The organism is Pseudarthrobacter raffinosi (genome assembly GCF_023913835.1).
Lineage (GTDB): Bacteria > Actinomycetota > Actinomycetes > Actinomycetales > Micrococcaceae > Arthrobacter > Arthrobacter raffinosi.
In genome coordinates, this window is the sequence record NZ_JAMXBG010000009.1 from 1 (window position 1) to 55,260 (window position 55,260).

The 55,260-nt window shown below is 62.3% G+C and carries 62 protein-coding genes (1 of these 62 only partly in view); 30 read left to right on the forward strand and 32 right to left on the reverse strand.

What is annotated here, in order from left to right:
• The 13 genes from NG697_RS10445 to map form a co-directional block, all read left to right on the forward strand.
• Positions 1–470: transposase (locus tag NG697_RS10445; RefSeq protein ID WP_252614129.1), on the forward strand; the 470-nt coding region annotated here is incomplete at its 5' end.
• A 429-nt stretch (positions 471–899) separates the two neighbouring features.
• Complete coding sequence (gene rplN, locus NG697_RS10450; RefSeq protein WP_024366126.1) at positions 900–1,268, forward strand: 50S ribosomal protein L14; 369 nt, start codon at positions 900–902, stop codon at positions 1,266–1,268.
• 3 nt (positions 1,269–1,271) lie between these two features.
• A complete protein-coding gene (gene rplX, locus NG697_RS10455) occupies positions 1,272–1,631 on the forward strand; it encodes a 50S ribosomal protein L24 (RefSeq protein ID WP_056344369.1) in 360 nt (119 codons plus the stop codon).
• Positions 1,631–2,212 (forward strand): 50S ribosomal protein L5, encoded by a 582-nt coding sequence (gene rplE, locus NG697_RS10460; protein ID WP_056344366.1) that lies wholly within the window; start codon positions 1,631–1,633, stop codon positions 2,210–2,212. The genes rplX and rplE overlap by 1 nt, the downstream gene beginning before the upstream one ends.
• Positions 2,213–2,290: 78 nt before the next feature.
• Positions 2,291–2,689, forward strand: coding sequence for a 30S ribosomal protein S8 (gene rpsH, locus NG697_RS10465; RefSeq protein ID WP_056344363.1), 399 nt, complete (start codon positions 2,291–2,293; stop codon positions 2,687–2,689).
• A gap of 18 nt (positions 2,690–2,707) precedes the next feature.
• The gene (gene rplF / locus NG697_RS10470) at positions 2,708–3,244 is read left to right on the forward strand and encodes a 50S ribosomal protein L6 (RefSeq protein ID WP_056344361.1); all 537 of its coding nucleotides are present in this window, start codon (positions 2,708–2,710) and stop codon (positions 3,242–3,244) included.
• Between the two features lie 2 nt (positions 3,245–3,246).
• The gene (gene rplR / locus NG697_RS10475; RefSeq protein ID WP_056344358.1) at positions 3,247–3,630 is read left to right on the forward strand and encodes a 50S ribosomal protein L18; all 384 of its coding nucleotides are present in this window, start codon (positions 3,247–3,249) and stop codon (positions 3,628–3,630) included.
• Positions 3,627–4,355 (forward strand): 30S ribosomal protein S5, encoded by a 729-nt coding sequence (gene rpsE, locus NG697_RS10480; RefSeq protein WP_252598403.1) that lies wholly within the window; start codon positions 3,627–3,629, stop codon positions 4,353–4,355. Before rplR ends, rpsE begins: the two co-directional genes overlap by 4 nt.
• A gap of 3 nt (positions 4,356–4,358) precedes the next feature.
• On the forward strand, positions 4,359–4,565 hold the full coding sequence (gene rpmD, locus NG697_RS10485) for a 50S ribosomal protein L30 (protein ID WP_056344352.1): 207 nt from the start codon (positions 4,359–4,361) through the stop codon (positions 4,563–4,565).
• Entirely contained in the window at positions 4,566–5,048 is a 483-nt protein-coding gene (gene rplO, locus NG697_RS10490) for a 50S ribosomal protein L15 (protein WP_104062629.1), read from the forward strand.
• Positions 5,049–5,269: 221 nt separating this feature from the next.
• Positions 5,270–6,580 (forward strand): preprotein translocase subunit SecY, encoded by a 1,311-nt coding sequence (secY, locus tag NG697_RS10495; RefSeq protein ID WP_252598402.1) that lies wholly within the window; start codon positions 5,270–5,272, stop codon positions 6,578–6,580.
• A 5-nt stretch (positions 6,581–6,585) separates the two neighbouring features.
• Positions 6,586–7,155, forward strand: a complete 570-nt coding sequence (locus NG697_RS10500) for an adenylate kinase (RefSeq protein WP_181037244.1) — start codon at positions 6,586–6,588, stop codon at positions 7,153–7,155.
• Between the two features lie 70 nt (positions 7,156–7,225).
• On the forward strand, positions 7,226–8,053 hold the full coding sequence (gene map / locus NG697_RS10505) for a type I methionyl aminopeptidase (RefSeq protein ID WP_252614217.1): 828 nt from the start codon (positions 7,226–7,228) through the stop codon (positions 8,051–8,053).
• A gap of 118 nt (positions 8,054–8,171) precedes the next feature.
• On the opposite strand, the gene NG697_RS10510 is transcribed toward map, so the two are convergent.
• The 3 genes from NG697_RS10510 to NG697_RS10520 all read right to left on the reverse strand — a co-directional run bounded on the left by NG697_RS10510 (position 8,172) and on the right by NG697_RS10520 (position 11,465).
• On the reverse strand, positions 8,172–9,518 hold the full coding sequence (locus NG697_RS10510) for an ABC transporter substrate-binding protein (protein WP_252598400.1): 1,347 nt from the start codon (positions 9,516–9,518) through the stop codon (positions 8,172–8,174).
• A gap of 70 nt (positions 9,519–9,588) precedes the next feature.
• Positions 9,589–10,509 (reverse strand): carbohydrate ABC transporter permease, encoded by a 921-nt coding sequence (locus NG697_RS10515; RefSeq protein WP_252614130.1) that lies wholly within the window; start codon positions 10,507–10,509, stop codon positions 9,589–9,591.
• Positions 10,506–11,465 carry a carbohydrate ABC transporter permease gene (locus tag NG697_RS10520; protein WP_252567634.1) on the reverse strand — a complete coding sequence of 320 codons (960 nt, stop codon included), beginning with the start codon at positions 11,463–11,465 and terminating at the stop codon, positions 10,506–10,508. The genes NG697_RS10515 and NG697_RS10520 overlap by 4 nt, the downstream gene beginning before the upstream one ends.
• Before the next feature lie 221 nt (positions 11,466–11,686).
• On the opposite strand from NG697_RS10520, the gene NG697_RS10525 reads away from it, so the two are divergent.
• The 8 genes from NG697_RS10525 to NG697_RS10560 all read left to right on the forward strand — a co-directional run bounded on the left by NG697_RS10525 (position 11,687) and on the right by NG697_RS10560 (position 16,949).
• Complete coding sequence (locus tag NG697_RS10525; RefSeq protein ID WP_252598397.1) at positions 11,687–12,646, forward strand: P1 family peptidase; 960 nt, start codon at positions 11,687–11,689, stop codon at positions 12,644–12,646.
• A gap of 179 nt (positions 12,647–12,825) precedes the next feature.
• Positions 12,826–13,047, forward strand: coding sequence for a translation initiation factor IF-1 (infA, locus tag NG697_RS10530; RefSeq protein WP_009358723.1), 222 nt, complete (start codon positions 12,826–12,828; stop codon positions 13,045–13,047).
• Positions 13,048–13,116: 69 nt separating this feature from the next.
• Positions 13,117–13,230 carry a 50S ribosomal protein L36 gene (gene rpmJ / locus NG697_RS10535; RefSeq protein WP_009358722.1) on the forward strand — a complete coding sequence of 38 codons (114 nt, stop codon included), beginning with the start codon at positions 13,117–13,119 and terminating at the stop codon, positions 13,228–13,230.
• Between the two features lie 176 nt (positions 13,231–13,406).
• On the forward strand, positions 13,407–13,781 hold the full coding sequence (gene rpsM, locus NG697_RS10540) for a 30S ribosomal protein S13 (RefSeq protein ID WP_028275004.1): 375 nt from the start codon (positions 13,407–13,409) through the stop codon (positions 13,779–13,781).
• A 51-nt stretch (positions 13,782–13,832) separates the two neighbouring features.
• Complete coding sequence (gene rpsK, locus NG697_RS10545; protein WP_018769149.1) at positions 13,833–14,234, forward strand: 30S ribosomal protein S11; 402 nt, start codon at positions 13,833–13,835, stop codon at positions 14,232–14,234.
• A gap of 132 nt (positions 14,235–14,366) precedes the next feature.
• Positions 14,367–15,377, forward strand: coding sequence for a DNA-directed RNA polymerase subunit alpha (locus tag NG697_RS10550; protein ID WP_056344331.1), 1,011 nt, complete (start codon positions 14,367–14,369; stop codon positions 15,375–15,377).
• 77 nt (positions 15,378–15,454) lie between these two features.
• On the forward strand, positions 15,455–16,024 hold the full coding sequence (rplQ, locus tag NG697_RS10555; RefSeq protein WP_252614132.1) for a 50S ribosomal protein L17: 570 nt from the start codon (positions 15,455–15,457) through the stop codon (positions 16,022–16,024).
• A gap of 31 nt (positions 16,025–16,055) precedes the next feature.
• Entirely contained in the window at positions 16,056–16,949 is an 894-nt protein-coding gene (locus tag NG697_RS10560; RefSeq protein WP_252614134.1) for a tRNA pseudouridine synthase A, read from the forward strand.
• Between the two features lie 27 nt (positions 16,950–16,976).
• Here the strand turns inward: NG697_RS10560 and NG697_RS10565 are convergent, their stop codons facing one another.
• Positions 16,977–18,638 carry a sensor histidine kinase gene (locus tag NG697_RS10565; protein WP_252614135.1) on the reverse strand — a complete coding sequence of 554 codons (1,662 nt, stop codon included), beginning with the start codon at positions 18,636–18,638 and terminating at the stop codon, positions 16,977–16,979.
• A gap of 254 nt (positions 18,639–18,892) precedes the next feature.
• Between NG697_RS10565 and NG697_RS10570 the strand changes: the two genes are divergently transcribed.
• Positions 18,893–19,696, forward strand: coding sequence for a response regulator transcription factor (locus NG697_RS10570; RefSeq protein WP_252614136.1), 804 nt, complete (start codon positions 18,893–18,895; stop codon positions 19,694–19,696).
• 4 nt (positions 19,697–19,700) lie between these two features.
• On the opposite strand, the gene NG697_RS10575 is transcribed toward NG697_RS10570, so the two are convergent.
• The 20 genes from NG697_RS10575 to NG697_RS10670 form a co-directional block, all read right to left on the reverse strand.
• Positions 19,701–20,165, reverse strand: a complete 465-nt coding sequence (locus NG697_RS10575; protein WP_252614137.1) for an Hpt domain-containing protein — start codon at positions 20,163–20,165, stop codon at positions 19,701–19,703.
• Positions 20,166–20,257: 92 nt separating this feature from the next.
• The gene (locus tag NG697_RS10580; protein WP_252614139.1) at positions 20,258–21,142 is read right to left on the reverse strand and encodes a type II secretion system F family protein; all 885 of its coding nucleotides are present in this window, start codon (positions 21,140–21,142) and stop codon (positions 20,258–20,260) included.
• 6 nt (positions 21,143–21,148) lie between these two features.
• Positions 21,149–22,081 carry a type II secretion system F family protein gene (locus NG697_RS10585; protein WP_252614140.1) on the reverse strand — a complete coding sequence of 311 codons (933 nt, stop codon included), beginning with the start codon at positions 22,079–22,081 and terminating at the stop codon, positions 21,149–21,151.
• 6 nt (positions 22,082–22,087) lie between these two features.
• The gene (locus NG697_RS10590; RefSeq protein ID WP_252614142.1) at positions 22,088–23,623 is read right to left on the reverse strand and encodes a TadA family conjugal transfer-associated ATPase; all 1,536 of its coding nucleotides are present in this window, start codon (positions 23,621–23,623) and stop codon (positions 22,088–22,090) included.
• Complete coding sequence (locus tag NG697_RS10595) at positions 23,624–24,820, reverse strand: CpaE/TadZ family protein (protein ID WP_252614144.1); 1,197 nt, start codon at positions 24,818–24,820, stop codon at positions 23,624–23,626.
• On the reverse strand, positions 24,817–25,587 hold the full coding sequence (cpaB, locus tag NG697_RS10600) for a Flp pilus assembly protein CpaB (protein ID WP_252614145.1): 771 nt from the start codon (positions 25,585–25,587) through the stop codon (positions 24,817–24,819). Before cpaB (NG697_RS10600) ends, NG697_RS10595 begins: the two co-directional genes overlap by 4 nt.
• A 42-nt stretch (positions 25,588–25,629) precedes the next feature.
• Complete coding sequence (locus NG697_RS10605) at positions 25,630–26,661, reverse strand: pilus assembly protein TadG-related protein (RefSeq protein WP_252614146.1); 1,032 nt, start codon at positions 26,659–26,661, stop codon at positions 25,630–25,632.
• Complete coding sequence (locus tag NG697_RS10610) at positions 26,649–27,038, reverse strand: TadE/TadG family type IV pilus assembly protein (RefSeq protein ID WP_252614147.1); 390 nt, start codon at positions 27,036–27,038, stop codon at positions 26,649–26,651. The genes NG697_RS10605 and NG697_RS10610 overlap by 13 nt, the downstream gene beginning before the upstream one ends.
• A 115-nt stretch (positions 27,039–27,153) precedes the next feature.
• Complete coding sequence (locus NG697_RS10615; RefSeq protein ID WP_252614149.1) at positions 27,154–27,381, reverse strand: Flp family type IVb pilin; 228 nt, start codon at positions 27,379–27,381, stop codon at positions 27,154–27,156.
• A gap of 274 nt (positions 27,382–27,655) precedes the next feature.
• On the reverse strand, positions 27,656–27,871 hold the full coding sequence (locus tag NG697_RS10620; protein WP_252614150.1) for a Flp family type IVb pilin: 216 nt from the start codon (positions 27,869–27,871) through the stop codon (positions 27,656–27,658).
• 7 nt (positions 27,872–27,878) lie between these two features.
• Positions 27,879–28,754 (reverse strand): type II secretion system F family protein, encoded by an 876-nt coding sequence (locus tag NG697_RS10625; protein WP_252614151.1) that lies wholly within the window; start codon positions 28,752–28,754, stop codon positions 27,879–27,881.
• Between the two features lie 12 nt (positions 28,755–28,766).
• Entirely contained in the window at positions 28,767–29,717 is a 951-nt protein-coding gene (locus tag NG697_RS10630; RefSeq protein ID WP_252614152.1) for a type II secretion system F family protein, read from the reverse strand.
• A 2-nt stretch (positions 29,718–29,719) separates the two neighbouring features.
• Complete coding sequence (locus tag NG697_RS10635) at positions 29,720–31,204, reverse strand: TadA family conjugal transfer-associated ATPase (RefSeq protein ID WP_374209917.1); 1,485 nt, start codon at positions 31,202–31,204, stop codon at positions 29,720–29,722.
• A complete protein-coding gene (locus NG697_RS10640) occupies positions 31,201–32,406 on the reverse strand; it encodes a CpaE/TadZ family protein (protein ID WP_252614153.1) in 1,206 nt (401 codons plus the stop codon). The genes NG697_RS10635 and NG697_RS10640 overlap by 4 nt, the downstream gene beginning before the upstream one ends.
• Positions 32,403–33,188, reverse strand: a complete 786-nt coding sequence (cpaB, locus tag NG697_RS10645) for a Flp pilus assembly protein CpaB (protein WP_252614154.1) — start codon at positions 33,186–33,188, stop codon at positions 32,403–32,405. The genes NG697_RS10640 and cpaB (NG697_RS10645) overlap by 4 nt, the downstream gene beginning before the upstream one ends.
• Positions 33,189–33,209: 21 nt before the next feature.
• Positions 33,210–34,217 carry a pilus assembly protein TadG-related protein gene (locus NG697_RS10650; protein WP_252614156.1) on the reverse strand — a complete coding sequence of 336 codons (1,008 nt, stop codon included), beginning with the start codon at positions 34,215–34,217 and terminating at the stop codon, positions 33,210–33,212.
• Complete coding sequence (locus tag NG697_RS10655) at positions 34,217–34,606, reverse strand: TadE family protein (RefSeq protein WP_252614158.1); 390 nt, start codon at positions 34,604–34,606, stop codon at positions 34,217–34,219. Before NG697_RS10655 ends, NG697_RS10650 begins: the two co-directional genes overlap by 1 nt.
• A 77-nt stretch (positions 34,607–34,683) precedes the next feature.
• Entirely contained in the window at positions 34,684–34,884 is a 201-nt protein-coding gene (locus NG697_RS10660; RefSeq protein ID WP_252614159.1) for a Flp family type IVb pilin, read from the reverse strand.
• A 167-nt stretch (positions 34,885–35,051) separates the two neighbouring features.
• Entirely contained in the window at positions 35,052–35,252 is a 201-nt protein-coding gene (locus NG697_RS10665) for a Flp family type IVb pilin (protein WP_252614161.1), read from the reverse strand.
• Between the two features lie 267 nt (positions 35,253–35,519).
• Positions 35,520–36,143 (reverse strand): prepilin peptidase, encoded by a 624-nt coding sequence (locus NG697_RS10670; RefSeq protein ID WP_252614162.1) that lies wholly within the window; start codon positions 36,141–36,143, stop codon positions 35,520–35,522.
• A gap of 339 nt (positions 36,144–36,482) precedes the next feature.
• On the opposite strand from NG697_RS10670, the gene rplM reads away from it, so the two are divergent.
• Positions 36,483–36,926 carry a 50S ribosomal protein L13 gene (gene rplM, locus NG697_RS10675; RefSeq protein WP_058931751.1) on the forward strand — a complete coding sequence of 148 codons (444 nt, stop codon included), beginning with the start codon at positions 36,483–36,485 and terminating at the stop codon, positions 36,924–36,926.
• 38 nt (positions 36,927–36,964) lie between these two features.
• Positions 36,965–37,471 carry a 30S ribosomal protein S9 gene (rpsI, locus tag NG697_RS10680; protein ID WP_056344277.1) on the forward strand — a complete coding sequence of 169 codons (507 nt, stop codon included), beginning with the start codon at positions 36,965–36,967 and terminating at the stop codon, positions 37,469–37,471.
• 61 nt (positions 37,472–37,532) lie between these two features.
• Here rpsI and NG697_RS10685 read toward each other — a convergent pair whose 3' ends face one another.
• The 3 genes from NG697_RS10685 to NG697_RS10695 form a co-directional block, all read right to left on the reverse strand.
• A complete protein-coding gene (locus NG697_RS10685; protein ID WP_252614163.1) occupies positions 37,533–39,332 on the reverse strand; it encodes a glycosyltransferase family 39 protein in 1,800 nt (599 codons plus the stop codon).
• A gap of 100 nt (positions 39,333–39,432) precedes the next feature.
• Complete coding sequence (locus tag NG697_RS10690) at positions 39,433–41,316, reverse strand: glycosyltransferase family 39 protein (RefSeq protein ID WP_252614165.1); 1,884 nt, start codon at positions 41,314–41,316, stop codon at positions 39,433–39,435.
• Positions 41,313–42,551: a bifunctional glycosyltransferase family 2/GtrA family protein gene (locus NG697_RS10695; RefSeq protein WP_252614166.1), complete on the reverse strand. Its 1,239-nt coding sequence runs from the start codon at positions 42,549–42,551 to the stop codon at positions 41,313–41,315. The genes NG697_RS10690 and NG697_RS10695 overlap by 4 nt, the downstream gene beginning before the upstream one ends.
• 195 nt (positions 42,552–42,746) lie before the next feature.
• On the opposite strand from NG697_RS10695, the gene glmM reads away from it, so the two are divergent.
• Complete coding sequence (glmM, locus tag NG697_RS10700; protein WP_252614167.1) at positions 42,747–44,108, forward strand: phosphoglucosamine mutase; 1,362 nt, start codon at positions 42,747–42,749, stop codon at positions 44,106–44,108.
• 60 nt (positions 44,109–44,168) lie between these two features.
• Here glmM and mscL read toward each other — a convergent pair whose 3' ends face one another.
• The 3 genes from mscL to coaA all read right to left on the reverse strand — a co-directional run bounded on the left by mscL (position 44,169) and on the right by coaA (position 46,473).
• A complete protein-coding gene (gene mscL / locus NG697_RS10705; protein WP_104062597.1) occupies positions 44,169–44,558 on the reverse strand; it encodes a large conductance mechanosensitive channel protein MscL in 390 nt (129 codons plus the stop codon).
• 65 nt (positions 44,559–44,623) lie between these two features.
• A complete protein-coding gene (locus NG697_RS10710; RefSeq protein ID WP_252614168.1) occupies positions 44,624–45,502 on the reverse strand; it encodes a M15 family metallopeptidase in 879 nt (292 codons plus the stop codon).
• A 5-nt stretch (positions 45,503–45,507) separates the two neighbouring features.
• The gene (gene coaA, locus NG697_RS10715) at positions 45,508–46,473 is read right to left on the reverse strand and encodes a type I pantothenate kinase (protein WP_252614169.1); all 966 of its coding nucleotides are present in this window, start codon (positions 46,471–46,473) and stop codon (positions 45,508–45,510) included.
• A gap of 88 nt (positions 46,474–46,561) precedes the next feature.
• Here coaA and glmS point away from each other — a divergent pair, with 88 nt between their 5' ends.
• Positions 46,562–48,454, forward strand: coding sequence for a glutamine--fructose-6-phosphate transaminase (isomerizing) (glmS, locus tag NG697_RS10720; protein WP_252614170.1), 1,893 nt, complete (start codon positions 46,562–46,564; stop codon positions 48,452–48,454).
• A 10-nt stretch (positions 48,455–48,464) separates the two neighbouring features.
• Positions 48,465–49,619: a hypothetical protein gene (locus NG697_RS10725; protein ID WP_252614171.1), complete on the forward strand. Its 1,155-nt coding sequence runs from the start codon at positions 48,465–48,467 to the stop codon at positions 49,617–49,619.
• Here the strand turns inward: NG697_RS10725 and NG697_RS10730 are convergent.
• Both NG697_RS10730 and NG697_RS10735 read right to left on the reverse strand, forming a co-directional pair.
• A complete protein-coding gene (locus NG697_RS10730; protein WP_252614172.1) occupies positions 49,612–50,919 on the reverse strand; it encodes a type II toxin-antitoxin system HipA family toxin in 1,308 nt (435 codons plus the stop codon). The two genes, NG697_RS10725 and NG697_RS10730, sit on opposite strands and share 8 nt — an antisense overlap.
• A complete protein-coding gene (locus tag NG697_RS10735; RefSeq protein WP_200950725.1) occupies positions 50,912–51,139 on the reverse strand; it encodes a helix-turn-helix domain-containing protein in 228 nt (75 codons plus the stop codon). Before NG697_RS10735 ends, NG697_RS10730 begins: the two co-directional genes overlap by 8 nt.
• 136 nt (positions 51,140–51,275) lie before the next feature.
• Here NG697_RS10735 and NG697_RS10740 point away from each other — a divergent pair, with 136 nt between their 5' ends.
• The 3 genes from NG697_RS10740 to glgX form a co-directional block, all read left to right on the forward strand.
• Positions 51,276–51,623, forward strand: a complete 348-nt coding sequence (locus NG697_RS10740) for a holo-ACP synthase (RefSeq protein WP_252567578.1) — start codon at positions 51,276–51,278, stop codon at positions 51,621–51,623.
• 37 nt (positions 51,624–51,660) lie between these two features.
• On the forward strand, positions 51,661–53,280 hold the full coding sequence (locus tag NG697_RS10745; RefSeq protein ID WP_252614174.1) for an NAD(P)H-hydrate epimerase: 1,620 nt from the start codon (positions 51,661–51,663) through the stop codon (positions 53,278–53,280).
• Positions 53,281–53,346: 66 nt separating this feature from the next.
• Positions 53,347–55,260 carry the 5' portion of a glycogen debranching protein GlgX gene (gene glgX / locus NG697_RS10750; RefSeq protein ID WP_252576151.1) on the forward strand. 342 nt of this gene lie beyond the right edge of the window, so only the first 1,914 of its 2,256 coding nucleotides appear in the window; it begins with the start codon at positions 53,347–53,349; the stop codon falls past the right edge of the window.

The window sequence follows — 55,260 nt, forward strand, 5'->3', positions numbered from 1 at the left end:
ATGAGATCCCGGGCATCGGCCCCGTCGCTGCTGCCGCTATTATCGCCGAAATCGGGGTAGACATGTCACGGTTCCCGACCGCGGGGCACCTGTGTTCCTGGGCGAAGTTCTCCCCGGGCATCAACTCCTCCGCAGGCAAGACCAAGGGAAACGGTTCGACCGGTCACGGTAACCGCTATCTCGCCCGGGTCCTAGGCGAGGCCGCCGTCGGGGCCAGCAAAACTCACACCTTTCTGGGCGAACGCCACCAGAGGCTCGCGCGGCGTCGGGGCAAGAAACGCGCCATCGTCGCCACCGGACGTTCCATCCTCGTGATCATCTGGCACCTGCTGGAGAACCCGGACGCACGGTTCAACGACCTCGGGCCCGACTACTTCAGCCGCCATACCAACCCAGAGACCAGCAAACGCAACCACATCCGCCAGCTCGAAGCCCTCGGCTACACCGTCACTCTCGCACCCGCAGCCTGACCCCTACCCGTCNACGGCGGGACGCCAGGTTTCCGGGGGAGCGGCACCGCCGGCGGGCCGAAAGCGTGCCGTGCGTGACGCCGTCGTGCGTTGCCGGCTCTGCGGCGCTTACTGGTGTCCAGCAGTTGTGCTCTGGCTGCCGCCGTGTGATATGGGAGATTGCCCTAACTGTGCTAGGATATTGAGTTTGTATGGCGCCCTCTGTGCGCCGTCATCAACCTCGTAAACAATCGTGCCACGGCATAGTGCCCCCTCGTGCTTTGGACCTGTCCGGATCCGCTTGGGAAGCAAATGTTTTTGGCACGGGCGTTTAGGCCTGGTCTGGCAAAATCCAGGCAGGTCAAGAGACACCCCGATCAACCGTTCCGCAAGGCTCATTCCGTAGGAAGATTTTCGGTCTGAGAACCGGCGCGACGCAAGGAGTAAATAGTGATTCAGCAGGAGTCGCGACTCAAGGTCGCCGACAACACGGGTGCTAAGGAAATCCTTACCATTCGCGTTCTCGGTGGATCTGGCCGTCGCTACGCAGGCATTGGCGACGTCATCGTCGCTACCGTCAAGGATGCAATTCCGGGCGGCAACGTAAAGAAGGGCGATGTTGTTAAGGCAGTCATCGTCCGTACCAAGAAGGAACGCCGCCGTGCGGATGGTTCCTATATCAAGTTTGACGAGAACGCAGCTGTGATCCTGAAGGCTGACGGTGACCCCCGCGGTACCCGTATCTTCGGACCGGTTGGTCGTGAACTTCGTGACAAGAAGTTCATGAAGATCGTTTCTCTGGCTCCGGAGGTGCTCTAGTCCATGGCTAAGATCAAAAAGGGTGACCTCGTTCAGGTCATCACTGGCGCCAAGGCTGAGCGCGGCGGCGACAAAGGCAAGCAGGGCAAGGTTCTGCGCGTATTCCCGGAGACCAACCGCGTGTTGGTCGAAGGCATTAACCGCGTAACCAAGCACACGAAGGCCGGTCAGTCGCAGCGCGGCACCAAGACTGGTGGCATCGAGGTCGTAGAAGCTTCGGTCCACATCTCCAACGTGGCTCTGGTTGACCCGTCCACCAAGAAGCCCACCCGCGTTGGTTTCCGCACCGAGACCGTGGAGCGCAATGGCGTGAAGCGCGACGTGCGTGTCCGCGTGGCCAAGAGCTCCGGGAAGGACATCTAATGACTGAGACTCTCGAGACTCCGGCAGCGAAGATCGTTCCTCGTCTGAAGACCAAGTACGCCGATTCCATCAAGAGCACGCTCGTTGAGGAATTCAAGTACAGCAACGTTAACCAGGTTCCCCGCCTGGTGAAGGTCGTTGTGAACATGGGTGTTGGAGATGCCGCTAAGGACTCCAAGCTGATCGACGGCGCTGTCCGCGATCTGACCCTGATCACCGGCCAGAAGCCGCAGGTAACCAAGGCCCGCAAGTCGATCGCACAGTTCAAGCTGCGCGAAGGCATGCCCATCGGCGCACACGCAACTCTGCGTGGAGACCGCATGTGGGAATTCCTGGATCGTCTGGTCACGCTGGCTCTGCCCCGTATCCGCGACTTCCGCGGCCTCAGTGGCAAGCAGTTCGACGGCAACGGCAACTACACCTTCGGTCTGACCGAGCAGGTTATGTTCCACGAAATCGACCAGGATTCCATTGACCGCGTTCGCGGCATGGACATCACGGTTGTAACCACCGCCAAGACCGATGACGAAGGCCGCGCGCTGCTCAAGGCGCTTGGTTTCCCGTTCAAGGCCGAAGACTAATCTAACTACGTAACAGGTCCTTCGCTGATGCTTCATGCAGCAGCGAGGAAACCGTTATGAGGAAGGGCAAGAGCCCAAATGACAATGACTGATCCGGTCGCAGACATGCTTACGCGTCTGCGCAATGCAAACTCGGCTTACCACGATTCCGTGTCCATGCCGTACAGCAAGCTCAAGGCACGCGTTGCCGACATCCTGAAGGCTGAAGGTTACATCGCCTCCTGGAAAGAAGAAGACGCAGAGGTTGGCAAGAAGCTGACCCTGGACCTTAAGTTCGGACCGAACCGCGAGCGTTCAATCGCTGGCGTTCGCCGTATTTCCAAGCCGGGCCTGCGTGTTTACGCAAAGTCCACCAACCTCCCGCACGTGCTCGGTGGCCTGGGTGTCGCAATCCTGTCCACCTCTTCCGGCCTCTTGACTGATAAGCAAGCCGGCAAGAAGGGCGTGGGCGGCGAAGTCCTCGCCTACGTCTGGTAACGGGAAAGGAAGAGAATAATGTCACGTATTGGACGTCTCCCCATCACCGTTCCTGCCGGCGTTGAGGTCAAGGTTGACGGCTCTGTCGTCAGCGTCAAGGGTGCCAAAGGCGAGCTGAACCACACTGTGGCCAGCCCGATCGAGGTTTCCCTGGAAGCAGAGACCCTGACTGTCGCCCGCCCGAACGACGAGCGCGCCTCCCGTTCACTCCACGGCCTGACCCGCACCCTGATCTCCAACATGATCGAGGGCGTTACCAAGGGCTACGAGAAGAAGCTTGAAATCGTTGGTACTGGTTACCGCGTTCAGGCCAAGGGATCTGACCTTGAGTTCGCTCTCGGCTACAGCCACCCGGTAAATGTCACCGCACCGGACGGCATCACCTTTGCAGTTGAGACCCCGACCAAGCTCTCTGTTTCAGGTATCAACAAGCAGCAGGTCGGCGAGGTTGCTGCCAACATTCGCAAGCTGCGGAAGCCGGACCCCTACAAGGGCAAGGGCATCCGCTACGCAGGCGAAGTCATCCGCCGCAAGGTCGGAAAGGCTGGTAAGTAACCATGGCCATCTCAATTAACAAGAAGCGTACGAACAAGAGCAAGTCTGCTTCGCGCAGCCGCCGCCAGCTTCGTATCCGCAAGCGCATCTCCGGCACGGCTGTACGTCCTCGTCTGGTCGTCAACCGCTCCGCACGCCACGTATTCGTCCAGGTTGTCGATGACACCAAGGGCCTGACCGTAGCAAGCGCCTCCACACTGGAAGCCGACCTTCGTGCATTCGAAGGCGACAAGACCGCCAAGGCCAAGCGCGTTGGCGAGCTCGTTGCCGCTCGTGCCAAGGCTGCCGGTATCGAAGCTGTTGTCTTCGACCGCGGTGGTAACAAGTACCACGGCCGGATTGCTGCTGTCGCTGACGGCGCACGTGAAGGTGGGCTGTCACTGTGACGGAAGCAAACAAGGAAAAGGACACTGTGTCTGCAGATCAGAAGGCTACTGAAGCCGTAGCTGCTCCGGCCACTGCGCCCGCAGCTGCTGCCGATGACCGCCGTGGTGGCGCTCGTCGTGGCGAGCGTGGCGACAAGGGCCAGGGCGGTCGCGACGGCGGCCGTGGTGGCCGTGGTGGCCGCGACGGCGGCCGCGAAGCCGAGAAGAGCCAGTTCATTGAACGCGTTGTCACCATCAACCGCGTTTCCAAGGTGGTCAAGGGCGGTCGTCGCTTCAGCTTCACCGCTCTGGTCGTCGTTGGTGACGGTAACGGCATGGTCGGCGTCGGCTACGGCAAGGCTAAGGAAGTTCCCGCCGCAATCGCGAAGGGCGTTGAAGAGGCCAAGAAGTCCTTCTTCCGCGTTCCCCGGATTGGGAACACCATCCCGCACCGCGTTCAGGGTGAGGCCGCTGCCGGCGTCGTAATGCTGCGTCCGGCTTCCGCCGGTACCGGTGTTATTGCCGGTGGTCCGGTCCGCGCCATCTTGGAGTGCGTGGGCATCCACGACATCCTCTCCAAGTCGCTGGGTTCCTCCAACGCCATCAACATCGTTCACGCGACTGTTGCTGCGCTGAAGCAGCTCGAAGAGCCGGCAGCAGTGGCAGCACGCCGCGGCCTGCCGCTGGACGAGGTTGCTCCGCCGGCAATGGTGAAGGCAATCCTGAACCAGAAGGCGGGTGTCTAAGCCATGGCTAAGAACCTGATTCCCTCCGACCTTCAGTTGGAGATCACTCAGATCAAGTCCGCCATTGGCGGCAAGCAGAACCAGCGCGACACCCTTCGGTCCCTCGGCCTGAAGCGGATCGGACACACCGTTGTCCGCACCGCGGACGCCGTGACTGTTGGAATGCTCAACACGGTTCCGCACCTGGTAAAGGTAGAGGAGGCGAAGTAAATGGCAGAGAAAAAGATCGCCGCAGAGACTGCTGAGAAGCAGAACACACTGAAGGTTCACCACCTGCGTCCCGCCCCGGGTGCCAAGACCGCCAAGACCCGAGTTGGTCGTGGTGAAGGTTCCAAGGGTAAGACCGCTGGTCGCGGTACCAAGGGTACGAAGGCCCGCTACCAGATCAAGGCTGGCTTTGCCGGCGGCCAGTTGCCGCTGCACATGCGCCTGCCGAAGCTGCGCGGCTTCAAGAACCCGTTCCGGGTTGAGTTCCAGGTTGTAAACCTGGACAAGCTCAACGAGCTGTTCCCCGAAGGTGGCACAGTCACCGTGGAGAACCTGGTCGAGAAGGGTGCCGTTCGCAAGAACCAGCCCGTCAAGGTGCTTGGCACCGGCGACATCACCGTCAAGGTTGACGTCACCGTCCACGCATTCTCGGCCAGCGCCGCAGAAAAGATTGCAGCAGCAGGCGGAAGCACCACCGCTCTCTAGTAGACGGTGGGCGAACGCCCGTTGTGAACTCCCGGCGTGCAAGGCCCCCAGGGCCCTGCACGCCGGGAGTTTTTTTTCACATCCACTGGCCGACCATTTCCGGCCGTTCGCCGCAAGCGCGGGTTCTTGGATTGTTCGCATGGCCAATCCACCCGTTAGACTCTGTTGTTGGGATTATTATCCCCCATCACACCACGCTTATAAACAACACAGGAGGACGCTTGCTTAGCGCATTTGGCCGGGCCTTTCGCACGCCTGACCTGCGACGCAAGTTGTTGTTCACGCTGGCAATCATCACAATCTTCCGCTTGGGTGCATTCATCCCCTCGCCTGGTGTGAACTACCAGAATGTCCAGCAATGCTTGCAGAACGGTCAGACCGCTGGCGGGCTTTATCAGCTCGTCAACCTGTTCAGCGGCGGTGCCTTGCTTCAGGTGTCCATCTTCGCGCTGGGCATCATGCCGTACATCACGGCCAGCATCATCGTGCAGCTGCTCCGGGTGGTCATTCCCCGGTTCCAGGAGCTGTACGAGGAGGGCGCCTCCGGGCAGTCCCAGCTCACCCAGTACACGCGTTACCTCACCATTGCCCTAGGCCTGCTGAACGCCACGACGCTGGTGTCGCTGGCACGTTCAGGCCAGTTGCTTCCGGGCTGTGCCCTGCCGATCATTCCTGACGACAGCATCATCACCACCATCCTGCTGATCATTACGCTGACCGCCGGTACCGGACTCATCATGTGGATGGGCGAACTCGTCACCGAAAAGGGTGTGGGCAACGGCATGTCGCTGCTCATCTTCACCTCCATCGCCGCAACGTTCCCCACGTCCCTGGGCGCCATCTGGAGCTCACAGGGCCCGGGCACGTTCTTTATGGTCCTGGTCATCGGCCTGGTGACGGTTGCCCTGGTGGTCTTCGTGGAGCAGTCCCAGCGCCGTGTCCCGGTGCAGTACGCCAAGCGAATGATCGGACGCCGGACCGTCGGCGGCACCAACACCTACATCCCCATCAAGGTGAACATGGCAGGCGTGATCCCCGTGATCTTCGCATCCTCCATGCTCTACCTGCCGGGACTGATCTCACAGTTCAACCAGCCCAAAGCGGGCGAGGCGCTCGCGCCGTGGGTTGAGTGGATCAACAACAACCTGACCCGAGGAGACCACCCGATCTACATGGCGCTGTACTTCGCCATGATCGTGTTCTTCACCTACTTCTATGTCGCGATCACCTTCAACCCTGAAGAGGTCTCGGACAACATGAAGAAGTACGGCGGTTTCATCCCGGGTATCCGTGCCGGAAAACCGACCGCGGATTACCTGCAGTACGTGCTCTCCCGGATCACGCTGCCCGGAGCCCTGTACCTGGGCTTCGTGGCACTGATTCCGCTGGTGGCGCTGGTACTGATCAACGCGAACCAGAACTTCCCGTTCGGTGGCACCTCGATCCTGATCATGGTGGGCGTTGGCCTTGAAACCGTCAAGCAAATAGATGCGCAGCTACAGCAACGTCACTACGAAGGGCTTTTGCGATGACGAAAATGTTGATTATTGGACCCCCCGGTTCCGGAAAAGGAACGCAAGCGGAACGTATTTCGGAGCGCCTCGGCGTCGTGGCGATTTCCACCGGTGATATCTTCCGCGCCAACGTGAAGGGCGAAACTCCTCTTGGCATCGAGGCCAAGAAGTACATGGACGCCGGGGACTTTGTTCCGGACAGCGTCACCAACAAGATGGTCCGCGACCGCCTCAGCGAGTCCGACGTCGAGAACGGCTTCCTCCTGGACGGCTACCCGCGCACCACGGCGCAGGTGGACTACCTGGACGGGATCCTCGCGAACAGCGAAGAAAAGCTCGACGTCGTCCTGCAGCTCACGGCCGACGACGAGGAACTCGTCTCGCGCCTGTTGGGCCGTGCCAAGGAAACCGGCCGGAGCGACGACAACGAAGCCGTTATCCGCCACCGCCTGGACCTGTACCACGAGCAGACCGAGGCCGTTGTGGCCAAGTATGCCGAACGCGGCATCCTGACCCAGGTTGACGGCATCGGCGGCATCGACGAGGTCACCGACCGCGTGATGCAGGCCATCAAGGCAGCCCAGGCCGCCTAAGCCCGCAACATGCTTTTCCGAGGCTCCTCCCGGCATCCGGGAGGAGCCTCAGCCATTGAGAGGACACACCATGGCCTTCGGCCAGCCCCGTATCGAATACAAGACCAACGCCCAGATGCGCATCATGCGTGACGCCGGGCTGGTGCTGAACCGTGCGCTGGACGCAGCGGTGGCCGCAGCCGCTCCAGGCGTTACCACCAAGCAGCTGGACGACGTCTTCGCCGCAGTGCTGAACGAGGCCGGCGCCAAGTCGAACTTCCTCGGCTACCACGGCTTCCCCGCCACTATCTGTACCTCAGTGAACGAGGAAGTGGTGCACGGCATCCCCGGCGGCAAGGTCCTCAAGGACGGCGACATCATCTCGATCGACGGCGGCGCGATTGTTGACGGCTGGCATTCCGATTCTGCACGGACCGTCATTGTGGGCCAGGCCGACCCCGAGGACCAGCGGCTTTCCGACGTCACTCAGGCAGCCATGTGGCGCGGCATCGCCGCCTTGGCCACGGGAAGCCATGTGGGCGACATCGGCGCCGCCATCGACGACTACGTCTCCTCCGTGCCGGGCAAGCCGCTGGGCATCCTGGAGGACTACGTGGGCCACGGCATCGGCTCCGAGATGCACATGGCCCCGGATGTCCTGAACTACCGCACGAGCCACCGCGGTCCCAAGATCAAGCCCGGACTCTGCCTGGCGATCGAGCCCATGCTGGTCTGCGGCAGCATCGACACCGCCGTGCTGGAGGACGACTGGACCGTGGTGACCACCGACGGCAAGCGCTCCTGCCAATGGGAGCACTCGGTTGCGGTCCACGAAAAGGGGATCTGGGTACTCTCAGCCCCCGACGGCGGAGCGGAGCACCTGGTGCCGCTCGGCGTCGTACCGGTTCCGATCCCGTAGGTTTCGACGCGCTAATGCGCTCCCGACGCGCTAATGCGCTCCCGACGCGCAAAATCCCTGTCGCTACCTGAATGCCGGTAGCGGCAAGGATTTTGCGTGTCGCAGGTGGAGGGGAGGGTCAGGCCTTGAGCTTGGGCTTGACGTCCTTGGTGTAGATGCCTTCGAGGGTCTTCTTCAGCTCGGTCAAGGTGGCCTTCACGTCGCCCTGTTGGGTGAGGATCTTGGCGGCGGCCTTGGCCATCTCCTGGTCAGCCCCGGGCAGGAACACGCGGGCCCGGTCCTGGACCTTGGTCACGGCGAGCTGGTCCATGGCGGTTTTGATCTGGGGAGTCTGTGCCAGCACCGTGGCCATGTCCGCCGACGTACGGGTGGGCATGTAACCGGTGGCAGCGGAGAACGCTGCCGTGTTTTCCGGCTCGGTCATGAACTTCAGGAACGTTCCTGCGGCGAGCTGTTCCTCTTTGCTAATGCCGCTGGGGATGCCCAGCCCTGCGCCGCCGGTGGGGCACACGCCGCTGGTCTCCTTAGGCCCGCCTGGCAGGAAGCCGACGCCGACGTTGAACGTGGCGGACTTCAGGACGCCCAGAAGCGAGCCCGTGGAGGAAATGGTGGAGGACGTCAGGCCGGCAGAGAAGTCGTCAGCGGCTTCCTTGGACGAGACGCCGGCCCAGTTGTGCTTGTAGATCGAGTCCTGGGCCCACTGCAGGGCTTCCACGGCTTCGGGTGAATCGCACGTGATCTCCCAATCCTTGGACCACGCGCCGCCCCAGCCCCAGAGATTGTTCTGCAGTGTCCAGCCGGCGTAGCCAGCCAGGGCGGGATAGATGTAGGCGTACTGCGCCCCGGAGGACGCTTTCAGCTTGGGGGCCCATTCGCCGAATTCCTGCCATGTTGCCGGTGCCCGGTCCGGCAGGCCGGCGGCGGCGAAGTGGTCCTTGTTGTAGTAGAACAGCGGCGTGGACCGCCCGTACGGGAGCGCCCACTGCCGGTCATCGTACTTGTAGTCATCCACCAGGGACTGGCGGAAATCGTCAACCTTGATGTCCAGTTCCTTGATGAGCCCGTCGACCGGAATGATGCTGCCGTTGGTGAAGTAGCGGAACCACCAGACGTCGGACAGCACGACTACTCCGGGCAGTCCCGATTTGGCGGCCTGGGACGTCTGGAACTTCTGGGCGATTTCCTCGTAGTTCGCGCCGGCCGTTACCAGGTTGATCTGGATATCCGGGTACTTCGCGTGGAACTTTTCGATGATGGCCTTCTCGACGTCCTGGGACTTGCCCGGGTGGTTGGTCCAGAAGTCGATCTTCGCCGCCGGCTTCACGCCGCTGAAGTCGATTTCCGCGGCTTCCGTTGAGGTGGTGGTGCCGCCGGTATCAGGCCCCCCGCAGGCGGAAAGCGCTGCGGCGCCGGCCGTTACGCCAGCCAGCCCCAGGAAATGCCTCCGGTCCAGATTTGTTGCCATGATGGTTCCTTTCGGTTGTTGCCTAGGAAGGTCTTGCTGTTGGGGTGGAAGAACGACGGCGGAGCCGGGGTCAGCCGGTCACGCTGCCTTGGGTGAGGCCCGCGACGATGTAACGCTGGAGCGCTGCGAAGACCACCAGGATGGGCACGATGACCAGCACGGCGCCGGCCATGAGGATGCCCCAGCCGGAGGCGTTGCTTTCGGAGTTCTGCAGCAGCGTCAGGCCAACGGGCAACGTCATGGTTTCCGGACGGTCGGTGATGATCAGCGGCCAGATGTATTCGTTCCATTCGCTGACCACCGTCACCAGCGCCACGGTGGCAATGGAGGGAATGGACACGGGGACCACGATCTGCCACAGGCGGCGCCAGTGCCCGGCGCCGTCGATCTCGGCGGACTCGAGGATGGAGGCAGGCAGCGTCAGGAAGTGCTGCCTCAGCAGGAACGTCCCGAACGCTGTGCCAAGCCCCGGCAGGATGATGCCCCACAGGGTGTTCTTGCCGCCTAGCCCGGCGATCAGGATGTAGTTCGGCAGGATGGAGACCTGCGGCGGGACCATCAGGGCCACAAGGATGAGGATGAAGATGGCGTTCCTGAAGGGGAAGCGCACGAATACCAGTGCGTAGGCCGTGAGGATGGCCAGCAGGACTTTAATAGTTGAGCCCACCACCGTGACGATGGTGCTGTTGATGAAGAACTGCGCGAACGGCACGGTAGTCATCGCAATGTTGTAGTTCTCCGGGTTCAGGCTCGCCGGCAGGATTTTAAGGTCCATGGTGATGATTTCCCCTGGCAGCTTGAAGGAGCTCAGGATCATCCACAGCAAGGGCAGGAAAACCACCAGCGTTGCCAGCAGCAGGGGAACGTAGCCGCCGGCGATGGTCTGGATGAGGTTCCGTGCCGAGAAGGGCCGGTCCCGGGGGATGAAAGTTTCGGACGGTGCGACAGGGGGAGCCGTTGGGTCAGGGTTGACCGGAGAGAGCGAACTCATGAGTAGTGCACCTTCCGTTCCACGAAACGCAACTGCAGGACAGTGATGACCAGCAGGATGGCGAAGAGGACCACGGAAATCGCTGCGGAGTACCCTGCCCTGTTGAACGCGCCGAACGCCTGCAGGTAGGCCTCGTAGATCAGGGTACTGGTGCCGGTTCCGAGGGGTGTCATGATCCGGATCAGGTCGAACGCCTGGAGTGAGCTCAGCATGGTGGTGATCAGGAGGAAGAAGGTGGTGGGGGACAGGAGCGGGATGGACATGCTGAGGAAGCGCCTGAATCCGTTCGCCCCGTCCAGCGAGGCAGCCTCCATGACGTCCTGCGGCAGTGACTGCAGGCCCGCGAGGTATACCACGGCGCAGTAGCCAAGGTTTTTCCAGACATAAACCAGGATGACCATCACCAGCGACAGCTGGGGATCGTTGATCCATTGCGGGCTCTGCTGGCCGATGCCGCGGAGAATCCAGGCCAGGACGCCGTATCCCGGATCGAAGATGAAAAGCCAGACCAGGCCAACCCCCACCCCGGAGAGCACATAAGGAGCGAAGACAGCGGACCGGGCAAACGTGGTGCCCCGTACCTTGGAGTTCAGCGCTAACGCGATGACAAGCCCCAGCAGCATGGAGCCGCCGACGGTCACCAGTGTGAACACGGCGGTGGTGCCCAGTACCTTGGGGGCGTCGTCGCTGGTGAAGAACGTGACGTAGTTGTCGATTCCCACCACGGTGGCCGATGCGGAGCCAAGGGTCCAGTCGAGGGTTGAGTAGTAGATGTTGCTGATGAGGGGCCGGTACGTGAATACTGCGATCAGTATCAGGTTGGGGAGTGCCAGGGCGAGGAAGACGAAGAAGTCCCGCCGGGCCCGGCCGGACCAGCGCCGGGTCTGGTGTTTGCCGGGCGGACCGGATTGGTCGGGCGGACTGGCCGGTGACGTGGAAGCGAGTTGCCGGGTCATTGGTGTCTCTAACGGATCGGGGCCTGCAATGGCTGGCCGATGGGCAGGGGATCTAGGCATACTTCACCACACGGCTGGTGGGCAGAATCCCGCATAAGCCCTCGTCAGAGGATAGTTATTGAAGGCTTCATTGCCCATTAACGCTGTGTTGCTTGCAGTATTGCATAGTGTTCGCCTGACGGGCGGGAAGTGCTGTACTGCGATAGCGCAGAATGGATCGCATGGGAGCAATCACGGATGTGCCTGGGATCAGGGTTGGCCATGAGCAGAAGACCGGCGACGGCTGGCTGACGGGAGTCACCGTGGTGCTGCCGCCGCCGGGCACTGTCGGGTCGGTGGACGTCCGGGGCGGTGGCCCGGGCACGCATGAGACTGACGCGCTGGATCCCACCACGCTGGTGTCCACGGTGGACGCCGTGGTCCTCACCGGCGGCAGCGCCTACGGGCTGGTCTCGGCCCACGGTGCACAGCGTTGGTGCGAGGAAAACGGCCGGGGATTCGCCGTCACCGGGGGAGTGGTGCCCATCGTTCCCGCCGCCGCGATCTTCGACCTGGGCCGGGGAGGCGACTTCTCAGCGCGCCCGACGGCGGACATGGGGTACGCGGCCACCGTTGCCGCTGCTGCCGAAAAGGACGGGCACGACGTCGGACGCGGCAGCGTGGGCGCCGGCACTGGCGCGATGATCGGACGCGGACAGTTCAAAGGTGGGGTGGGTACGGCATCGGTCACGCTCGAGAACGGCGTTGTTGTAGGGGCGCTGGCCGTAGTGAACGCCTTGGGATTTCCGGTGGTGCTTCCGGGAAATCCCGAACCCTCCGCGCGCTCGGTCGTGCCTCCCTTAGACGCGCGCTTCCGGGTTCCCGATTCCCCGTCAGCGGATGCCGGCCCGCCTGCGTTGAACACAACGCTTGTAGTAGTGGCCACAAACGCCCTGCTCGATGTGGCCGAGTGCTATCGGACTGCTTCTGCTGCGCATGCTGGGCTGGCCCGGGCGCTCAATCCGTCGCACACGTTGGCCGACGGGGATACTGTCTTTTGCCTCGCCACTGGTGAGGTGGCTTTGGACCGGAGTACTGAAACTGCCCGGCAGGTGAGTCTCATTACCCTGCAGAGTGCGGCAGCCGACGTCGTACGCTTGGCGATCCTCGACGGGATTTCGGGAAGTCCAATTTCCGGGTAAGGTGTCTACTTTCATATTTGGTTTGGACTTTCTACCCACTTACAGTAAAGTGGTTTGTTGGTTGTCTGCTCAGCTGTGCCCTGTTTGGGGCCGGAGGCGATAACCGATCCAACAAAAACGTTCGTGGTCATGTCCGGTGCAATCCGGCAGGGCTGCGGCAACAACAGTTAGCGGAGGGTATGGCCAAGAAGGACGGGGTCATTGAGATCGAAGGCGTTGTGACTGAGGCGCTGCCTAACGCGATGTTTCGCGTTGAGCTGACCAACAAGCACATCGTACTCGCGCACATCTCAGGCAAGATGCGCCAGCACTACATCAGGATTCTCCCTGAGGACCGGGTAGTGGTGGAACTGAGCCCTTATGACCTCACTCGGGGTCGTATCGTCTACCGCTACAAGTAAATTCTGGGCGGCCTCAGCATGAGTTGACGGCTGCTCCAGTTGACCAACTGCCACACGCAAAGGAATGCCATGAAGGTCAAGCCGAGCGTCAAGCAGATCTGCGAAAAGTGCAAAGTGATCCGCCGTAATGGCCGGGTCATGGTGATCTGCGAGAACCCGCGCCACAAGCAGCGCCAGGGCTAATTTCCCTCCTGAGGGAAATCCTGGGTTGCTAACCCACGCAAGTAAATAAAAGGCAGCACAAGCTGAACTGGGACGTATGAGCCCGGACAGCTAACCCCCGGTCGGAGGCTGGGGCCGCACAGAACGTGCGGGTGTACTGCCTACGACCTCCGGTTTATTCAAGGAGCACTGCCTCTATGGCTCGTCTCGCTGGCGTAGACATTCCCCGCGAAAAGCGGTTGGAAATTGCGCTTACTTACATCTACGGCGTGGGCAAGACCCGTGCACACGAAACCCTGGCTGCCACTGGCATCAGCGCTGACGTCCGCGTTAAGGACCTCACCGATGCTCAGCTGGTAGAACTTCGTGACTACATTGAAGGCAACTACAAGGTTGAGGGTGACCTTCGCCGCGAAGTAGCAGCTGATATCCGCCGCAAGGTTGAAATCGGCAGCTACGAAGGTATTCGCCACCGTAAGGGCCTGCCAGTGCGCGGACAGCGTACGAAGACGAACGCACGTACCCGTAAGGGTCCGAAGCGCACCGTTGCAGGCAAGAAGAAGGCTCGTTAAATCCCTCGGGATTGACTCGTCTTCCCCCAATAACTTTCTGTAGGAGAAAAAATGCCCCCGAAGACTCGTGGCGCGGTTCGCAAGCCGCGTAAGAAGGACAAAAAGAATATCGCGCTGGGCCAGGCGCACATCAAGAGCACTTTTAACAACACCATCGTGTCCATCACGGACCCGAACGGCGCTGTTATCTCTTGGGCTTCCTCAGGTGAGGTTGGCTTCAAGGGCTCACGCAAGTCCACCCCGTTCGCAGCCCAGATGGCTGCCGAAGCTGCTGCCAAGCGTGCGCAGGAGCACGGCATGCGCAAGGTTGACGTTTTCGTCAAGGGACCGGGTTCCGGACGCGAGACCGCAATCCGCTCGCTGCAGGCCGCTGGCCTGGAGGTTGGCTCCATCCAGGACGTCACCCCCGCAGCGCACAACGGCTGCCGTCCGCCGAAGCGCCGCCGCGTCTAAGGCTTTTCCAGCAGCTTGAGCTTGCCCGGACCGTCAATGGTCCGGGCAAGCCCAGCCGCGTTAAGTCTTCAGACCGAATTTCCACCACCTGTGTTGCGTCATATAGCGGATGCTCGCCGAAAGGAAACCTAAGTGCTCATTGCACAGCGCCCCACCCTCTCCGAAGAGGTAGTCTCCGATAACCGCTCGCGTTTCATCATTGAACCGCTGGAACCGGGCTTCGGCTACACCCTCGGAAACTCCCTCCGCCGTACCCTGCTCTCCTCCATCCCCGGTGCCGCTGTAACCAGCATCCGGATCGATGGCGTGCTGCACGAGTTCACCACGGTTCCGGGTGTCAAGGAAGATGTCACTGAGATCATCCTGAACATCAAGAGCCTGTCGGTTTCCTCCGAGCACGATGAGCCGGTTGTGGCTTACCTGCGCAAGCAGGGCCCCGGAGTCGTCACCGCCGCGGACATCGCTCCGCCGGCCGGCGTCGAATTCCACAACCCGGATCTGCACATTGCCACGCTGAACTCGAAGGGCAAGTTCGAACTCGAACTGACCATCGAGCGCGGCCGCGGCTACGTTTCGGCAGCTCAGAACAAGTCCGGCGATTCCGAGATCGGCCGTATCCCGGTCGACTCGATCTACTCGCCGGTCCTGAAGGTTACTTTCCGCGTGGAAGCAACCCGTGTTGAGCAGCGCACCGACTTCGACAAGCTCATTGTTGACGTCGAGACCAAGCAGGCCATCGCCCCGCGCGATGCTGTTGCTTCCGCAGGTACCACCCTGGTGGAACTCTTCGGTCTTGCCCGCGAGCTGAACACCGCAGCTGAAGGTATCGAGATTGGCCCGTCGCCGACGGATGCTGCCCTGGCAGCAGACATGGCACTGCCGATCGAGGATCTGGACCTCACCGTCCGTTCCTACAACTGCCTCAAGCGTGAGGGCATCCACACCGTGGGTGAACTCGTTGCACGCTCCGAGGCTGACCTCATGGACATCCGTAACTTCGGTGCGAAGTCCATTGACGAGGTCAAGGCAAAGCTGGTTGAACTGGGCCTGTCCCTCAAGGACTCGCCTCCCGGTTTTGACCTCGCAGCACGCGCCGCAGCAATTGAAGAGGACGACGCCGCTTTCGGCGACGACGAACTCTAACAAACAGATCTTGGCCGGCTGGCTGGATGCACCACGGTGTGCGCAGCCCACTGGCTTCCATATGAGGAGAAACTATTATGCCTACCCCCGCTAAGGGTCCGCGCCTCGGAGGCGGAGCGGCTCACGAGCGTCTTATGCTCGCGAACCTGTCCGCCGCACTGTTCGAGCACAAGCGGATCACCACCACGGTGACCAAGGCCAAGCGACTGAAGCCGTACGCCGAGCGTCTGGTGACTTTCGCCAAGCGTGGCGACCTGGCTTCCCGCCGCCGTGTACTCGGCCTGATCAGCAACAAGGGCATCGTCCACGAGCTGTTCACCGACATTGCACAGGCAGTGGAGAACCGCGACGGCGGCTACACCCGCATCACCAAGATCGGCAACCGCAAGGGCGACAACGCTCCCATGGCTGTCATCGAACTGGTTCTCGAGCCGGTTTCCGCCAAGCAGGCTGTTGTGGCCGAGGCTACCCAGGCTGCCGCCAAGGCTGCTCCGGTTGCTGAAGAAGCTCCGGTTGTTGAAACTGACGAAACCGAAGCTCCCGAGGCTCCTGAAGCTGAGACGGAAGCTGCAACCGAAGAGGCTCCGGCCAAGAAGGCTGCCAAGGCTCCCGCTGCTAAGAAGAAGGACGAGGACGAAGCGAAGTAATTCGCCAATTCCGTCGCATAGACTTATGTCTATGAACCACCAAAAACCCGCTGCCCCCGTTTTGGGGGGCGGCGGGTTTTTGCGTGTCCGGTTTGATTTATCGTACGACGGCGGCCCCTTCAATGGGTGGGCCGTGCAGCCGGGATTGCGGACCGTCCAAGGGATCCTGGAAGAGGCGCTGGCGCTGTTGATCCGCCGGCCCATCCGGGTCACGGTGGCGGGGCGTACCGACGCGGGCGTGCACGCCCGCGGCCAGGTGGTCCACCTGGACCTGACCGAGGCCGAGTGGCTGGAGCTGCCGCGCGGGCACGAACTGGATCCCGCCGTCGCGTTCCAACGGCGGATTCGCGGTGCCCTCAGCAGGGGGCTGGGCGACCTGACCGGTGCCATCGAGGTTCACCTGGTGTCCTTGGCGCCTGTGGGGTTTGACGCCCGCTTCTCTGCGCTGTGGCGGCGCTACAGCTACCGCATCGCGGACGGTCCTGCCCTTTGGGATCCGCTCGAACGGTACTTCACGCTTTGGCACCAATGCCCCCTGGACGTGGACCTGCTGAACGAAGGTGCAGCGCAGCTGCTGGGGCTGCAGAACTTCCTGTCCTACTGCAAGCCGCGGGAGGGTGCCACCACCGTCCGCGAGCTGCAGCGGTTCGAATTCCACCGCGGTGAGGACGGCGTTATTGTGGCCACCGTCCAGGCCGATGCTTTCTGCCACAACATGGTGCGCTCCCTGGTTGGTTCGGCGCTGTTCGTGGGGGAGGGCATCGAGGAGCCGGGGTGGCTGCATGAGCGGCTGCTGGCCAAGAAGCGTGACGCCAAGTCCGTCCTGGCCGCCCCGCACCCTCTGGTCCTTGAAGAAGTGGCCTACCCGTCAGACGACGAGATGCTGGCCCGTGCCGAGCTGACAAGGGCAGTCCGCAAGCACTGAGCCCGAGCTCAACCAGCGGGGACCGGCTCAACCTCCGGCTTCGACGGGCAGGGTCATGGTGAACGTGCTTCCGCCGCCCAGGGCACTGGCGCAGGCGATGGCACCGCCGTGGCGTTCCAGGATGGTTTTGGTGATGGAGAGGCCCAAGCCGGCTCCCGGAATGGCAGCGTCCCGGGCAGACTCCGCACGGAAGAACCGGCTGAAAACCTTGGCCGCATCCTCCGGCGCCATGCCCATCCCGGTGTCCCGAACAACAAGCTTGACCCAGTCGTCGGTGCCGGCCGCGCTGATGGTTACTGTGCCGCCGTCGGGCGAGTATTTGATGGCATTCGACACCAGGTTGTCCAGTGCCTGGCCGATCCGCAGCGGGTCGGCATAGGCCCAGAGCGGTGAGGGCACGTCGGCCACCAGGGCTACGGCTGACCGCTCCGCGTGTGCCTGGGCTGAGCCGATGCTGGTCTCCACCAGGCCGGAAATGTCGGTGCGTTTCGGGTGGACGTTCAGGGCGGCGGACGCTTCGAGCGTCAGGTCCGAGACCAGGGCAAGCAGCCGTTCGGAGTTTCGCTGGACCACCTCCAGCCGATGGACCGTAACGTCGGGAAGTCCGTCGCTGTCCTCGAGCACCAGGTCGATGTTGCCCAGGATGGAATTCAGCGGCGACCGGAATTCGTGGGAGACGTTCGAGACCAGTTCCTCGTTCGCGGCCATGGCTTCAACCAGCCCCGTGACGTCGCTGTAGACGACCACCGCTCCGGTGAGGCGGCCGCCGTCGTCCATTAACGGCCTGGCGGCGGTGGACACCGCGCGCTGCTGCGGGACATCGCCGATCCAGACGAGATAGTCCGCGAAAGATTCACCCTCAATGGCGCGCCGGAGGGGACGCTTGTCCGGCGGGAGGGGAGTCACTTTGTCCTGGGCGAAGACCCGTTGTTCGCCGTGGTCGGCAGGCACGACGCCGGCGGGTGCGGCGGTTTGCTGCCAACGCCGCATCATGTTGTTGGCCAGCAGCTGGTCACCGTGCGAATCTACGGCAACAATGCCGACGTCGGTGGCGTCCAGGATGGTCATCAGGAGTTTCTCGCGTTCCCGGCTCGCGGCGAGCAGCTCCCGCAGCTCCTGGCCCATGGCTTGCAGCTCGCGCTGCTGGACGCGCATGTTGACGCTGGCGAAACGGATCGCGAGTGAGACAGCAAGCATCACCAGCGGGAAAAGAATGAGCGCCGTGATGTCGGCAGCCGTGAGGTTGGGCAATTTCGGGGCTGTTGAGGGAACCATGATCAGGAGCGGTCCCAGAGCGCTCAGTACAAGGCTGGTACGGACCAGCATCCCGGAAGCGGCGAGCCAGATAACCGGAAACACCACCAGGATTGCCAGTCCCGGCAGGAGCGGCGCGGCGCCGTTGCGGAGGAGTCCCACTGCGAGAAGGTCCAGCACTGGAATGATCAGATAGGCACTATGGCGCATGCGCTCCCAGGGCGTCAGGAAACATGCCAGAAAGAGGACGGCGTGCAGTCCCAGTCCGGCCAGGTAGAGGGGGCTGGACAGCAGCGATGGCCATGTGAAGGGCGTCATCACGCCGAGGATGACGACAATGAGCGACAGCGGAAGCTGGCACAGTGCCACCTGGGTGCGAGGGCCGAGCTTCCTGAAATAGAGGGCAACTCCCCGCGGCGAGGGACGTCGAGCCATACGGAGTCTCCAACTTTCCTGACGGTCCCCATTCCGTCCCCAATGATTTGATGCAGCCGAATATCTGAACGCTGAGGTAATCAGCCCTCCGAATCCTAATCTGCTGCGTTGTCATGGTAATTGACTTTCCAAAACTAAACGCCGGAACGCGTGTCATCCACCGTTCATACTTGTACCGTATAGAGAGTTGGAGTGGATGAGGGGATTAGCGCTGGGCTGATGGGGACCTCTTCCACCTGGCAACAGGGATAGACATGGACGATCTTGGGGTAGCTGTAGTAATTGAAGACGACGCCGATGTGCGGAACCTCCTTGAAGGAGTGCTGCGCCAGGCAGGCTTTGAGGTCCATACTGCCGCCGAAGGGCGGGAGGGCGTAGAAGTGGTACGACATAACAAGGCCCAGGTGGTCACGCTGGACATCGGTCTCCCGGACATTGACGGTTTTGAGGTTCTGCGGCGAATCCGCTCCTTCAGCGATGCCTATGTAGTTATGCTGACGGGCCGTACCGAGGAACCAGACCTACTCTCAGCCCTGAACGCCGGGGCAGATGACTACATCGCCAAACCCTTCAGGCCGCGTGAACTCCGGGCCAGGGTGGCGGCCATGATGCGCAGGCCGCGCCATGAGGTCACCGGTCCACCCCAGGCAGCTGCATGGGCCGAGCCTCCGGCCGCGCCGGCGACCTTCACCCACGCGGGAGTTCTCCAGCACAACGGGCTCATTCTGAACTACCGGACCCGCACGGTGGTGATTGGCGAGGTCAACCTCGGACTCACGCGCAGCGAGTTCGACCTCCTGCACACTTTGCTCCGCGGCGAGGGGGCGGTGTGTACGCGGTCCGATCTGGTGCGAGCAGTCCGCGGTGACCTTTACGAGCCCGATGCGTATATCAGTGAGGCCGACGAGCGGGCCGTGGAAGTCCACGTCGGGAACCTTCGCCGCAAGCTCCGGGAGGATCCGCAGTCACCGCGCTGGCTTCAGACGGTGCGGGGAGTGGGCTACCGACTCGCACCAACAAGGACCGACCTGCAGGGCTGGCCGGGGGCTGGACACTGAAGGGTTAGTCGTTTTTCAGGATGTACTTCGCTTGGAGTTCTGAGACTGTACGCACTCCGTGCTCGGCCAGGGTTGCCAGCAGTGCCTGGCCTTGGACGAAGTCGCCGCGGCGGATGGCATCCTCCAGTGCTTGAGCCAGGACTGACAAACGGATCCCGCCCACCATGGCTGAAGCGATCCGCAGGCTGATGACGGCGTCCAAAGCAATGGGGCGGTCCTCGGTGTGGACCGCTGCCGCCAGCCGGCTGAAGCGCTGGTCCCACAAAGACGCGTAATCGCGGGCGAATCCAAGGGCAAGTTCGGGGCCGTCCAGATCTGCCTCCAGTTCCGCCAGGATGTCCGGCTCGACCCAGCGCGCTGGCTCTTCGCCCCTCATCGGCAGGCCAGCGCCCACGCCCGCATCAGCCCCCGCGGCCGACGGCTCGGCAGGGACACCCCCTCTGCTGGAGGTGAGATGTGGACTATCCATGCTTCAAGGCTACTTCCTGTAGTTATGTGAGAGCCCATGTTCAGTAGATCCTGTGGAAACCTTGAGTCATCCTTGCATCAGATATCCCGGGGCTATTTCCCGCTGAATGTGACAACCGTGTTGATAACCGCTGGCCCCAGAATGGCAATGAAGAGCACGGGAAAAATAAAGAACAGCAGGGGAAAGAGGATCATCACAGGCAGTTTCATGGCCTTTTCCTCGGCACGTTGGCGGCGTTTTACGCGCATCACCTTGGCCTGGATCCGCAGGACCCGGCTGATGGCGATGCCATAGGTGTCGGCCTGGACCACAGCCTGGACGAAGCTCCGAAGTTCCGGGATGTTGGTCCGCTCGGCCAGTGCCTGATACGACTCACGCCGGCTGCGGCCCACCTGCATGTCCTGCAAGGTACGCACCAGCTCTTCTGCCAGCGGTCCCTTGCCGTTTTCGCCGGCGCGGGCCATGGCCCCTTCGAAGCCAAGACCCGCCTCCACGGAAATCAGCATCTGGTCCAGTGTGTTGGCCAGTTCCAGCTGCATAACCTTCTGGCGTTCCTTGCCCTTGCTGTAGAGCAAGAGGTCCGGGATGAAATAGCCGAGGAACAGCAGGAAGATCCCGGCGAGCTTCATGACGGGCGTGGTGCCCACTGCACTCAGATAAAGGCCGAGGGACGCGCCCGCAACACCGAGGGCTATCTTGGCACCAAGAACCTTTTCGAGGGGCATGGACAGCGGCCTGCCGGCGAGTGACAGCAAGCGATCGAGCTTGCGGACATAGGCCGGGGGAGTCACACGGTAACCGATCCCTGCCAGGAAGCCTCCGGATTGTTTCTCCGGTGCTTCGGCAGTTTGGCGCCCCCGGGTGAGGATGGCGACGGTGGCAGTCCGCGCCTTCCGGTCGACGGACAGGATGGACCAGGCCAGGTAGCCGACGGGAACCGAAACCAGCAGGAGCGAGGAAATTACTAGCGGGCTCATGTCGCCTCAGAACTTCAGATCAATGATTTTGCGCATCCACAGGCTGCCAATCGTCATCAGCACAACCGACGCACCGATCATGCCCCACCCGAGCGGGTGTGTGAACATCGAGTTCATATAGCCAGGATTCACGGTCATCAGCATCATCACGATGCCGAACGGCATTGCAATGAGAATGTAGGCCGAGAACTTACCCTCCGCGGCAAGGGACTTGATGTGCCCCTTAATTTCGGAACGCTCCCGGATGGTCTCATTCACTTGGTCCAGCACCTCCGCCAGGTTGCCGCCCACTTCTCGGTTGATCTGGATGGCCTGGGCAATCCAAACGAAGTCCTCGTTCTGCATGCGCTCAGAGGTATCAGTCAGTGAGGCGAGCAGGTCACGGCCAAGGCTCGTCTCGGTGATGACGCGCCGCATTTCCTCCGACGTGGGGCTCTGGGATTCGGCGGCTGCGGCGTCGATGGCCCGGAGGATGCTGTGGCCTGCCCGCAGGCCGCCGGAGAGCAGCTGCAGGGTGTCGCCGAGTTGTTCATCGAACTTGGCGCGCCGTTTGCCGGCGCGGAAGCCCAGCACAAGGTTGCCCACGAACGGCGCCAGGACAACGAGCAGGACGGAGATGGCAGGAACACCCATGACGAGCCCAACCAGGGCGCCCACGGTGGCGCCGGCGATGACCAGCACCATGTACTCAGTCTGGCTCAGCCGGAGTCCTGCATTTTCCAGAGCTTCGCGGTTGTAGAGACGGACGTTCCTGGTGCCCAGGAATCGGCCCAGGCCACCCACGGTGGCGTCCGATAACCGGCTAAGGTTCGACGGCGGATCCGCCTCAAAGGGCCGGCGCCTGTCTTGCGCGATGTCGGGCGTCCGCGGCAGCACCAGAGCCAGTCCCACCATGATAGGGGCGAGGAACAGGAGCGCGGCTCCAATGATGATCAGCATGGTGTCCTAAGCCTTTCCGGTGCCAGCCGGACCCGGACCAGCAGGGGTGGCGAACACGGAAGGTGATACATGGATTCCTAGGTCCTCGAAGCGGTCGATGAAGCGCGGCCGGATGCCGGTGGCCACGGGTTTGCCCAGGAAGCGCCCGTGTTGGTCAACGCCGGCGGAGTAGTCGAAGACGAAGGCGTCCTGGAGGGTGACAATGTCCCCTTCCATGCCTTGGACCTCAGTGACGTGGGTGATCCGCCGGGAACCGTCACGCAGGCGTGAGATCTGGACAATCAGGTTCACGGCGGATGCGATCTGCTCCCGGATGGCCCGCAGCGGCAAGTCCATTCCGGCCATGAGTACCAGCGTTTCCAGGCGGGCAACAGCGTCTCGCGGGGAGTTGGAGTGGACCGTGGAGAGGGAACCGTCGTGGCCGGTATTCATGGCCTGGAGCATGTCCAACGATTCGCCGCCACGGACCTCACCCACCACAATGCGGTCCGGGCGCATACGCAGGGAGTTGCGGAGCAGTTCGCGGATGGTCACTTCGCCTTTGCCCTCGGTGTTCGGCGGCCGGCTCTCGAGCCTGACCACGTGGTCCTGCTGGATCTGCAGTTCCACGGCGTCCTCGATGGTGACAATCCGTTCGTTGGCCGGCAGAAAGGAAGAAAGCACGTTGAGCAGGGTGGTCTTGCCGGTGCCCGTTCCGCCCGACACGATGATGTTCAGCTTGGCCTTGACGCACGCGTCAAGGAGTTCCGCCATCTCCGGCGTCAGGGTGCCGAAATCGATGAGGTTCCGGACCGTCAGCGGGACCTTGCTGAATTTACGGATGGTCAGCGAGGAGCCGCCCACGGCCAGCGGCGGGATCACGGCGTTGACGCGCGAGCCATCCTCCAACCGGGCATCCACCAAGGGAGAGGACTCGTCGATGCGACGGCCCACCTTGGAGACGATGCGTTCGATGACCTTGCGCAGGTGCTGCTCGGAGCTGAAGCGCGAGTCCGCCAGGGTGAGGTGGCCTTTACGCTCCACGTAGATCTGGTCCATGCGGTTGACCATGATCTCAGTGACGTCGGGGTCATCCAGCAGCCGCTGCAGCGGACCGTAACCCAGGACGTCGTCAGCGACGTCCTGGACAAGGCGCGTCCGCTCCTCGGCCGAAAGGGGAACCTGCTCGGCATCAATGATGCGTGTCAGTTCTTCCCGCGCCGAGGTTTTCAGTTCGTGTTCGGTGATCCCGGAGTCGTTGAACCGCGCACCTAGGCGCTCGAACAGAGCGGTGGCGGCCCTTTCCTTGAGCGCGGCGAAAACGTCCACGGGCTTTAGGGGTTTCGACCGCGTCTCTTCCGGATGCGCGTGGGCAGGAACGACGACGGCGGGCGGTGCCGCCGTCGTACCTTGTCCGGGGGGCTGGTCAAACCACTGCACGTGCTGGGCGGAAATTTCCGGGCGCGGCTGAGGGAGCGCGGGCGCTGACGCCTTTGCGGATGCAGGCTGGACAATTGGCTGTGTTTTGGCTTGGGCGGCGCTGATGCGCTCTGAGAGTTTCATTTAGACCACTACCCTTCGGTGCAGTTTGCGCTGCGATTTTGCCCGCCACGCCGGGTTGAAGCGTTCTACGAGCTGGTTGAGGCCTCTAATTGCCGGATCTTTCACCGTCTCCTGGAGCACTGGGACCCCGCGGTTGGTGGACAGGGCCACCGCGCGGGAACGCGGGATACTCACGTCAACAGGCGCACCGATGGTGGATTCGAGGTCCTGGACGGTAAGTCCCGTCTTGGAGTCGGCCATGTTCAGCACCACGTGCCGCGTCTCTGGGAGGATATCCAGCTGGCGCAGGACGTCCAGCCCCGAACGCAATCCACGGACGCTCGGAATGTCCATGCCGCTGACCCACACCACGTCGGTGCACTTTTCCATGGCTGCGAGCCCGATTTCCGGCAGTCCTGGCGCGGTGTCCACGACGACGTACTGGAACTGCTCTGACAGCTGTTCGATCAGTCGCCCAATCTGGTCCGGTGTAATTTGGTCTGCGTCCACGGGTGTTGTGGGAGCGCAAAGCGCATAGATGCTGCCCGGATGGACCGTGAGGAAGGCCTTGAGGACCAGGGAATCCTGGCTCGCGGCGGGAGACACTGCATCCGTCACGGTGTGCGCTGGGTCCAAGTACAGCCCGGAAGCGACATCTCCGAACTGGAGATCCAGGTCGACGATCACGACGCTCATGGGAGCGATTTTGCCCAGCCCGATGGCGATGTTGGTGGCGATGGTGGTTTTACCCACGCCGCCTTTGGGCGAGAAGACGCCGATTACCAGGCCCTTGTTGCTTTCAGCGACCTGCTGGGGTGCAAGTGTGCGGTGGCGGCTGGCGTACGTCTGGCTGGCGCGCTCCAAGAGGACCCGCAGTTGGGCGGCGTCCGAACCGGGGGCGGCGATGTCGGTGATGCCTGCCCGCATGGCGTGCAGAAGGAATTCGGGTTCGGGTTCGGCGACCACAATCACGGCGAGCTCCGGAAAACTGACGCTCAGGACAGTAGCGAAACGTAGTGCGTCGTCCAAAGGAACTTCGGGCCCCAGGATCAGGACCTCCGGCTGTTCCTGGTCCAGGCTCGCGAAGAGCTGCTGTGGGTCAGCGGGGAGCGAACTCGTGGCGAAGGTTTGCACGCCGCCGTGTAGGCCGCCAGCCACTGCCTCGCGGAGCCGGGCATCGAAGCCGGTATCAGGGGTGATGAGAACGAAGCGGCTCATTTGTAGAGGTCCTGCCGGGTCATAACGCGGGGTCCGCCGTCCTGCGCGTCGAGGGGTTCCCGGCTGAGCCAAATGGAGGCGTATTCGGCCGCGAAAACGATCTTGCTTGAGTTCACGTCGTTTACGGCTACCGTGACCATGAGCATCCCAGTGGGTAGGTTCACGTCCTGCGGGTTGGGCTGGGCGGGGTCGGTTGCTGCGGGCGTGGGTTTTGCGGCTGTTGCTTCTGGCGCCCGCTGGACTGCCGTGACCAGGGCTTTGTGAATCGAGAGCTGGACCGTTTCCTTGTCCGCCTTTGCCTCGAGCCCGCCGTTGGGCAGGGAGATGAAGATGCCTACGGTGTCTCCGGGTGCCAGCCGGCCGCCTACAACGCGCTGAGGTTCAAGCTGGAAAGTGACTTCCTGCAGGCCTTCAGGCACGGGCACGGAGCCAGAGGTCTTCAATTCTTCGGGGGAAACCAGGCGTTCAGCCAGAAGCTGCTCACCGGGGACCAGGTCTGCGGCAGTTACCTTCCCAACCGCTCCGTCCAGGGTGTTCAGCGCTGTTTTTGCGACGGCGGTGCCAGGCAGCTCCTTGAGGGCAACCGAAGCTTTCAACGTCTCCGCCGAGGAGCCCGCGGGCACTGCTGTGGTAACAACGAGGACTCCCACGGGGTCCAGACCGCTGACTGCACGCTGGTCTGCGCCCTGGGCGTAGCTGACAACGATGACCGCTCCGACAATGGCCAACAGGACTGCCACCACACCTGCCAACAAACGTGACTTCACTGAGTGCTCCTGTGTGTATCAAAAATCATGGTGTTCTATGGACTAATTGCTGAGCGCTACGACGGTGGCACCGTCCGGGTTTATGGGGCCTAGGGTGTATCCGGCTGCCAAGGAGACGTGCCTGACGAACGTGCCGATGATGCCGCGGCATGGTTCCCGGCATTCAAGGGCTGCGGGGACGTCCGGCGCCCGGTTGCGGAAGGTGTAGGGGAGGCCGGTGTTGCCGACCTTCCACCCAGCCACTCTGAATGCGGCGAAGGTTGTGAGCTTGAAAACGGCATTCGTTCCGGAGCCGGTCACTTTGTTGAAGATTGGCAGCAGGATGACGACGTCCTTTCCCGCGTTCATGTCCGCAGCCCACGCGTTCAGGGTGGCTTCGCAGTGGGGTGGGGCATTGTTACCGGTGTCGCCGCCCGCAGTGCTGGTCGCGATATCGATGATGGCGCCACACTCGCCGGGATCCTGCTTGAGGCCGCCGAAGCCGCCCTCCACTGCTGCGCCGGACGGACCGTAATTGCAGTCGGCGTTGGCGTTCTTTCCATGCAACTGAAGGAGCTGCATCACGTTCGTGCTGTCGCGGACCTGGCAGATGGACACGGTGACGGGAAAGGGCGTGGGTCCTTTGATGGGGCTGCCCCACTTGACCGTTGCCGGGGCGTTGACCTCGGCAGTGTTCATGCCCAGGGTCCGTGCGAAGAAGAGGGAAACCTCGTTGGGGGAATGGCCGGCTTCCTGCGCAGACGCCGTCACGGTTACCGTCCGGGCGGATGTGTCCAGGACCGTGGACTTGATGTTGCTGAGGCCATCGTTGGCGTTGCTGCTGGTGAGGGATGCAGCGAGGGTAGACGTTGCGGAGCAGCCCGGATCGCTGGCGCTCGCGGCGCATCTTTGTGCAATGGCCAGTGCGGCAGCGTCGGCTCCGTTGCGGAGCTGTGTCCGTTCGGCGTAGAGCATGCTCACATCCACGGCGATGGCGCCGAACCCCAAAAGAGCCACGAGCATGAAGGCGACGATGACGCTCACGGCGCCGCGTTCGCCGTCGTTCTTTCGCTTCGATGGAGTCAGCCGCCGCATAGCATGGCGCCCTTTCCAGTCATCGCGAACGGGCCGGCTATTCCTGTCATGGTGGACAGGCTGTAGGTGATGGTGATTGTCATACGGTTGCCCGGTGCGCAGGTGGCGGTGCCCGTATCGAGATTCTTGAAGGCGATATTTGTGTCCACCAACGATGGCTGAAGCGCTATCGCCGTGTTCTTGGCCGCAGTCCGGGCATCCGACTGAATGCCAGATATGGCCATGACCCGGACCCCTTCACGAGCGGCGGCTGAGAGTGAGGCCTGGGCGTTGTACGCCCGGCTGAACTCCATGATGCCCAGGAGCAGCATGACCAAGAGGGGCGCCACGATCGCAAACTCGACCGCGACGGCTCCACGCTCGGATGCCCGTGACATGTGGGTAGCCCTTCGGTCGTATTGCTATGGCGGGGGAAAAGCTGAGTGGCGGCGGCTGAATGCCGCCGCCACTCTCACGTTGTGCTGGGCGCCACAGGAGATCAGGCGAGGGGCCTTACTTGGAGCAGCTGCCGGCAACTGTTGCAGTGGCTGCCGTGTAAGCACCGCCCTTGACGCTGCAAGCAACGCCGTTGAAGGTTTCGGTAAGGGTCGTGCCGAGGAGGGTCACAGCGACGATGATGACGACTGCGATGAGCGCGACCATGATGCCGTATTCGACGGCGGTGGCGCCCTTTTCTTCACTGCGAAGGCGGATCATGAGGTTGGTGTGGAGAGAAAGCATGGGGACTCCTGAGCGAGTTTTGGGTGGCTGGTCCTGCACCAGCTCAACCACGAAACTAGCAACTCTTGATGCAATGTTGATGAGAACTTGCAGCATCCTGCGCCAAGACTTCTTCGGTTGCGCCTTTCCTTGCCTTTCCCTTTGTAAGTCCTGTGCTAATGCTGCGAAATGGTGTTTAGTCGGACACGCAAACGGACCCCCTCGGTTCTGGGTGCCGAGGGGGTCCGGTATTTGGGGCGCCGTGGCGCGGTGAGGTGCTGGCTGTGATGTCAGGCTATGGCATTCCGAGAGCGGTCTTGAGGGCGGTGGTCATACCCAGGTAGTGGACGTTGAGAGCCTGGCCGAAGGCCGTCACGCCCAGGATGATTGCCAGAGCCAGGAACGAAAGCAGGATCCCGTACTCCGTGGAGGTGGCTCCGCGTTGGTCGTAACCCAGAGCCCTGAGTGTGCTGGCGAGCCGTGCGAACTGGCTGGTGAGCTGACGGAACATAGATCCCCTAAGAAAAAGCGGCCATGATCTGGAGCACGGCTGGCCCCAGCAAGACGATAAACAACGTGGGCAAGATGAAGAAAATCAGTGGAAACAGCATCTTGACGGGCATCTTCATTGCATGCTCTTCCGCCCGCTGCCGCCGCTTGATGCGCATATCCTTGGCTTGCATCTTGAGCACGCCCGCAATGGCAATGCCGTAGGTGTCTGCTTGGACGACTGCCCGGATGAAGCTGCGTACATCCGGAACATCCACCCTCTCTGACAGCGCCAGATAGGCTTCCTTCCGGGACCGGCCAACCTGGATGTCCTGCAGCGTCCTGATCAGCTCATCGGCGAGCGGTCCCCGGCCGTTTTCACCGGCACGGCCCATTGCAGTCTCGAAACCGAGGCCGGCCTGAACCGAGATCAGCATCTGGTCCAGTGCATTGGGCAGTTCCAACCTGATTTCCTCACGGCGCTTCTGCGCCCGGTTGCGAATGAGAATGTCCGGGACGAAGTAACACAATGCGGCGATACCGATGCAGAGCATGAACCGTCCGGCGGAAGGTGCTCCCAGGAACACGAGCAGCCCCAGCATCGCTCCGCCGAAGGCGAGCATGGGCTTGACCATGATGACTCGGGCCAGCGGCCATTGCTTGGGCCGCCCAGCTCCTGCCAACTGCTTGTCAAGCCACGCTTCGTAGCTGTGGGGGGTCACACGGCGGGAAAGGGCAGTAACCCGCTCATTGACATTTAAGGATTGGACGGCCTGGTTCGGCCGCCTGCCGAGATTGGCTTGAATATTGCGGAGCCCTGCCCGGTCTCCCGTGAATGCAAGCCAGATCATGCCGGAAATCGGGAGAACTATGGCCAGGATGGCCGCCAGCGCTATGGGTTGCATTTCTTCCGCCCCCTAGTATTTCGGCTTAATGATGCGGCTGAGCCAAAGCCCGCCGATGGACAGAAGGAGGATGGCTGCGCCAACCATGACGAAACCGACAACCGTGGTGGTGAATACGCGAGCGTAAGTCGGATTAAAGATCACCAGGCCGATAAACATCAGAATTGGCAATGCCATCAGGACGAGCGCCGAAATACGGCCCTCGGCACTCAGCGCCCGGACTTGGCCTCGGACTTGATTCCGATCCCGGATTGTTTCGCCCACGTGGTCGAGGACTTCGGCGAGATCGCCGCCTACTTCCCTGTGGATCTCGATTGCTTGGGCGATCCAGTAGAAGTCTTCGCTGGCAGTTCTGCGGGCCACATCGGCTAACGATTCTCCCAAATCGCGGCCGATTCTGGTTTCATTGACAACTCGGCTCAGTTCCTCGGCCATCGGTCCCTCGTTCTCCTGCGCAGCCGCATCGATGGCCCTCAGGAGGCTATGGCCGGCGCGGAGGCCACCGGCGAACATCTGGAGGGTGTCCGGCACCTGGTCGTCGAACTTCCGGCGACGGCGCGAGATGAGCATATTCAGGAGGAGATACAGCAGGAACGGGGCCAGGAGCAACGACAGGATGCTGATGCCCAGGCCGCCAAGGAAGAAGCCCATAACCGTGGCCACCAGCGTGACCGCCCCAGCCATCAAAAGGTAGTCGCCAGGTTCCTTGTTGAGGCCAGCCTGCTCCAATCTTTCGCGGCTGAGTATGCCCGTGGGACGCTTCTTGAGGCTACGGTTGAGCGCTCCCACAGCCTGGTCTGTCAGCCGGGTCAGACTGGAAGTGTAATGCACGGCGTCAGGGCGTCTTCTTGAGAGGGGAACACCTGCCCTGCCCTTCAGGACCACTCCGAATACCAGGCCGAGGGAGAGGTAAATCAGGAAAAGCCCGGCCATCAATATGCCCAGAGGCAGGTCTGTGGCCATGACTACCGACCCCTTACCGGCTGGGCCCCGAAAACGTGGGGTGAGATCTTGATACCAAGCTCGACGAACCTGTCCGTGAAGCGCGGCCTCACACCGGTGGGGATCGGCTTGCCGAGGAACCGGCCGTTGGCGTCCACACCAGCCGAATAGTCGAAGACGAAGGCGTCCTGCAGGGTGACGATTTCACCTTCCATTCCCTGGACTTCCGTGATGTGCGTAACCCGGCGGGTACCGTCCCGTAGCCTGGAGATGTGGACGATGAGGTTCACAGCGGAGGCCACCTGTTCACGGACTGCCCGGAGTGGAATGTCCATGCCAGCCATCAGCACCAGAGTCTCCAGACGCGCGATGGCATCCCTGGGGGAGTTAGCGTGGACGGTGGAAAGCGATCCGTCGTGTCCGGTGTTCATTGCCTGGAGCATGTCCAGACATTCACCGCCGCGGACTTCGCCCACGACAATGCGGTCAGGACGCATTCGGAGGGAGTTCCGGACGAGGTCCCGGATGGCAACTTCGCCTTTGCCTTCGATGTTTGGCGGCCGGCTCTCCAACCTCACTACGTGGTCCTGCTGCAGTTGGAGCTCAACCGCGTCCTCAATTGTCACGATGCGGTCCGAATCCGGAATGAAGGAAGATAGGGCATTGAGCAAAGTGGTTTTGCCAGTGCCCGTACCTCCGGAGACGATGATGTTCATGCGCGCCAGGACACATGCCTGGAGCAGCTCAGCCATCTCCGGGGAAAGACTGCCGTACGCGATCAGTTTCTGGACAGTCAATGCATCGCGCCCGAATTTTCGGATGGTGAGCGCGGGTCCGTTTACCGCCAACGGAGGAATGATCGCGTTGACACGGGAACCGTCTGCCAGCCGGGCATCAACGAGCGGCGATGATTCGTCGATTCGACGTCCAACCTTGGAAACAATCCGTTCAATGACGCGGCGCAGCGCATCGTCTGATGCGAACTTCGTGTCTGTCATGAAGAGCTTGCCGTCGCGTTCCACATACACCTGGTCAAAGCGGTTCACCATGACTTCGGTGACGGAGGGGTCGTCGAGAAACCGCTGGATTGGGCCGTGGCCCAGCACATCGTCGATGATCTCGCGGATCAGCCTCTGACGTTCCGTCGATGACAACGGGACTTGTTCCTCGTCGACGACGATCTTGAGTTCGTCCTTCACATATTGATGGAGTTCTGCCTCCTCAAGTGAAGAGTCAGTGATACGCGCGCCGAGGCGTTCGTAAAGCGCCTGGCTGGCGCGCTCCTTGAGGGCGCTGAGCGCGCCGCTGGCAACCGCCGCCGTCTGCGTCAGTTCAACCTGGTCCACGGCATTGGCGGTCTCTGCCGTCTTTGCCTCGTGGATGCGGCCAAGCGTCACTGGCTCAGCGGGGCCTGCCGAAGCTGTGAACGGGTTCGGCGGTATCGCTTCAACGAGGGCTGCTGGTGGTTCCGTGCCGCGCACTTTCTCGAGCCTGCGTGAGAGGTTCACTGGACTACCGCCCTTCGGTGCAATTTCTTATGAGGTCTGGCTTCCCAATTGGGTTTGAAACGGTCCACGAGCTGCCGGAGTCCTTTTGCCGCGGGGTCCCGGCCGCCGTCCTGAAGGACCGGAACACCCTTGTTGGTGGAGAATGGAAGACTTCGTGACCGCGGCAGCACTACATCGACCGGCGCCCCGATAGTTGCTTCCACGTCCTGCAGCGTCAAGCCTGTGCGGCGGTCAGCCATGTTGAGTACTACGTGCCGGCGTTCTGGCAGGAGATTCAGTTCGGCAAGGATCTGGCTGCCGGTGCGGAGGCCTCGGATACTTGGAATGTCCATCCCGCAGATCCACACTGCGTCCGAGGCCAGATCCAGGGTTGCAAGAACGTGTTCGCCCAGCCCTGGGGCAGTGTCAACCACTACGTACTGGAATTCCTGTCGCAATTGGCTCAGGAGGTGGCTCACGTTCTCACCCGTGATCCGATCCATTTCCACAGGATTCCTCGGCGCGCAAAGGGCATAAATCCCCGCCGAGTGCACGCTGAGGTAGGTCTTGAGAACCATTGAGTCCTGGCTGGCGGCACCCACCACTGCATCAGTGATGGTGTACTCCGGTTCCAGCATGAGGCCACTGGCAACATCGCCAAACTGGAGGTCGAGATCCACAATCACTACGCCCATGGGGGCGAATTGGCCTAAGCCAACGGCGATGTTGGTCGCAACGGTGGTCTTGCCCACGCCACCTTTCGGGGAGATGACGGCTATAATGCGTCCGCCCTCGGCGTGTTCGTGGTGTTCTGAGCTGCTCGGCGCGAGGCCGCGGCGACGACCCGCTGAAGCGAGGCTGGCCCGCTCCACGATGATCCGGATATGAGCGATTTCCGCTGCCGGGTCCAGGAGATCCCTGATGCCCGCCCGCATGGCTTGGATAGCGATATTCGACGACTCTCCGGCGACCAGAATCATGCTTATCTCGGGGTACTGGAGATCCATGACTGAAGCGAATTTCAGGGCGTCATCCTCCGGCAATCCTGGCCCCAGGATGAAAACCTCGGGGGGTTCCCCCAGGAGCTGCTTGAGGACCTCCTCGGGACCTTGAGGGAGGTAATCGGCCTGGAAGTACTGTAAGGACCCTGGCATCCCGGAGGTGGCCATCCGGACGCGGCGTTCGAAATCGGAGTTCGGCGTGATGAGAACAAACCGGCTCATCGGAACACCTTCGTCTTATCCACGACGCCGGTGTTTCCTTCGCTGGCTTCAGCTGGTTCCTTGGACAGATAGATTTTGCCGAATTCCACTGCGTAGACCAGCCGCTCAGCTTCGACTGAGTTGCGGGCGACCGTAATGAGGTACGTGCCGTCGCTTTGGCTGTTCTTATCGGAGTTCAGCGAGCCCTCGGATTGGTTTCCTTGCGCAGCATCCGGCTGCGCGGCGGTGCCGTTGCTGAACTGGGCCGCCGTGACCAGGACCTTGTGGAAGGTGAGCTGCGTGCCGGCCGACTGGGTTGACGTGTCGCCTGAACCGTTGGTGGAGGTCTCCTGGAGCGATATGAAGATGCCGACTGTGTCGCCTGCGGTGATCTTGCCCCCAACCACGCGCTCGATGGGCAATTTGATCGAGATCTCCTGCATCCCGTCCGGTACCGCGACCCTTGAGGGCCCCAGGAACGAATCGGCATCCACCATCCGGCTGTTGAGGAGTTGCTCACCCGGGACCAATGAGACGGCGGTAACCTTCGTACCGAGATCCTCAACATTGGTGACCGTGCCTTCGGTCAGGGTGGACTTCGGGAGCGGTTTTTTGGCGATGGAGTCGCCGAGTTCGCTGCCGGGTGTTCCGGCGGGGATGGCTTTCTGAACCACGTAGACTTCAGTGGTCTCCGTGCCCGCCATTGCCCGTTGATCTGCGCTTTGAACATATGTGATGAGCAGGACTGTGCCGATTATTGCAACGAGTAGCGCGGCGATGCCTCCCAGTAGGCGTGTTTTCAATTTCTCCCCTTAGATAATTTCTTACTTGATCAGCCCGATGACAACGACGTTGCCGGTGGGTGTGGTTGAGCCTCCGGTGAAGAGGCCCGGATCTGCGGAATACCCAACAAAGGTTCCGTAGAGGCCTTTCTGACTCCCGGAGAAGACGCTGGTCGGGTCATACTTGGCCTGACCGGTAAAGCTCCATGCCTGGAGCTTGAAGCCTGCCCATTTTTCGATGTAGTACTGCACGCTGCTGCCGTTGCATGAGCCGAACTGCGCTGCGGGCATTCCCTTGCAGGTGTACTTGTATACCGGCAGGGCGACGGTCGAATTGGCCAGTGTGGGATTGAGAGCCGGGTTAAAGAGGTCCATGCAACCGTTGGGAACGGCCCCGCCAGCGCTGGTGAGGCTCCACTGGCCAACCTCGGCCGTCACCTTGCAGCCGACGTTTCCATCGGGCTGTAGCCAAGCGAAGCCACCGGGAATGATCTGGTTTGACGGATTTAGCCCGTTGCAGTCCTGGGCGCCACCCCCACCACCTTGAGTGAGGATTTTGTGGGGCATCCCGTCTTCGTTGAATTCGCACGTAGCGAAGGTCAATGGAAGAACTGTGATGCCCTTGGTGGGATAGAGCCACTTGGCAGTGGCAGTGGCGCCCACAGTGGCCGCCGGAGCATCCAGGACGCTCGCGAACATCTTGCTGAGGAAGCCGGCATTCGTGGTTCCGTCCTTTGTTGATGTTGTTACCGAGACCTCGCCCGGCACCGACAGGTCCACGGACTGAACTGTCGACTTGGTGTCGTTGGAGTTGCTGTTGGCGAGCGCAGCCGCCAGGGCCTCCGCGTCGGTCTGAGTGCAGCCGCCCGCGTCTTTGCAAAGATCCATTCCGGCCAAGGCGCCGGCATCAGCAGCGTTCTGGAGCTGGGCCCGCTCAGCATAGATCTGCCCGACATCGACTGCCAGGGCGCCTGCCCCAATCATTGCCAGCATCATGAGCGCCACCAGGACGCCGGCCGCTCCACGTTCTGGCGATTCAGGGTCAGTCACTATCCGCCGCATCGCATGGCTCCTACTCCGGTAAGGGTCACTGAACTTCCAAACAGCCCGGTCATTGTTGCCGACGTGTAGGTGATGGTTACTTTCATGGTGGTATTCGGGGTGCAAGCAGCGGGCGCGAATGTGTACCCGAAGGATCCAGTAAGTCCGGGTGCCCCCGCCACTGCCGCCGCCTTTGCATCCGTTTGATTGTTCTTAACGGCCATCGTCCGAGCTGCTTCGCGGGCCGCCTGCGTCACAGAGATCTGGGCGTTGTAGGCGTGAGCGAATTCGACGATCCCAGTGATGAGAGCCAGCAGCAGAGGCGCAACCAAGGCAAACTCGACGGCGACGGCGCCACGGCTCTTGTGGTCCGTGCTTTCCTTGCAGGTCTTCTTCAACGGATCCCCCGAGGATGGTTGGAAAGTTTCGAAGTGTGCCGTGCACTCAGGCACGGCACACTTGCGGAAGGTTTCGACTACCAGGTACCGACTGTGGAGCCAAGAGTCGAGAACCAGTTGTTCAGAGCGGTACCGAAGGCGGTCACGCCAATAATGATGAGCAATGCAATGAACGCAACGAGAAGTGAATATTCAGTGGCGGTAGCGCCCTTTTCAGATGCGGTACGTTCCTTGATGCCGGCAACGAAGGCGAGCAAGGAGGCCATTAGTGCAGTCATTTGAGTTCCTTTTTCAGTGAAATTGGTGCCGATGCGTAGTGTCGGTCAATCGCCCCAGTCGATCGATTGGTTGCAGCGCGGGGTTTGATCCTGGGCACTGCGTGAGCCGAAGTGTGCCGTGCCTTATCCCAAGTGAACTGACCCGGCACACTTCGGGTGTGTGTTTTTTACCAGGTTCCGACTCGAGATCCGAGGGTTGAGAACCAGTTGTTGAGCGCGGTGCCGAAGGCGGTAACGCCAATGATGATGAGCAAGGCGATGAACGCAACGAGGAGCGAGTACTCCGTCGCAGTTGCGCCTTTTTCTGAGCTGAAGCGGTCCTTGACTCCGGAAACAAAGGCAAGAACGGAGACCATGAGTGCAGTCATTTTGGATTCCTTAATTCGGTGAAATTGATGTGGATTATTTCAACGAATTTCCAGCGGCCCCCATGATTCCTTAGCTGCTGGACTTTCGCTAGCTAAAGAATTGCACCGCGGCACAGGGCCAACAATGCGTAGTGGTACTCGACTTTTTGCTGGCTATTGTTCGGGCGTACGCGACGACCGATTTCGAGTACTCAGTTTTTGGCTTGTGTCAGTACTTGGGGCGGTCCGTTGTGGTCCGCCCGGGAGCATCCCGGAGTCCGGGTCAGCTCAACCTGAGACGAGGGAGAGTGCAACTGTCGTTGCAAGCATTGATGGGCCGAAGGCCACTTCTGTCGGCCTATTGGCCCGCTTCAACCTCAGCATCAGGGCGGACGCAATTCCTCCAAGAATGAAGCCAAGCAGGCCGCCGTAGAGCAAGTGGCTCCAGCCCAAGTACCCCAAGTAGAGGCCGACCGGGCCCGCCAGCTTTACGTCTCCCATTCCGATGCCCTGAGGAGAGATTAGGCCCAGAATCAGGTAGATGACGAACAGGATTGCACCGCCGGCCACGGCTCGAACGACGTCGCTCCAGGGTTCCCCAGCAATCGTAGATGCCGAAAGGAGAATGAGGCCGCCGAATAGAAGGGCCAATACCAGCTGATTCGGCAGCAGATGAAGTGAAATATCAATTCGTGCCAGCTGGATTCCCAGTATGGCGAGAAGCATAAATGCCGGCAGCTGCGCGTCATTCCCGAACCGGAGCGCAAAGGCGATGCAGACCGCTGCGGTGACAGCCGCCGTCGTCATCCTTGTGCGCACGCCAGGCAGCGGGCCGACGCGGGGGAGCAGTCTGGCAATAAGCAGCTCAGCTAACGGTGAGAGAATGAGTCCCAAGAGACCGATGGCGGCCACGAACAGTGGTCCTGCTGAGCCGGCGGCGCCCCAAGAAGTCACTGCATCCCCTGCTTACGTCGGGCCGGCAGACTAATGGATGAGTGTCCGGCTACCCCATTTTGACCCTGAGGCCCGGTTCAAGCTAACATTGGTAGTCGTTGTGCGTGTCCTTTCTCGATGATGCGTGCCCGCTTGAGAATCCGGTTGCAGGATAACTACTCAAAGGGCACATTCGGGACTTCAGGATGACTGGTTACATGGAGCCCTCACCTCTGTTCCGGTAGCGCATAGATAGTAGGTGCACACGCTTGAGTGACACCTAAACAAGAACGCCAGAACAAGAACGAGGCAAAAACCGTGCGTACGTACACCCCGAAGCCCGGCGATATCAACCGCCAGTGGCACGTCATTGACGCCACAGACGTTGTCCTTGGTCGTCTCGCGAGCCAGACCGCAATCCTGCTGCGCGGCAAGCACAAGGCCACCTTTGCGTCCCACATGGACATGGGCGACTTCGTCATCATCATCAACGCTGAGAAGGTAGCCCTGACCGGCGCCAAGCTGGAGCAGAAGCGCGCATACCGCCACTCCGGCTACCCGGGCGGCCTGACCTCCGTCAACTACGCGGAACTCCTGGAGTCCAACCCGGTCCGCGCCGTTGAGAAGGCCATCAAGGGCATGCTTCCGAAGAACTCCCTCGCTGCACAGCAGCTGGGCAAGCTGAAGGTGTACCGCGGTGCAGAGCACCCGCACGCCGCCCAGCAGCCCAAGACGTTCGAAATTTCCCAGGTCGCCCAGTAGTCCTGGCCACCAAACAACTTATCTATACAAGGAGAATCGTGGCTCAGAACGAAGAGACCACCGAGGCCGTTGTGGCTGAGGAAAACCCGACCAGCTACACCTCGGAGAGCGGTCCTGCGGAAGCAGAGGCGCCGAAGAAGGAACGCCCGGCACTGACCGTTGCCGGTGCCGCAGTTGGCCGCCGCAAGGAAGCTGTTGCCCGCGTGCGCATCGTCCCCGGCACCGGCAAGTGGACCATCAACGGCCGCGCGCTGGACAACTACTTCCCGAACAAGCTGCACCAGCAGGACGTCAACGAGCCCTTCAAGATCCTCGATCTTGACGGCGCCTACGACGTCATCGCCCGCATCCACGGTGGCGGCATCTCCGGCCAGGCTGGGGCCCTGCGCCTCGGCATCGCCCGTTCACTGAACGAGATCGACACCGAGAACAACCGCGCCACCCTGAAGAAGGCCGGTTACCTGCGCCGTGACGCACGCGTCATCGAGCGTAAGAAGGCTGGTCTCAAGAAGGCCCGTAAGGCTCAGCAGTACTCGAAGCGCTAATCCGCTTGCACGGAAGCCCGTCCCGCCATTGGCGGGGCGGGCTTTCTGTCGTACTGCGTCATTACCTGGCCGGCGCCTTGTTCCGGAGATCGAAGACTTCGGCTCCATCAACGATTTCAGACTCGAACGTCTGCTCGACCCAAACTGAGATTTCTTTCAATGTTGAGCTTCGGCCAGGAACGTCCAAGTGGCTTTGCTGCGCCACGAGGTAGCAAATATTCCCTGACTCCACCTCTTCCTGGAACTGCTGCAGCGTCGGGCTGGGATCCACTCCCATGAACCCCGATATCGACATGATGGGCTTGCCGACAGCCAATTGATATTTGGCCGCAGTCTGCCCTGGATACGTAGCTGCAGCCCAACGGCAGTTGGTGGCCCCGCTCAGACGTGCGATCAACGCTTCACCGGGCTCAAGCCCAAATCCCAGTTCCTGCGCCCACAATGGGTCCCCTTTTGACGCGCCTTCAAGAAAGCGGCTGATGGTGACCTCGCTTTTTGTCACCGGGCCGGAGAGTGGATTGGATCCCGCATGCGGCGAAGCCGCGTTGTACACCGATACAACGGACGGCGCCGCCAAAAGCGCCAAGACAAGTAGACCAACTGCAACCTTATCGATCCACCCAAAGGGTGGCCTGATGGCGATCAACACCGAGCCGACGCACCCTACAATCACAATGGCGGGTCCAATAAAGTTGGGCCAACCGCTTCCAGCGTTTAAGATGGCTGCAGCAAAAGCCGAGCCTAGGAACCCTGTTACGCAAATGGACAGACGTGCGGCGACGGTAATCCGACAACTGATAAGCACGTCGACGGCCACGCCAATGACTAAGGTCAGTGGCGGCACCATAGCTGCGGTGTAATACGTATGTATCTCATTACCCATAAAGCTCAGCAAAACGTAGGTAGTCAGAAACCAGCCCACGCCTGCGACTGCAGTCGCCAACTTGCCAGGCTCGGCCATCAACTGCCGCCAATTCATGGCTATGATGAGGCACGCAAGCAGCGCGACGATGAGTAGCCACGATCCCTCTTGGGCGAAATTCGCGTTGAACAGCCGGAACAGCCCGGCATCACTTTTCTCTGAACGAAAGCCTTCCGGAATCAGTTGGATTACTGGATCCTCCTGAGTGCTGATTATGCGCTCTATGCCGTTGTAACCGACGGTCAACTGAATAATGCTGTTGCTCGGTGATCCGCCGACATACGGGCGGCCCGAAGGTGGAATTAGCTCCACGATGATCATCCAAGCCGCGCCGGAGACCAGCAGGGCTGCGAGGCACGCGAACCCTACACGAAGTCGATGCCACAGGGGCGATTTGCTGGCAAGCAAAAAAGCAGCGCCCAGAGCCGGGACACAGAGCAAGGCCTGAAGTTGCTTAGTCATGAAAGCCAGTCCGAGCAATGTTCCTGCCCACACTATGGTTCGTATGCTGCCGGAGTCCACTGCGCGCACCACCAGGTAGGCTGCAGCAACCATCAGAAGCAGCATCAAAGGATCAGGGTTGTTGTATCTGGAGAGAAGCGTGATTATTGGCGTGGTGAAGAATACTGCCGCAGCGCCGATGGCCGCGGGGGCTGAAAAGTTCCGACGCAGCAACGCATAAATAAGGAATGTAGTCAACACTCCCATCGCAGCCTGAGGTGCCATCATACTTTCGGGGGAGAACCCGAAGATCCGGGCTGACAGGCCCATGATCCAAAGGCTCAGGGGCGGCTTATCAACAGTTATTGAATTGCCCCAGTCCAGGGACCCGAAGAAGTAGGCCTTCCAGTCAATGGAGCCAGCTTGGACTGCTGCGCTGTAGTAGGCGTTGGCCCAGCCGTTGATGCCAAGATTCCAAAAGTTCAGCGTTGCGTTCACCGCCAGAACGATGAGCAGGACAGGCCGTTCCCACGCCGGATCCCGAGGGCGCCCGGTCCAGAGCCTGTTCCACCCGCGTCGGGGCCTGCTCTGCCGTTCCTCAGTCTCGAAGGTCGTAGATTCTGACACCGTCAATGTGCTCCCCCTCGAAGTTTGACTGAACCCAATCCGTGATGGCAACAGCATCCAGTCCCAGCGGGATTTCGTCCACTATCGGCTGTTGCCAAATGAAGTACGCGATTTTCCGGTCTTCAACGAATGCCTTGAACTGAGCGAACGTCGGAGCCGGGTCGTCTCCGAGCCACCCTCCGAGTGCTATTACCGGCCGCTGGGATGCGAGCTGGTACTGCGCTGCGTTCTGCGCGGTGTATGTTGCCGCAGCCCATTCTGATCCGCTGGACTCTTTGAGCAGGGCTGTCACATCCGTGGACGGCTGGACTCCGAATCCAAGCTGTCGGGCCAATGGGGGGTCACCGCGCCGGGCGGCATCTAGGTGGGCGGACAGCGCACCAGGGCTGTTCCCTACCGGACCGGACAATGGGTTGGTCCCTGAGTGTGAATTGGACAAGGTGACGACGTCGGTTGCCACCGGGGCCAGCACCATCGTCAGCGTGACCAGCGCGAGGGTTGCGAGCCGTTGGAAGTTCGTCGAGGCACACATCCAGCCCGCCACTGCGGGGACGGTTGCTATCGCCACTGCCAACGGCCAGAAGCCCCAGTCATTGCTGTACTCGAAGATCCGGATAGCGGTGTAACCCGTCCCGATCAATAGGACTGCGCCAATCAACTGCGGTACCAGCCGCTGCCGTTGCTTCCAGAGCAGGTGAAGGCCCAAAGGCACCACAATTGCCACAGGAGCCGCGATGGAAAAAACGTAGTAAGTGTGCGTCATCGTGCCCATGAAACTCAAGACAGCGGCGACGGAAATCAGCCACGCGACCCCCCCGGTCATGAGGCCTGATGCGGGTCTGGTCCCCTCCGCCTGCCGCCACAGCAAAACCAGGGCGAGGGCGCATGTCAGGGCAGTAAAGAGCAGCCAGGCCCCCTCCGGGGCAAAGTTTGCATTGAACAACCTGCTTAGGCCGCCGTCAAACTCGACCGTTGGATCATCAGGGGCGGCTGCCAGGCCGGACTGGGGATCTGTGCTTAACCGGAGGAAGCGCGCCAGGCCGTTGTAATCCAGGGTGAGCTCAATGACACTGTTCAACGCAGATCCTCCGACATACGGGCGGTTCCCAGTTGGAGTCAGTTCCACCACGGCCATCCACCAGCCGCCGCTGACCACCAATGCAGTGAGTGCGCCCAGCAGCCTGACGAGGCGTGAACGCAAGGGGCCGGCCCCAAAAAGGAGTATAGCCAGCACAAGCGCCGGGATGGGGAGGAATGCCTGGACCTGCTTTGCCATGAAGCCCAGACCGAGCGCTGTTCCTGCGAGCAGGTACCAGGACCAGCGGTTGTCTTCCACTGCACGAATAACGAAGTAGGCGGCGGCCACGGTCAGGAGCCCCATGAGAGGCTCTGGGTTGTTGAACCGTGACATGAGCACCACAACGGGGGTTGTCGCATAGATCAGGCCACCCAGCAGTGCCGGAGCGGCTGGGTGGCTGCGCCGGATGATCTTGTAGATGAGCCAGGAGGTGGCTATGCCCATGAGCGCCTGTGGCACCAAAATTGCCCAGGAGTTAAGCCCGAAGAGCCGCACAGAGAGTGACATGATCCAGACGCTGAGTGGCGGCTTGTCGATGGTGATCAGGTTGCCGGCGTCGAGGGATCCGAAGAAGAGGGCCTTCCAGTCCTGGGATCCGGCCTGGGCGGCAGCCGAGTAGTAGGGGTTTGCCCAACCGTTGCGGTCGAGGCCCCACAGGAATGACGCGGCGGTACCCGCGAGGAGGACAATTAGTCCGATTCTTTCCCACGGCAATTGCCTGCGAGCAGCATGGACGCCGTGGGGAGCCGTGGTCCGGCTCGCCGCCGCGACACTCAACGGACGGACTCTCCAGCGGGCCGCAGCGCAAGCACGGCGGACCGTTCGTCACTGCTGCGGACCCTGAAGACCCAGATCCGGAGAAGTACGAACCGCATCAACGTTGCGAAGATGTTGGCCGCACTCAGCGTAAGAAGTTCCATGCTAGGCGCAGCATCCAGGTTTACGGAATGAAGCACCAACAGCGACGAGGACGTAATGGCCCAGGCCAGCAGGAAGAGGATCAAACCTTGGAATTGCTGAGTGAAGAGTTTCGCCGGGCCGCTGATACCAAAGGTGAACCTACGGTTGGCCGCAGTGTTACCGACGGCCGTCAGCAGGAGTGCCAGGAAATTCGCCTGCTGCGCCCCGAACGGGCCCTGGAGAACCAGGTAGAGCAGTGCGAAAGCGAGGGTTGAAACGGCTCCCACCAGGCCGAAGCGGATTACCTGGCCAAAGAAGCTGGGCCGGCCGGGCGGGACGACTGGGCGCCGTCCAAGCTCGGCATAGATGGCCTGAACCGGAATCGAACCCTTGACCAGAGAACCTGCCACACGGACCATGCCGCGGATGTCGTCCAGGGCCGTCTGCCTGATGTCCACTCGGCTGTCGGGGTCATCCACCCAATCGACCGGAATTTCGTGAATGCGCAGCCCGGAACGCTCGGCAATAATCAGCAGTTCGGTATCAAAGAACCAGCCATTATCTTCAACATGCGGAAGCAAGCGCCTTGCGACGTCCGCCCGAATTGCCTTGAATCCGCACTGAGCGTCGGAAAATCGCACCTGCATTGTCCGGCGAAGCAGGAAATTGTAGGAACGGGAAATGAATTCCCGCTTGGGGCCGCGGCTGATGCGGGAGCTTTGTCCGAGTCGTGTGCCGATGGAAATATCCGAGTGCCTTGACAATAGCGGTGCCACCAATGGCGGCAGCGCAGCGAGGTCAGTGGACAGATCAACATCCAAGTACGCGAGGACTTTCGCCTCCGAAGCTCCCCAAGCATCCCGGAGGGCGTACCCCCGTCCCTTTACTTCCAGACGGCGGTACTCGACGTTGGGCAGATGCTCGCTGAGCCGAGCTGCAATCACCGGAGTCCTGTCAGTGCTTGCATTGTCCGCAATGGTGATTTTCCACGTCGAAGGCATTTCGAGCGTCAGATATTCGGCGAGCCTTATGATGCTGTTCTCGAGTACCGCTTCCTCATTGAAAACCGGTACCACAATTTCGAGCGCCAAGCCCCCATAGCTAGGTGTCATGCATCGAATAGTAGGGGCCGCCTAAGACCAGTGGCGAGGCTTTTTGGCAAAGACAGGTACCACCCTAAAAAACCAAGTAGTCCGCGTGATCAGTCCGCTTCGAGGACAGGTAATGGGGTCAGGAGAACAGGTAGGCGAGGCCGTTGACGACGGGCCAGGAGGCCTTTTGGCCCCCATCCTCTAGACTTGTCCCCGATGTCTAGATTATTTGGAACAGATGGTGTCCGGGGCCTGGCTAACGGCCTGTTGACGGCGGAGCTGGCAATGCAGCTGGCCCAGGCGGCCGCCGTCGTGCTTGGCCATGACCGCAACACCGACAGAGCCCGGCCCCGCGCCGTGGTGGCGCGTGACCCGCGCGCCAGCGGGGAATTCATCGCCGCCGCCGTCGAGGCAGGGCTGTCCAGTTCCGGTATTGATGTCTACGACGCCGGTGTTCTCCCGACGCCCGCCGCGGCGTACCTCGTGGCAGACCTTGACGCCGACTTCGGCGTCATGATCTCGGCCTCCCACAATCCCGCACCGGACAACGGGATCAAGTTCTTCGCCCGTGGTGGCCAGAAGCTTCCTGACGAGGTCGAGAACGCCATCGAGGAACAGATGGGCAAGGAGCCGGTGCGGCCCGTCGGCAGCGATGTTGGACGGATCCAGCGCTTCTCCGATGCCGAGGACCGCTACATCGTTCACCTCCTGCAGACGCTCCCGCACCGACTCGATGGCCTGAAGGTTGTGCTGGACTGCGCCCACGGCGCCGCCAGCGGCTGCTCGCCTCAGGTCTTCAAGGACGCCGGCGCCGACGTTATCGTGATCGGCGCCGAGCCGGACGGCCACAACATCAATGACGGCGTCGGGTCCACCCATCTCGGTCCGCTCAAAGCCGCCGTGCTGAAGCACGGCGCCGACCTCGGCATCGCCCACGACGGCGACGCCGACCGCTGCCTCGCCGTAGACCACGAAGGCACAGAGGTGGACGGTGACCAGATCATGGCGATCCTGGCCGTGGCACTCAAAGCCTCAGGCAAGCTCATCGACGACGTCCTGGTGGCTACCGTCATGAGCAACCTCGGCCTCAAGATCGCACTGCGCGAAGCAGGCATCACGATCCGCGAAACAGGTGTCGGGGACCGCTACGTCCTGGAGGAGATGCGCGACGGCGGATTCAACCTCGGCGGCGAGCAGTCCGGCCACGTGATCTTCGCTGACTACGCCACCACAGGCGACGGCGTCCTCACCGGGCTCCAGCTGGCCGCGCAGGTCGCCCTGACAGGCCGGACGCTCAAGCAGCTCGCCACAGTGATGACCAAGCTCCCGCAGGTACTCATCAACGTCAAGGGCGTTGACCGCAGCCGCGTGGGCAGCTCTGAGGCACTGACGGCGGCCGTGGCCCTAGCCGAGGCGGAGCTTGGCGACACCGGACGGGTCCTGCTGCGGCCCTCCGGCACCGAACCCGTTGTCCGGGTCATGGTGGAGGCCGGCGACGAAGCCACGGCCCAGTCCGTCGCCGAGCGCCTAGCCCAGGTGGTCAGGACCGAACTTGCCCTCGAGCTCGTGGCGGACTGACCCGGAAAGCACCAAAAAAGAATGGCCGGCCTCCGCAGGGAGACTGGCCATTCTCCTTTGTCAGCGGTCGCTGACCTTCAGCGCATCCCGGATTTCGGTAAGCAGGGCGATCTGCGGGTCTTCCGCAGCCTCTTCCTTGACGTCCTTGTTGATTCCCAGCTTGCGGTTACGGAGCTCGATCATGTGGTTCATGGGAAGTACCACCACGAAGTAGATGGAGGCGGCCACCAGCACGAAAGAAATGATGGAGGAGATGACGGACCCATACATGAATCCCTCCCACTGCATCTCTTCAACGCCCTTGGCACTGAACAGACGTCCGATCAGGGGCGTCAGCAGGCCCTGGACGATAGAGGTCACGACGGAGCTGAATGCGGCACCCATCACAACGGCTACGGCAAGGTCAACGACATTGCCCTTCATAATGAAATTCTTGAATCCTGTCAGCATGAGTACCAAGCTAGCGCATCGCCGTTAACCGGGGATGACGCCCCTGCAACACATCAGCACGGTGTTCAGGGATATCCCGGTGCCGCGTCCACCCCGAAGTACTCCTCCACGGTGCTGATGCCCCGGGTTGCCATGTCGGTGGCGGCCTCCACGCCGATGAACCGCAGGTGCCACGGCTCGTAGAAGTAGCCGGTGATCGGGTGGAGCATCCACGGATACCGCACCACAAAGCCGAAGCGGTGAGCGTTCGCCTTCGCCCATACCGCCGCGGGCTGATCGGCGAAGCACGGCTGGAAGCCGCACGCCCCGCCGCCGTCGCCGATGTCGAACGACCAGCCGGTCTGGTGTTCCGAGTAGCCGGGCCGGGCGCTTGCGGTGTCGGCATCGGCCTGGCCGCGCGCTGCCACATAGCCGTTGTACGTGGCCACCTGCGTGCGGTAGGACCGGTAACCGCTGGCGAGCGTCATGGCGACGCCGTCCTGCGCGGCCGCGGCGAAAATCGCTTCCGCGGCAGCCGTCGTCGTGCTGTTCAGCAGGGCCGCCTCGCCCGAAACGGCCAGCGTGACGCTGGGCTGGACCAGGTCCGCCGGAACGTAGTCCGCCGGCGCCAGCGGACGGCGCTTGTTGACCACCAGCCACGGGCTGGCCGGATCCGTCAGGGAGAACTGACGGGGCAGCGCCGCCGACGGCGGGACGGGAGCCTGCGGCGGCGGCTCAGCTGCCGCCGTCGTGCTTTCCGCAGCTTGGGCCGCGGCGGGGGAGGGGGACGCGGAGGTCACTGCAGGTACAGGGGAGGACACCGACGGCGCCACCGCGGCGGGTGCCTCCGGCGTGCACGCTGCGAGCACCGTCAGTCCGGCTCCGGCGGCGACGAAGCGCGCGAAGCTGCGCCGGCTGGCGCCCGGCACAGAGGCCCCGTCAACAGCGGCGCAGTCGTGGCACATGCGTGCTAGACCTTGCGAAGGAGCATGCGGCGGATGGAATGGTCGGCATCCTTGGACAGAACCAGCTGGGCGCGGCCACGGGTGGGGAGGACGTTTTCCTCCAGGTTGGGCTCGTTGATGCGCTTCCAGATGTCCCGGGCCGTGCTCTCGGCCTCGGTGGGGGAGAGCGTTGCGTAGCGGTGGAAGTAGGACTCCGGCTGCGCGAACGCGGTGCTCTGGAGCTTGCGGAACCGCTCCACGTACCACTCCTCGATGTAGGAGGTCTTGGCGTCCACATAGATGGAGAAGTCGAAGAAGTCGCTCAGCGCCAGGCCCTGCTTGCCGTCATGGCGCGGGCGGGCGGGGGCCAGCACGTTCAGGCCCTCCACGATCAGCACGTCCGGGCGGCGGACCACCACTTCCTTGTCCGGAACGATGTCGTATGTGACGTGGGAGTACCAGGGCGCCCGGACTTCCTCGGCGCCGCCCTTGATCTCGCTCACAAAGCGCAGCAGGGCGCGGCGGTCGTAGGACTCGGGGAAGCCTTTGCGTTCCAGCAGTTGGCGGCGCTTGAGCTCGGCCAGGGGATAGAGGAAGCCGTCCGTGGTGATCAGCTCAACGTTGGGGGTGCCGGGCCAGCGCCGCAGCATCTCCCGGAGCACGCGGGCGATGGTGGATTTGCCCACGGCCACCGAGCCGGCCACACCGATGACAAACGGAGTGCGCTGGGTCTGCTCACCCAGGAAGGTGGTGGTGGCCGCATGAAGCTGGCCCGCGGCCTCCACATAAAGGTGCAAGAGCCGGGACAGGGGCAGGTAGACCTCGCGGATCTCCTTCATGTCCAGGGGATCGCCGAGGCCACGCAGACGGACAATGTCCTCTTCGTTAAGGGGCTGCTCCATCTGGGCGGCGAGCCGGGACCAGGTCTGGCGGTCCAGCTCAACGAACGGGGAGACACCCTCACCGTTCGCTTCATTGCGTTGCAAAGTCACCTTAGAGATTCTGCCCCTCGCGCGGCTGAGAGCGAAATGGAGCACCCTGAGTGTAGATCTCAACCCGGCTGCCGATAAGCTGGAGCCCATGTGTGGAATCGTTGGATATGTGGGCCATTCTGCTGGCCGTGTGAATGCCGGTCACAGTGCGTTGGATGTAGTCCTTGAGGGTTTGCGCCGTCTGGAGTACCGGGGTTACGACTCTGCGGGGGTTGCGGTGGTCTCGCAAGGTGCCATCGAGTCCCGGAAGAAGTCCGGCAAGCTGAGCAACCTCCTCGCCGAGCTGGAGGAGCGTCCGTTGCCGGAGACGTTCACCGGGATCGGCCACACCCGCTGGGCCACGCATGGCGGTCCCACGGACCAGAATGCGCACCCGCACCTGTCCGACGGCGGCAAGCTGGCCCTGATCCACAACGGCATCATCGAGAACTTCGCCGAGCTCAAACGTGAGCTGGTGGCCAAGGGCTACGCGTTCGAGTCCGAGACGGACACCGAGGTCGCCGCCGTGCTGCTGGGCGATATCTTCCGCAACAAGCTGGGTGGTGCTGCGTCCGACGGCGGTCTGACGAAGGCGATGCAGCTCGCCTGCCAGCGCCTTGAGGGTGCTTTCACGCTGCTGGCCGTGCACGCGGACCAGCCGGATGTTGTGGTTGCTGCACGCCGTAACTCACCCCTGGTGGTGGGCCTGGGCGAGGGCGAAAATTTCCTGGGCTCGGACGTGTCCGGGTTCATCGATTACACCCGCCGCGCGGTGGAGCTTGGCCAGGACCAGATTGTCACCATCACCGCTGACACGGTGGAGATCACCGATTTCTATGGCGCTCCGGCCGAGGGCAAGGAATACCACGTGGACTGGGATCCGGAATCGGCGGAAAAGGGCGGTTTCCCGTCCTTCATGGAGAAGGAAATCCATGACCAGCCCGACGCCGTGCTGCAGACCCTGCTGGGCCGCTCGGACGTCAACGGCAGACTGACCCTGGATGAGCTCCGCATTGACCCGCAGTTGCTGAAGAACGTCGACAAGATCATTGTGCTGGCCTGCGGCACGTCCGCGTACGCCGGGCAGGTGGCCAAGTACGCCATCGAGCACTGGTGCCGGATCGCCACCGAGGTGGAGCTCTCCCACGAGTTCCGGTACCGGGACCCGATCGTCGACGAGAACACCCTGATCGTCTCGATCTCCCAGTCCGGGGAGACCATGGATACCCTGATGGCCGTCCGTTACGCCAAGGAACAGGGCGCCAAGACGGTCTCGATCTGCAACACCAACGGCTCCACCATCCCGCGTGAATCCGATGCCGTGCTGTACACGCACGCCGGCCCGGAAATCGCGGTGGCTTCCACCAAGGCGTTCCTGGCGCAGATCACCGCCGCGTACCTGCTGGGCCTGTACCTGGCGCAGCTGCGCGGGAACAAGTTCCAGGGCGAGATCAAGGACATCCTGGCGGACCTGAACAAGATCCCGGCCAAGATCCAGCGGATCCTGGACAACGAGGCGGAGATCAAGGAGCTCGGCGTGTCCATGGCCGACGCGAAGTCGGTGCTGTTCCTGGGCCGCCACGTCGGCTTCCCGGTGGCCATGGAAGGTGCGCTGAAGCTCAAGGAGCTCGCCTACATCCACGCCGAGGGCTTCGCCGCAGGTGAGCTCAAGCACGGCCCAATCGCGCTGATCGAGGAGGGCCAGCCCGTGTTTGTGGTGGTCCCGTCCCCGCGCGGCCGCGACTCGCTGCACGCCAAGGTCGTCTCGAACATCCAGGAAGTCAGGGCCCGCGGCGCCAAGACCATTGTGATCGCCGAAGAGGGCGACGAGGCCGTCAAGGCCTATGCCGAGCACGTCTTCTACATCCCGGAAACCCCCACCCTGCTGGCCCCGCTGCTCAGCACGGTCCCGCTGCAGATCTTCGCCCTGGCCCTCGCCTCGGCCAAGGGCTACGACGTGGACCAGCCCCGCAACCTCGCCAAGAGCGTCACCGTAGAGTAACCGCAGACCGATGGGCATCGACGAACTATTGGACCGGGCGGGGAACCTCAAGGAAGCGCTGGTCGACTACGCTTGCTCACCGGGGTTCGCCCGGCGTCTTTCGCAGGCGTTGTCAGACTTCTCCGGGCTAGGGAGTGCGGCGCATGATCAATGGGCGGAGGCCGTCGAGTCGCTGCTCTATGATCCAGACCAGGACGGACGCGAGCCGCTGCTCGACCGCTATCTGCGCACCAATAAGACCATTGCGCCGGAGGAGCGACTCGTCTACGAGAGTTGGCGGGAGCGTAATGTTATCGGCGTCTTCCGCGTCGATGCCCGCAAGGGTGCCCGGCTTAGCCTGCATAACCTCATCGATGAGATGGATTACCCGGCCTACGCCACAGTCGGGGCGGAAGCGATCAGCGTCGTCCAGCGAGGCGGCTACGTCATGACGCGCCTGGTGCCCATCGGGGATATCTGGACCATCAGCGGGACCATACGCCTGTTCGGTCCGCGGGACCTCCCCGGAGTCCAGACCCTGGCGGCGTCCCTGCTCAAACGCTTTCCCACCTTGGTATTCAATAATCCGGCGAAGGTCGAGCAGGGACGCAGGATCGTCGGAGAGCACCACACCACGTTCCTGAACCTCTTTGACGCGCATATGGTGAGCGGTACCGGGAGCGACATCATCGCGGCGTACCGCGGTTTCCTGAATGCCTGCAGCGAGGCGTCTGTCGCTGCAAATCCCAAGGCTTCCGCACTGGTGACCGCGGCCGAACAGATCGCACCGGATGATTCCTTCCCGCCGGATTTGGCAGAGTCCGACGACGTAGCGCTCTACCATCATCCGCTGATGGGTGTGTCCTTCCTCGTCTGCTACGGGCAGGTCGAGGCCGCATACCGTACGCCGCCGGCCAATGCGGAGGACCCCGCTGCGGAAGTCCTGCGTGGCTATGTGGAGGACAAGACGGTTCCCGGTTACGTCCTTGAGGACCTGGCAGCGAAATACCCGGACACGGTCGACGCCGCCTACCGGGCTGCCTTGTCCAGCCCCGGATTCCGCTGGGAGCACGACGGCGTGGCCCTGCTCCGCCTGCACAAGCCGAATTTCACCCGGGACAAAGAACTTCCTGGCGTCACGCCGGTGCCTTCATCACTGATCGATGAATACCGCCGGCTCAGCTAGAGCCAGGAACTGGACCGAGTGTGACCAAAGACGGGTGTACGCCGCCCATCCCGGCGGCTTTGCCGTCCAGAAGATTCCTCGTCCCGTGGCCGATGTACCGTGCCACTTTTTCCCCGACGGCCGATCCGTCGGCCTGTTCGAGGGCGTGCGCCAGCCCTTCGAGCGTTCCGGTGACTGCGCGCCATGCATGCCGTTCATCGAGTCCCCAGGAGACGCCTTCTGCAACCAGGTCCTCCATTGTTAACGACGGCTGATAGGCGCGGGAGTTGATCCGGAGGGACATGTTCAGCTGGCCGTTGGGCGCCAGGGCGTGCGTTGATACGTCGTAGAGCGGCGCCAGCCTGACGGCACCGTCGGGGCTTCGGAGGGTGGAAAAGTTCTTGGCGTGGGCGTGGGCGTGGGCGTCGGTGTTGCCGATGGCGGTGTTGAAGGCCGTGTGCGCGAGCAGCGTCTCGCGGTCGTCGGGCCCGGCGCCGAGGATGTCCCGGCGTCGTCGCAGAAGTCCGGCGAGGTTCTTCAGGTTTGCGGCGGCATTGACACCTTCGAACTTGCTGTCCGTGTCCCAAGCCAGGCCAAGGGCTTGGGCGCCGTCCTCTTGGTGGATACGCTCCACGCTCCGGCCAGAGACGCGGCGGTCGTAGCGTTCCAGGACGAGGACGGTCCGGCCTGCAAAGGTGCGCACGTCGCTGGCGAACGTGCTCAGCCCGATCCGCCGCGAAAGCTCCAGGCAGAACGCCTCGGCGTGCAGGGCGTGCTCGTTCCCCGCGGCCACCGGCTTGAGGATGTGGGTGGAGGCGGCGCCGTCGACCCCCGCGTGCCACACCCCGTCCAGCAGGGCAAGCGTGGTTTTGGGCTGGTATCCGGCCAGAGAGCCGCCGCCGCCCACGGCACCAAGCGCATAGTCGTTGATAAGGGTTAACCTCTCGGCGACCTGCTCATCGGTCAGTGCCTCATAGGATTCGGCCGGTTCCCCGGGGTCCCCACCGACGCGGATCGCACCGGCGACGTCGCGGCCGGCATACGACACCAGTGCGAAGACATCATCGCGGCTGGCCTGCGCCTGTTTGGCAAGGTTCGACCTGCCAGATCCTTCCGGCAGCAGTCCACCGAAGAACGCAGTGGCCGCCTCCGGGGTCGAGGGGCGGGGCCCAAGTGGCAGGTTGGCGGACAGGATCCGCGATCCTATCCCGAACCGGGCCATCCCGGCGTCGGAGGATGCGAACGTCACTGTGGTCGCGCCGTGGCGGACCATGCGCCCGATGACGGTGCCGAAGAGGTGGACATCCTGCACTTCAGCCACGGTCGGCGCCTTCCCGGAACGTCAGTTCGATTCCGAGTTTTTCCATGACGGCGAAGAACTGGTCGTTGAGCACCTTGGGCTTGCCCGTCTCCAGTTCGGAGAGGTACCGCTGGCTGACTCCGAGCCGGCTGGCCAGCTCGCGCTGGGAGAGCCCGCTGCGCTGGCGGACGCCGTAGACCATCAGGCCCAGGTCGGCCACTGACTTCATGACGCCGTGCACGCGGCCTCCTTGATGAGTTACTCGTAATAGGTTTGTGGTGATTACCTTTTCGTCATCATACCAGCGTGATTACGAAAACGTAATGGCGGGGCGCCGTGTGCACGGCAGGCGGTGAGCGTCCCCGTAGAATAGCGCCATGATCGTTGGCATTGGCGTAGACGTTGTAGACATCGAGCGGTTCGGCCGCCAGCTTGAGCGGACCCCGGGGCTCCGGGACCGGCTGTTCGTGCCCGCGGAACGCGAGCTGAACACCCGCTCGCTCGCCGCGAGATTCGCCGCCAAGGAAGCCGTGGCCAAGGTCCTCGGCGCGCCGGCCGGCATGAACTGGCAGGACTGCTGGATCGGCCTGGACCAGCACGGACCCATCATCCAGGTCAAAGGCACCGTCCTTGCGGTGGCCGAGTCCAAGGGCGTCAAACGCTGGCACGTCTCCATGAGTCACGACGGCGGCATCGCCACCGCCACGGTCCTGGCCGAAGGCTGAGTCACTTACTGCTCCGCCCAACGACGGACCTGACACCATGATCAGCGCCTATACCGGAACCCAGATCAGGGCGGCAGAACAGCCGTTCCTGGCTGCCGGGATGGGCGATGTTCTGATGCAGCGTGCCTCCTACGGGCTCGCCAACGCAGTGGTCCACGAGCTTCAAGCACGCAGCCGGAGGCTTTACGGCGCCAGCGTGGCCGTCCTCGCAGGCAAGGGTAACAACGGGGGAGATGGCCTCTTCGCCGCCTCGTTCCTGGCCGCCAGGGGAATGCGTACGACGGCGGTACTCACCGCCGGAACGGCCCACGCCGGGGCGCTGGCTGCCTTTGAGCGTGCCGGCGGGCGCGTACACCTCCTCGCCGACTCCAACGCCAGCCAGCTGGCCGCACACGTGGCGGGTGCCGACGTCGTAATTGACGCAATCCTGGGGACGGGCGCCCGCGGCGGCCTTAGGGGCGCGGAAGCCGATCTCGTGAGCGGCCTTTCGGAGTTGCGGCTGTCGGCCGGGGATCCGGGGATTGTGGTTGCCTGCGATACCCCCAGCGGTGTTGATGCCGACACCGGGGAAGCCCATGCGCCGGTGCTGTCCGCGGATGTGACGGTCACTTTCGCCGCAGCCAAAGTGGGGCTGCTGGCGGACCCGGGCGCCGATCACGCCGGCCGCATCCACGTGGTGCCTATCGGCATCGAAGAGGAGCTGCCCTGGCCGGCGCTGCGCAGGTTTGAGCCGGTGGACCTGGCCCGGCTCCTGCCCCAGCCCGGGAGGCGCTCGCACAAGTATTCCCGCGGCGTCCTGGGCGTCGTGGCCGGATCCGCCGACTATCCGGGCGCCGCCGTGCTGGCCTGCCGGGGTGCGCTGGCTGCCGGCGCGGGGATGGTCCGCTACCTGGGCCCGCCTGAAGTGGCCGACCTCGTGCGGCAGGCGTGCCCGGAAGTGGTGTGCAGTACGGGCTCTGTCGCGGAGACGCACGTCCAGGCGTGGCTGGTGGGTTCGGGCATGGGTCCTGGCGACACCGAACAGCTCCGGCGCGCCCGTGACGCCGTGGAATCCGGCCTGCCCGTGATCGCCGACGCCGGGGCGCTACCCGCCCTGCCTGCGGTCCTGGCGCCGCAGGTGATTCTCACGCCGCACGCCGGCGAGCTGGCGGCCCTCCTCCAGCGGCTCGCCTCGTCCCCCGACAGCCCGGACTTTGATCCCGCCCCCGACCGCACCGCCGTCGAGGCTTCCACCCTTGGTGCTGCCCGGCACGCCGCCGTGCTGACCGAGGCCACCGTCCTGCTGAAGGGTGCCACCACCCTGGTCGCGTCGCCTTTCCAGGATTTCTACAGCCAGGCGGACGGCACGGCGTGGCTCGCCACCGCCGGAAGCGGCGACGTCCTGGCCGGGATCATCGGTGCGCTGCTCGCCCAACTGGGGTCCGACGTCGGGCGCTTCCATGATGCGGGCATCGATCCGGACGAGCGCTGGGCGGCGATTGCCGCCCTCGGGGCCAGCCTCCACGGCCGCGCGGGAGCGGCCGCCTCCGGCAGCGGGCCGCTGACGGCCGGCCGGATTGCGGACGCAATACCAGACGTTTGGTATAAAGTCAGCCTGCTTAGTAAACCGGCGGGCCGGAAACGTAATAGTCACACCCACCCGCTACCGTGGGCATAGGTTTTGTACCGGCAGGGGCGGTTTTGTGTCCACACACCCGCTGTCGAACAACGATGAGGAGGACGCATGGAAATCTGGCCCGGAACGGCATATCCGCTTGGCGCCACTTTTGACGGGACCGGCACGAACTTCGCTTTGTTCAGCGAACGCGCCGAAAAGGTGGAGCTGTGCCTCTTCGATGACGACGGCGTGGAAACCCGGTTCAGGCTCGATGAGGTGGACGGCTATGTGTGGCACGGCTACGTCCCGCAGGTCCAGCCCGGCCAGAAATACGGCTACCGCGTCCACGGGCCCTACGACCCGGACTCCGGCAACCGCTTCAACCCCAACAAACTGCTCCTGGACCCGTACGCCAAGGCCGTGCACGGGCAGATGGACTGGGAGCCGGCACTTTTCTCCTACAACCTGGGCGAGCCGGACTCTATCAACAATGAGGACTCCGCGCCGCACATGATGATGGGCGTGGTGATCAACCCGTTCTTCGACTGGGACGGCGACCATAACCTGCGCATTCCGTATCACAAGTCGGTCATTTATGAGGCCCACGTCAAGGGCCTGACCCAACTCCACCCCGAGATCCCCGAGGAGCAGCGGGGCACCTATGCCGGCGTTGCGCACCCGTCGGTTATCTCGCACCTGCAGAAGCTGGGCGTCACCGCCATCGAACTGATGCCCGTGCACCAGTTCGTCAACGAGGGCACCTTGAAAGACAAGGGCCTGAGCAACTACTGGGGCTACAACACCATCGGCTTCTTCGCGCCGCAGAACACCTATAGTTCCACCGGCGACACGGGCCAGCAGGTCCAGGACTTCAAGGCCATGGTCCGCAGCCTGCACCGTGCGGGCATCGAGGTAATCCTGGACGTGGTCTACAACCACACCGCCGAGGGCAACCACCTGGGCCCCACGCTCTCCTTCAAGGGCATCGACAACGCCTCCTATTACCGGCTCATGGAGGGCGACGAGAAGCATTACATGGACTACACGGGCACGGGCAACTCGCTCAATGTCCGCCAGCCGCACTCGCTGCAGCTGCTCATGGATTCCTTGCGGTACTGGGTCACCGAAATGCACGTCGACGGCTTCCGCTTCGACCTCGCGTCCACCCTGGCCCGCGAGTTCTACGATGTGGACAAACTCTCCACCTTCTTCGAACTCATCCAGCAGGACCCGGTGGTTTCCCAGGTCAAGCTCATCGCCGAGCCCTGGGATGTGGGTCCCGGCGGCTACCAGGTGGGCAACTTCCCGCCGCAGTGGACGGAGTGGAACGGCCAGTACCGCGACACCGTCCGCGACTTCTGGCGCGGTGAACCGGCCACCCTGGGCGAATTCGCCTCCCGCATCACCGGGTCCGCTGACCTGTACGAGCACTCGGGCCGCCGGCCCGTGGCATCGATCAACTTTGTCACCGCCCATGACGGCTTCACCCTGGCGGACCTGGTGTCCTACAACGAGAAGCACAACGACGCCAACGGCGAGGACAACAACGACGGCGAATCCCACAACCGGTCCTGGAACTGCGGCGCCGAAGGCCCCACCGACGATCCGGCTGTCCTGGGGCTGCGCGCCCGCCAGCAGCGGAACTTCATCGCCTCGCTGCTGCTGTCCCAGGGTGTGCCCATGCTGCTGCACGGTGACGAACTGGGCCGCACCCAGCAGGGCAACAACAACGGCTATTGCCAGGATTCGGAACTGACCTGGATCAACTGGGAGAACATCGACCAGCCGCTCGTCGAATTCACCGCCGCCGTCAACGCGCTCCGCGCCAAGCACCCCACCTTCCGCCGGAGCAGGTTCTTCGACGGCCGCCCTGTCCGCAGAGGCGAAGGTGAGCGGCTGCCGGACATCGTATGGCTGGACCTCGACGGCGACACCATGAAGCCGGAGGACTGGGACAGCGGTTTCGGCCGCTCGGTAGGTGTATTCCTCAACGGCGACGGCATCCAGGGCAAGGACGCCCGAGGCCGCCGGATTACCGAC

Excerpts from the sequence above, each read along its gene's own strand:
- rpsK (WP_018769149.1), top strand. The coding sequence starts at position 13,833 with ATGCCCCCGAAGACTCGTGGCGCGGTTCGCAAGCCGCGTAAGAAGGAC.
- NG697_RS10580 (WP_252614139.1), bottom strand. The coding sequence starts at position 21,142 with ATGAGCCCGCTAGTAATTTCCTCGCTCCTGCTGGTTTCGGTTCCCGTC.
- infA (WP_009358723.1), top strand. The coding sequence starts at position 12,826 with ATGGCCAAGAAGGACGGGGTCATTGAGATCGAAGGCGTTGTGACTGAG.
- NG697_RS10585 (WP_252614140.1), bottom strand. The coding sequence starts at position 22,081 with ATGCTGATCATCATTGGAGCCGCGCTCCTGTTCCTCGCCCCTATCATG.
- rplQ (WP_252614132.1), top strand. The coding sequence starts at position 15,455 with ATGCCTACCCCCGCTAAGGGTCCGCGCCTCGGAGGCGGAGCGGCTCAC.
- rplO (WP_104062629.1), top strand. The coding sequence starts at position 4,566 with ATGGCAGAGAAAAAGATCGCCGCAGAGACTGCTGAGAAGCAGAACACA.
- rpmD (WP_056344352.1), top strand. The coding sequence starts at position 4,359 with ATGGCTAAGAACCTGATTCCCTCCGACCTTCAGTTGGAGATCACTCAG.
- NG697_RS10500 (WP_181037244.1), top strand. The coding sequence starts at position 6,586 with ATGTTGATTATTGGACCCCCCGGTTCCGGAAAAGGAACGCAAGCGGAA.
- map (WP_252614217.1), top strand. The coding sequence starts at position 7,226 with ATGGCCTTCGGCCAGCCCCGTATCGAATACAAGACCAACGCCCAGATG.
- mscL (WP_104062597.1), bottom strand. The coding sequence starts at position 44,558 with ATGCTGACAGGATTCAAGAATTTCATTATGAAGGGCAATGTCGTTGAC.
- NG697_RS10525 (WP_252598397.1), top strand. The coding sequence starts at position 11,687 with ATGGGAGCAATCACGGATGTGCCTGGGATCAGGGTTGGCCATGAGCAG.
- NG697_RS10560 (WP_252614134.1), top strand. The coding sequence starts at position 16,056 with ATGAACCACCAAAAACCCGCTGCCCCCGTTTTGGGGGGCGGCGGGTTT.
- NG697_RS10640 (WP_252614153.1), bottom strand. The coding sequence starts at position 32,406 with ATGAGCCGGTTTGTTCTCATCACGCCGAACTCCGATTTCGAACGCCGC.
- glmS (WP_252614170.1), top strand. The coding sequence starts at position 46,562 with ATGTGTGGAATCGTTGGATATGTGGGCCATTCTGCTGGCCGTGTGAAT.
- NG697_RS10590 (WP_252614142.1), bottom strand. The coding sequence starts at position 23,623 with ATGAAACTCTCAGAGCGCATCAGCGCCGCCCAAGCCAAAACACAGCCA.
- rpsM (WP_028275004.1), top strand. The coding sequence starts at position 13,407 with ATGGCTCGTCTCGCTGGCGTAGACATTCCCCGCGAAAAGCGGTTGGAA.
- rplX (WP_056344369.1), top strand. The coding sequence starts at position 1,272 with ATGGCTAAGATCAAAAAGGGTGACCTCGTTCAGGTCATCACTGGCGCC.
- NG697_RS10695 (WP_252614166.1), bottom strand. The coding sequence starts at position 42,551 with ATGACACCTAGCTATGGGGGCTTGGCGCTCGAAATTGTGGTACCGGTT.
- NG697_RS10565 (WP_252614135.1), bottom strand. The coding sequence starts at position 18,638 with ATGGCTCGACGTCCCTCGCCGCGGGGAGTTGCCCTCTATTTCAGGAAG.
- NG697_RS10575 (WP_252614137.1), bottom strand. The coding sequence starts at position 20,165 with ATGGATAGTCCACATCTCACCTCCAGCAGAGGGGGTGTCCCTGCCGAG.
- rplE (WP_056344366.1), top strand. The coding sequence starts at position 1,631 with ATGACTGAGACTCTCGAGACTCCGGCAGCGAAGATCGTTCCTCGTCTG.
- NG697_RS10520 (WP_252567634.1), bottom strand. The coding sequence starts at position 11,465 with ATGACCCGGCAACTCGCTTCCACGTCACCGGCCAGTCCGCCCGACCAA.
- glmM (WP_252614167.1), top strand. The coding sequence starts at position 42,747 with ATGTCTAGATTATTTGGAACAGATGGTGTCCGGGGCCTGGCTAACGGC.
- rplR (WP_056344358.1), top strand. The coding sequence starts at position 3,247 with ATGGCCATCTCAATTAACAAGAAGCGTACGAACAAGAGCAAGTCTGCT.
- rplF (WP_056344361.1), top strand. The coding sequence starts at position 2,708 with ATGTCACGTATTGGACGTCTCCCCATCACCGTTCCTGCCGGCGTTGAG.
- NG697_RS10725 (WP_252614171.1), top strand. The coding sequence starts at position 48,465 with ATGGGCATCGACGAACTATTGGACCGGGCGGGGAACCTCAAGGAAGCG.
- rpsH (WP_056344363.1), top strand. The coding sequence starts at position 2,291 with ATGACAATGACTGATCCGGTCGCAGACATGCTTACGCGTCTGCGCAAT.
- NG697_RS10710 (WP_252614168.1), bottom strand. The coding sequence starts at position 45,502 with ATGTGCCACGACTGCGCCGCTGTTGACGGGGCCTCTGTGCCGGGCGCC.
- NG697_RS10615 (WP_252614149.1), bottom strand. The coding sequence starts at position 27,381 with ATGCTTTCTCTCCACACCAACCTCATGATCCGCCTTCGCAGTGAAGAA.
- NG697_RS10620 (WP_252614150.1), bottom strand. The coding sequence starts at position 27,871 with ATGTTCCGTCAGCTCACCAGCCAGTTCGCACGGCTCGCCAGCACACTC.
- NG697_RS10610 (WP_252614147.1), bottom strand. The coding sequence starts at position 27,038 with ATGTCACGGGCATCCGAGCGTGGAGCCGTCGCGGTCGAGTTTGCGATC.
- rpmJ (WP_009358722.1), top strand. The coding sequence starts at position 13,117 with ATGAAGGTCAAGCCGAGCGTCAAGCAGATCTGCGAAAAGTGCAAAGTG.
- NG697_RS10515 (WP_252614130.1), bottom strand. The coding sequence starts at position 10,509 with ATGAGTTCGCTCTCTCCGGTCAACCCTGACCCAACGGCTCCCCCTGTC.
- NG697_RS10630 (WP_252614152.1), bottom strand. The coding sequence starts at position 29,717 with ATGGCCACAGACCTGCCTCTGGGCATATTGATGGCCGGGCTTTTCCTG.
- NG697_RS10665 (WP_252614161.1), bottom strand. The coding sequence starts at position 35,252 with ATGACTGCACTCATGGTCTCCGTTCTTGCCTTTGTTTCCGGAGTCAAG.
- NG697_RS10740 (WP_252567578.1), top strand. The coding sequence starts at position 51,276 with ATGATCGTTGGCATTGGCGTAGACGTTGTAGACATCGAGCGGTTCGGC.
- NG697_RS10595 (WP_252614144.1), bottom strand. The coding sequence starts at position 24,820 with ATGAGCCGCTTCGTTCTCATCACCCCTGATACCGGCTTCGATGCCCGG.
- NG697_RS10570 (WP_252614136.1), top strand. The coding sequence starts at position 18,893 with ATGGACGATCTTGGGGTAGCTGTAGTAATTGAAGACGACGCCGATGTG.
- NG697_RS10745 (WP_252614174.1), top strand. The coding sequence starts at position 51,661 with ATGATCAGCGCCTATACCGGAACCCAGATCAGGGCGGCAGAACAGCCG.
- NG697_RS10510 (WP_252598400.1), bottom strand. The coding sequence starts at position 9,518 with ATGGCAACAAATCTGGACCGGAGGCATTTCCTGGGGCTGGCTGGCGTA.
- NG697_RS10605 (WP_252614146.1), bottom strand. The coding sequence starts at position 26,661 with ATGCGGCGGCTGACTCCATCGAAGCGAAAGAACGACGGCGAACGCGGC.
- NG697_RS10625 (WP_252614151.1), bottom strand. The coding sequence starts at position 28,754 with ATGCAACCCATAGCGCTGGCGGCCATCCTGGCCATAGTTCTCCCGATT.
- NG697_RS10660 (WP_252614159.1), bottom strand. The coding sequence starts at position 34,884 with ATGACTGCACTAATGGCCTCCTTGCTCGCCTTCGTTGCCGGCATCAAG.